Genomic DNA, 57,671 nt, shown 5'->3' on the forward strand with positions numbered 1-57,671 from the left:
GGCGCGGTGAAGTACTCCTTGACATAGTCGTACCACTTTTGCTCGCGCAGCCAGTAGACAATCGGCACCGGGAAGCCCACCTTGGGACGGGTGGCCCACTCATCGGGCAGCGACTTGTTGGCAGCGTGGCGGAGTACCTGTTTGTTGCCGTTCTCGTTGATGCGGTAGCGGTCGGGAATGTGCTCGGCGAACTCCATGACTTTGCGGTCCAGGAAGGGCACGCGCAGCTCCAGCGAGTGCGCCATGCACATCTTGTCGGCCTTGAGCAGAATGTCGCCCGGGAGCCACATGTTCATGTCCAGGTACTGCTTCTTGACCAGCTCGGGCTGACCCTTCACGCGCGCATAGATGGGAGCGGCAAGCTCGAAGGCGCCATCGCCGGTGTTGTACTCGGGCTTGAGCACGCCGTCGACCTCGCGCTCCGGCCATACCAGAGCCTGTCCCAGGAACGACTTCTCGGGGATCTCGGCACCCTTGACCAGGAAGTTATGTCCCTTGAAGTACGGCATATGCAGCGCCAGGTTACCGAGCGCGCGACGGATGGGCAGCGGCACCATCTTTTTGTACTTGCGGACCGGAACCGTGTCCTCGTAGTAGGCGTAGCCGCCAAAGAGCTCGTCGGCGCCTTCGCCCGAAAGCACGACGGTGACGTCCTTGCGGGCCATCTCGGCCAAGAACCACAGCGGCACGGAAGATAGGTTGGACTGCGGCTCGTCCATGTGATACTGGATGTCCTCGAGCGCACCGAAGAACTCGTCGGCGGTAATCATCTTGCGGACATTCTCGACGCCGAGCTTATCGGAAAGTTCCTTGGCGTAGTTGGTCTCGTTGAAATTCTTGTAATCGAAGCCCACCGAGAAGGTCTTGTCGGGCATGAGGCAAGCGGCGATGTAGCTGGAGTCGACGCCGCCGGAGAGGAACGACGCGACCTTGACGTCGGCGATGCGATGGGCCTCGACGCTCTCGTGCACGACCTCGTCCAGCTCATCGACATACTCTTCGAACGGCTTCTCGACGGCAGAGTAATCGCAATCCCAGTAGCGCTCGATGTTCATCTTGCCGGTCGGGATGTCTACGGTAAAGTAGTGCGCCGGCGGCAGCTTGTAGACACCCTCGAAGAAGGTCTCCTCGGTTGCCGAATACTGCAGCGTCATGTACGGACGCAGGGCCTTTTTGTTGACCGCCTTGTGGAAGTGCGGGTAGTCCAGGAAGCTCTTGATCTCGGAACCAAAGAGCACGCCCGGAGCGCCGTCGCCCGCATCGGCCATGGGATAGTAGTAGAGCGGCTTGATGCCAAAGATATCGCGGGCGCCAAAAAGCTTGTTCTTCTTCTTGTCCCAGATGACGAAGGCGTACATACCGCGCAAGCGATCGAGTACTGCCTCGCCCCACTCCTCGTAGCCGTGCAGGAGGCTCTCGGTGTCGGCGCCGCAGTGGAACTGGTAGCCCTTGGCCTCGAGCTCGGAACGGAGTTCTTGGAAGTTGTAGATCTCGCCGTTGAAGACAATGACGACGCTACCGTCCTCGTTGGCCATGGGTTGGGCGCCAGCCTCGGTCAGGTCGAGGATCGACAGGCGGCGGAAGCCGAGGGCAACGCGGCCGTCGATAAACTGACCGCCCATGTCGGGACCGCGATGGACAATGCGGTCCATCATCTTGGTGAGCACCTCGGATTGGTTATCCGTCCCACCGACAAAACCGACAAAACCGCACATATACTATCCCCTCTGCTGTTGCTGGGCATCAAATCGAATCAGTAGCTTTTGAGTATACCCGAGGGCGTAAAGAGGGGCGGAATGTTCAGGCAATCTCAACTGAATCAGCTCCGCGCCGACACGCGCCGGTTACCTTTAATGGATATGAGATGAATGAGGCGATTGTTTTGCTATACTCTCTCCGCACGGGCGATTGGCGCAACGGTTAGCGCAGGTGCTTTACACGCACAAGGCTGGGGGTTCGAATCCCTCATCGCCCACCACTGATTTGGAAACGGTCCTCGAAAGGGGACCGTTTTTTGTTTGGGCCTATTTCATGGGATTCGAACCCGGAAGGGTGCGAAGCTGAGGAAACGCGAAGCGTTTTCCAGCGCAGCACGCGAGGGCCGTAGGCCCGAAGCGAGAGCGGGCGGCGTCAGCCGCACGCGACATCCCTCATCGCCCACCACTGATTTGTTAGGCCTCCAGTGATGGAGGCCTTTCTTTTTTGGGCCCATCGCAGAGGGATTCGAACCCGCCAGCACGTCCGTCACAAAGGCCGTGGCCAAAAAATGGCAAAAATGAGTACTGTTACCAATTTTGTAGCAGCGATTTTTGGGTTTCGCTGGATAAATCTAGCTCTGAATCAGCGATTTGAAGCCTTTACTAGCTGTTTTCCCATTAACATAACTGAACATGTGTGGTCTAACTAATCCTAGGTAGTCGGTTTCATATGAGATTCAACTGGTGACAGTACTCATATTTGGCATTTTTTGTCCAAAGGCTCTCCTGGCCATTGCAGATTTATGGCAAAACGGGCTCCAGACCGCCGAATCGTGCCGCATATGGCACGTCCGCAGTCCGGAACCCGGTCCAAATTGAGTTATTGCGCCGCGTTAGCCCAAGACACCCGCCAGGATCTCGATTAGGCTGTCCACGTCGGCCTCTTCGCACACGAGCGGCGGCAGGAAACGCAGCGTATGGGCACCCGTAGCGTTAATCACGGCACCGGCGGCCAGCGCGCGGGCAACAATATCATGCGCGTCGCCCGCGGCATCATCCAGGTCGCAGCCGAGCATCAAGCCGCGACCGCGCACATCGGTAACATGCGGTAACTTGGCGAGTTTTGCCTCCATATAGGCGCCCACCTTGGCAGCGTGGTCGGCATAATCGCCGCGCACGAGCGCGGAGAGCGTCGCGGCACACGCCGCGATGGCCAAGCAGCTACCGCCAAAGGTCGAGCCGTGGTCGCCCGGCTCAAACACGTCGGCAATCTCCTTCTTTGCGACGACGGCACCCATGGGCACGCCATCAGCAATGCCCTTGGCAAGGCTCATGATGTCGGGCTCCACGCCATAGGTCTGGAACGCAAACGGCTTACCCGTGCGGAAGATACCGCACTGGACCTCGTCGGCGATAAGCACGGCGCCCACTTCGTGTGCCAGGTCGCGCGCTGCCGCCATAAACTCCTCGGTCATGGGGTGCACACCGCTCTCACCCTGGATCGGTTCGAGCATCACGGCGCAAATTTCACTGCCCAGCTGCTTAAAGATCGCACGCAATTCATCGACATCGTTGGGCGTGCAGGCCACAAAGCCACCCGGCAGCGGGCGGAAGCTGTCCTGCAGCCAATCCTGCATGGTGGCGGCAATGGTCTCGAGCGTACGGCCGTGGAAGCCGCCGCGCATGCACACGATGGTGTTGCCGCCATTACCGGCACGCTTGGCGTACAGGCGCGCGAGCTTCATCGAGCCCTCGTTGGCCTCGGCGCCGGAGTTGGCAAAGAAGGTCTCCCACACCTGCTCGTCCGCAGCCGGGGCACCAAGAGCAGCTGCCGTGGTCTCATCGCCGGCGGCAATGGCATCGGCAAGCACGCGCGCACCATCTACGTCGTCGTTAGCAAGCTTGGACAGCAGCGCCGCGACCTGTCCGCGCTGCTCAATGTAGAAGTAATTGGAGACATGCATGAGCTTTTTGGTCTGTGCCTCGAGCGCCGAGAGCACAGCCGGGTCGCCATGACCCAGGCTGCACACGCCGATGCCAGCAAGAAAGTCGAGGTACTCACGGCCATCGTCGCCGGTGAGTTTCATGCCGTGGCCCTCGACAAACTCGACCGGAGAGCGGCCAAAGGTATGCATAACGTAATGGGATTCAAGCGATTGCTGAGCTGCAAGTGACATGGGATGCCTTTCGTTGAGCGCCGGACGGCGCAGGCCTATGGGTGCAGAAATGGGGCGGCTGCGGGTCGGCTAGACCGTCTGAAGCTTCTCGACCTCGTCGAGATTCTCGGTCAAACGCGCAGCAAACGTCGAAAGCGGATGCGGATGTGTATCGAACTCGTAAGCCATCTCGGTGGAATGGATCACGGTACCGACGCCGGCATCGGTCAGCAGCTCCAGCAGCAGCGAATGCGGCGTGGTACCGTTGATGATGTGAGCGCGAAATACGCCTCCGGCAAGCGCATCGACGGCAGCACGCAGCTTGGGAATCATGCCCTTATCGACCTCGCCGCCGTAGAGCATTTCGTTAACCTCGTCGAGCGTTAGGTTGGAGATGAGTGAGTCTTTATCGCTAAAGTCCTTGTACAGGCCGTCGACGTCGGTCAAAAAGATCGCCTTATGCGCATGCAGCGCCGCCGCAACGGCACCGGCGGCGGTATCGGCGTTGATGTTGAAGAAACCGCCGTCCTCCCCCGCCGCGACGGTAGCGATGACGGGGATGTACTCGCTATCGAGCAGGCGCTCGATATAGTCGGTGTTGACGTGCGTCACTTTGCCCACGCGACCGAGCTCGGGGTCGAGCGGCTCGGCGATGAGCGTGCCGGCATCGCTGCCCGACACGCCCACGGCCAGGTTGCCGTGGTGGTTGATGGCAGCAACCAGCTCCTGGTTGACCTTGCCGCCCAGCACCTCGCGCACGATATCCATGGTCGCCGGCGTGGTCACGCGCTGGCCGTTCTTAAACTCGACGGGGATGTCGTAGTGGCTCAGCGCCTCGTTGATGGCCTTGCCGCCACCGTGCACGATAACAGGGCGCATGCCGATGATCTTGAGCAGCACGATGTCGCTCATCACGTCGCGGCGCAGCCGCTCATCAACCATGGCGGCACCGCCGTACTTGATAACGACCGTCTTACCGGTCAGGTTCTTAATCCACGGCAGCGCTTCGAACAGCAGCTGCGCGGTTGCTTCGTTGGATTCGCTCGAACGACAATCGCGTGCGAATTTCATAATCTGCCTCGTCTTTCGTATCGTTATCGCGCCGTGCTCCGCCGTCCGCAATCGCGGCAAGATGCGCAGCGTGCCTGGAATCTAGGAACGGTAGTCGCCGTTAATGGAGATGTACTCGTGCGTGAGGTCGCAAGTCCACACGGTGGTCGCCGCGTCACCCGCGCCCAGGTCTGCCGAGATCACAATCTCGGACGCCTCAAAACGTCGCAGAGCCTCGTCCTCGTCAAAGGGAACAGTCAGACCGTCGCGACAGACAGGCATGCCCATCATGTCGATGGAAACGTCTTCCTGATTAAACTTCACGCCGCACTTGCCAAGCGCCATAGCAACGCGGCCCCAGTTGCAGTCGTGGCCGGCGATGCAGGTCTTAACGAGCGGCGAGTTGGCAACGGCACGGGCGGCGATATCGGCCTCCTCATCGTTCACGGCGCCGGTAACGTTGACCGTAACAAGCTTAGATGCGCCCTCACCATCGGCGGCGATATTGCGCGCCAGGCTCTCGCACACCTCGTGTACGGCAAACGCCAACTCGTCAAAGGCATCGGAGCCCTCGACGATAGGCTCGGCATCTGTGGCAGCGACGCCGGAGGCAAGCATGATGCAGGTGTCGTTGGTCGAGGTGTCGGAATCGACCGTTACCTTGTTAAAGGTCTGCTTGACGGTCGAGAGCAGCAGGGCATGAAGTGCCGCAGGCTCGACGGGGGCATCGGTGGTGATAACTGCGATCATGGTGGCCATGTTGGGCATGATCATGCCCGAGCCCTTGCACATTCCGCCTACCGTATAGACATTGCCCGCATGACCCGCAGCCTCACTGACGTAGGATACGGCGTACTCCTTGGAGTGCGTGTCGGTCGTCATAATGGCGCGAGCGGCATCGGCGCCACCGTGGGCGGAGAGCGCCTCGTAGGCAGCAGGAATGGCGGTCTCAAACGTGTCGATCGGCAGAATCTGGCCAATCACACCCGTGGAGGCAACCAGAATCTGCTGGGGCTCGCAGCCGATGACCTGCGATGCGATGCTGCACGTCTCGCGCGCGCATGCAAGGCCGGTCTCACCCGTGGCGGCGTTGGCATTGCCAGAGTTGACCGAAACGCCGGCGATGATACCGTAGCCCTTGTCGGCACCGCCCAGGTTGGCACGGCTCACCTGCACGGGCGCCGCGCAAAAGCGATTGGTGGTAAACACGCCGGCACCGGGACAGGGTTTATCGGGCACGACGAGCGCGTAATCCAGACGCTCGGGGTTCTTGCGGAACCCCGCGTGGATGCCTGCGGCTTTAAAACCAGCCGCAGCCGTAACGCCACCCTCGACGGCGCGAATCTTGATATCAAACAGCTCGGTATTCATCGTCTTTATGACTCCTTATGTCAAACAAAAAAGGCGGACATCGGTTGGTGCGCCATGCCAGTCGTGATCGTGAGACCAGCTTAAGAGTGGCGCCCCACTCGATGCCCGACTACCAAATCGTTAACAATCGAATGTGCTACACCGGGCACGCCACTGTGGGCAAGCCTCGTCGCTCGTCAAAGCCAAAGACGATATTGGCGCACTGGACCGCTTGGCCCGCAGCGCCCTTGCATAGATTGTCGATGGCGCCCGTCGCAACCAGCACGCCCGCGCGCTTGTTGAGCGCGAGGCCAATCTGGGCAGCGTTGGTGCCGACGACCGAAGCCGTCTTGGGCTGCTGACCGGCATCGAGTACGCGTACGAAGGTGCGACCGGCGTAGAACTGCTTGTAATAGTCGACGACATCCTCAAGGGTCAAGGTATCGATAGCCTGCGGCGCGAGCGGCATCGTCACCGTGGAAAGCAAACCACGCTTGAGCGGTGCCAGGTGCGGAGTAAAGACGACGCGGTCGGTTAGGCCCAGAATTTGCTCGATTTCGGGCGTATGGCGATGCTTGCCCACGCCATAGGCCTCCAGGTTCTCGTCCGCGCTACAAAAATGGGTGCGGGCGTTGCAGGACTTACCGGCGCCCGTCACGCCGCTAATGGCATCGACGACCACGGGGCCGTTCTCGGCCACCCAGCCCGCGCGCACGGCGGGCGCGGCGGCAAGGCTCGTTGCGGTGGGATAGCAACCGGCGCAGGCGACCAGCACGGGTTTGCCGTCAGCATGGTCGGATGCGGCGGTCTCCAAGTCTTGGCAGAACAGCTCGGGCAGACCGAAGGCACGGGTCTTGAGCAGCTCGGGGCTCGTATGCTCGGCGGCATACCATGTCTCAAAGACGGACGCGTCGTTCAGGCGGTAGTCGGCCGAAAGATCAAAGCAGGAGACGCCCGATGCAAGCAGCGCGGGCACCTGTGCCATGGCAGCCGTGTGCGGCACGGCAAGAAAAACCGCATCGCAGCTCTTGAGCTCGGGGGCGTCATGCGTGGTGAAAACCAGATCGCTCACGCCAGCAAAGCTCGGATACACCGCGGACAGCGGCTGGCCGGCATCGGCGTTGGACGTAATGGCAACAAGTTCAAACTCGGGATGACCGAGCACGAGGCGAATGAGCTCGGCGCCGGCATATCCAGCCGCACCGACGATTCCAACCTTTACAGACATATCAGACTCCTTGTCTGCAGTTATGCACCAATGCGCATCCCGCAGCCGTCGTTATGAAGTGGGTTGAAACTTTAACACCAAAAGATGCATATATACGCAAATCTTTTGCATATTCATGCATTGAAACAATCCCGACACATTCACTCGAAGGAATTGACAAATAGAGCGGGCCCGTATTGACCGACGCTCCTAACGGCGCCGGGCAATACGGGGCCCGCCCATGCGAAAACCAAGTTGTTAGGATGAGCCGGTTGGCTAGAGCTCGACCGGCACCCATTCGTCGTGATTACAGATAAAAGCCTCGGGATCCTCGACGCTAAAGAAGACAAGCGTGGGGTCGTTAGGCCCCTCATAGTGCTCGCCCAGGCGCTCTAGATGCTTCCACCCGGCTTCGCGCATTTCGTCTAAAGCCCGGTCATCCAAGCCAGCGCGCCCGCGCAAGATGAGCCAGCCATGGCCCGGCCACCAACTCGTGGCCTCAAAGCGCTGGTTTTGCAGCAGCTCTTGCCACACATCTTTAGTGCGCGCTGTCACAAACCACAGCTTGCCGTCCTGAATCTGTGCAAACGAGAACGGACGCACATGTGGCTGCCCGTCCACGCTCGTCGCCAGATACCACGCCGGCACCGACGTCAGATACTCCAAAACCGTATTCAATCCGTCCACGTTTCCTCCTGTACTAGTCAGCTTGAGAGTCTGGTTTGTGTGAGCTAGAGCTCCAGGCGCTCCTCGCTGCCGTCGATATCACAGAAGCGCGCGGCAATGTTGCGGACCGAAAAGAAAGCAAGGCGGCCGTCGTTGGCACTCTCGTGTTCCTCGCCGATGCCCACCATGTGCTTAAAACCCGCTTCGCGAACGCGGTCGCTCACCACCGCATCGTCCTCGAGCGCGGCCTCGCCAGTTAACACGATCCAGCACTCCCCCGGTTTCCAGCCCGAAAGCTCAAACTTGGGGTTCGCGCTGAGCTCGGCCCACACGTCCTTATCGCGCGAGGTGCAGAACCACAACTTGCCATCATCGACCATGGCAAATGAGAACGGTCTCACGCGGGGCTGATGCCCGTCGGCCACATCGGTCGTGGCCAGATACCACGCGGGGATGCGTCTGAGGTATGTGCAGGCGCGCTCGAGTTGGGCCGTGCGGTCGATGTCGGTCATAGGAATCCCTTTCTTGCGCTCGAATCGCGCCCTAAACAAGTTGCAGATTGACAACGAGAACCACTGTCACCAGTAGCGCTATAGCCGCCGCGGCCAGCGCATCGACGCGGCCAAACATAAGCGCATGCAGCCGCGTACGCCCCTGCTCGCCATGATAGCAACGGGCATCCATGGCGGCAGACAACGTCTCGGCATGACGGAACACGCCCGTGAACAGTGGAATCGCCACACTGCCGAGCATACGCACGCCGCCGAGCGGGCCACCCGTTACGCGTGCACCGCGGCTTGCCTGCGCGTCCGCCGTCTGCTTCATCTCGGTGGCGAACTGCGGCATAAAGCGCAACGCGATGCCCATGATCATGCCGAGCTCATGCGCAGGGAGCCCCACGCGCGCAAACGGTGCGAGCAGACGCTCAAAGCCCGCGGTGAGGTCGAGCGTAGGCGTGGTGAGCGTAATAGCGCTCATACAGGCCATCATCAAGGTCAGACGGCAGGTCATAAAAGCGGCGGAATGCAGCGAGCCCTCGCTTATCCGCAGAAAGCCGAGCTGCCACAGGATGCGCCCACTCTGATCGGTAAACAAGTTGAGCACCGCGACCACGACGACGATTGCCAGCAGCGGCGCCATCGACGACAGAACGCGACGAACCGGCACCCGAGACACGGCATAGATCAGCACGACGAAAATTGCGACCGGTGCCAGTCCGCGGAAGCCGCTGACCGTAAGCGTCGTGATCAAAAACACAAAGCCCAAGAGCAACTTGGTTCTCGGGTCCAGGCGGTGGATTGCACTATCGCCGGGATAGTAGCTGCCAAACGAAAACGCCTCCATTAGCAGCCCTCCTCTCGCGCGACCGTCTTGGATTTAGCAATGTCCGCGACGTTAGAAGGACCGTCTGAGCGACCGATCAGCAAATCTGCCAGCTCGTCGGCCAGCGACTCAACCGTATAGAGCCCGCCGCAACGCAGCGGCACGCCCGCCTCCGCGAGCGCCAACGCCATGCGCTGAGCAGCAGGTACGCCCAAGCCGATCGACTTGAGCTCATCGGCATGCGCAAACACCTGCGCGGGGGTTCCCTCGGCAAACACCGCACCTTCGTTCATTACGACGATACGGTCGCAGCAATTGGCCAGGTCATCCATGCTGTGTGAAACCATGACAACGGTCAGGCCATCGCGGTGAAGTCGATCGATAAGCTCAAGGAAATCCCTGCGCGCAGCCGGATCGAGCCCCGCCATGGGTTCATCGAGTACCAGGACCTCGGGCTCCATAGCAAGCACGCCGGCAAACGCCACCCGCCGTTGCTGACCGCCCGAAAGCTCAAAGGGACTCTTGTCGCCGACCGTGGAAAGGTCGAGGCCCACGCGCGAGAGCGACGACTCGACGCGACGGTCGACTTCATCTTGCGGCAAGCCAAGGTTGTGCGGGCCAAACGCCACGTCCTGCGTCACGGTTTCGGCAAACAGCTGACGCTCGGGATATTGAAACACCACGCCGACCTTGGCCTTAACCGCGGCGGCGTCTTTCTTGTTTGACAGATCGAGCCCCAGCGCGCGAACGAATCCCTCCTGGGGGCGAATCAAACCGTTGAGATGCTGGACCAGCGTCGACTTACCCGAACCGGTATGACCTGCTAAGCCCAGGAACTCGCCGCGACGCACCGTCAGAGATACATCGCGCAGCGCCCACGGGCTGCTGGGGTCGTTGCCCCAGAGAGCCTGTTTATTCGATTTGCCCGCAGTGGCCGAGCGCTTGCGCCATCGACGGCGCTCGCGGGCACTCAGCGAGTAACTATGCGAGAGGTGCGAAATCTCGATGAAGGGCTCCGACACGGCTGTCCCGTCGGTTGCAGAGGAGACGTTGTCGAGCACACGAGAATCAGATGCAGAAGGCCGCCCTGCGGTGTCTTCCCCACTCCGGTCGGCATATACCTGCGCAATCTCGGCGACCATATCCGCCTCGCGCACCTGCGCATGAACGGGCACGCCCTTCGCACGAAGCGCCGTGCCCAAGCAGCACGACGCAGGCATATCCAGGTTGAGCTCCGCGAGCTCATCTGCCCGCGTCAGAATCTCCTCAGGCGTACCGAGCATGGCAACGTGCCCCGCCCGAAATACCGCGACACGATCGGCCTCGGCGGCCTCTTCCATAAAGTGCGTAATCATCACGATGGTCATGCCGCGATCGTGCAACGCGCGGCAAGCCTTCATGAGGCCCTTGCGTCCACGCGGATCGAGCATCGAAGAAGCCTCGTCCAATATGAGCACGCGCGGTTCCATGGCGAGCACACCGGCAAGCGCCACGCGCTGCTTTTGGCCACCCGAAAGTGCATGGGTCTCGTGGCGCTCAAAGCCCACCAGGCCCACGCCCTTCAGCGCCTCACGTACGCGCTGCGCAATTTGTGCCGATGGCACGCCAAGGTTTTCGGGACCAAACGCAACGTCATCTTCGACAAGCGTTGCCACCAGCTGGTCATCGGGATTCTGGAATACCATGCCCGCGGTCGAACGAATGTCGTAGACCAGCTCGGGATCGGACGCATCCATGCCGTTGATGCGTACTGTGCCCGCATCGGGCTGCAGCAGCGCATTCAGATGCTTGGCAAACGTCGACTTGCCCGACCCATTGCCACCGAGGATGCAGAATAACTCCCCGTCCTCGATGCTCAGATCGACGCCGTCGAGTGCCGGTACGGCACCGTCATAGCTAAAGGAAACACCTCGGCACTCAATCATGCGCGACCTTTGACCTGATCCTTCTTGGGCGTGATGAGGCTGGAGACCGCCTTGTACACCGCAAGCGTCAACACCGAGTTGAGCACGGTCTTGATGAGGTTGAACGGCAGCACGGCAGGAATCATGAGCGGGGCGATCACATCGACCGAGCCATACCAGAACCATACGCCAATGGTAAGGTTTGCGACCATAGACAACGCCGTAGCGGCAATAACGCCGAGCACCAAGCCAATCACGGCACCCTTATAGGTATGCATCTTCTGGTAGGCAATAGCCGCGGGCAGAATGTAGCCCAGCGTGGCAACCAGGTTCATAAGCGCGCCGACCCAGTCACCCGTGGTGAGCGCATGGATAACGATCGCCATGGCGGCAACGGCAGTGCCGGCACCAGGGCCATACGCAAATCCGCACACCATCGCCGGCACCAGCGACGGGTCATACGTCAAAAACGGCGCCGAAGGAAGGATGGGCAGCTGCACGTACATAAACAGGGCACCCAAGGCGCACATCAGCGCCATGGTAACGAGCTGTTTGGTGCTCCACCTATTCGTGTTCTCAAAATGGATATGCTGCGACTGTTCAGACATAAGATCACCTGCCTCTTTCATCCGGACTCTAACCGTTGGTACTGGGATCTCACCAGTTCAGCCGGCATGCGAACCAACGCACACACGGGTCGCGGACTCATCGGCTCGGTCGCAGACGCCTCGCCTGCGCCACGGCACCCCTTTGGCACCGCCCGATTTACCGCCAGTGGGGAATTCCACCCCGCCCTGAAACAGCAATTGCAAGTGTAGCACGAGGGAAGAAGGGCGCAAGTACGCCGAGGGTAATTTGTGGTGGGGATCAGTTGCCGCAACAACCACATCTCTCACTCACACCAAAGTGATGCGCCTTTCGCGCAAAGCGCGAAACAGCAACTGGGATACGTATCCCTATCAGCCACGATCTCCGCCCACGCCGACCTCAAGGCCGTAAACGCAGGGAATCCGGGGGCGTGACGGGGGTTTCTCTCCGGAACATTCCGCAGGACGCAAAGGGGCTCCGCAGCGCGAAGCGCGATGCGGAGCCCCTTTGCATGTCCGAGGACGTTCCGGAGAGAAACCCCCGTCACGCCCCCGGATTCCCGGTGGGAGTTCTAGACCTTGTCGGCCTTAGTACATACCGCCGCCCTGCTGACCAGCAGTAGCAGCAGCGATAGCGTCCTCAAGCTGAGTGTTCTTGGGCACATCGGAGACAGTAGCCTCGGTGATGAGGATCAGGCTGGCGACAGAAGCAGCGTTCTGCAGGGTGACGCGGCTGACCTTGACGGGGTCGAGGACGCCCATCTCGATCATGTCGCCCCACTCGCCGTTGGCAGAGTTGAGACCCTGGCCGGCGGGCAGCTCGGCAACCTTGTCGACCACGACAGCGCCCTCAAAGCCAGCGTTCTTGGCGATGGTAGCGACCGGAGCGGTCAGAGCCTTCTTGACGATATCGACGCCGATCTTCTCCTCGGGGTCGTCAATCTCGACAGCATCGAGCGCAGGCGCAGCGTCCATGAAGGCGACGCCGCCGCCAGCGACGATGCCCTCCTCGACAGCAGCGCGGGTAGCCTGCAGGGCGTCCTCGACGCGATGCTTGATCTCCTTGAGCTCGGACTCGGTAGCAGCGCCGACCTTGATGACGGCAACGCCACCGGAGAGCTTGGCCAGGCGCTCCTGGAGCTTCTCACGGTCGAAGTCAGAGGTGGTGTTCTCCATCTCGCCCTTGATCTGGGCGATGCGGGCATCGATGGCCTCCTTGGAGCCAGCGCCGCCGACGACGACGGTGTTGTCCTTGGAGATGGTGACGGACTTAGCGGTACCGAGCATATCGGCGGTGATGTCAGCGACCTTCACGCCCAGCTCGTCCAGAGCAGCCTGACCACCAGTGAGGACGGCGATGTCCTCGAGGATGCGCTTGCGGCGATCGCCGTAGCCCGGAGCCTTGACGGCGCAGACGTTGAGGGCGCCACGGATCTTGTTGAGGACCAGGGTAGGCAGAGCCTCGCCGTCGATGTCCTCAGCAATGATGAGCAGGCCACGGCCAGCGCGCTGGACAGCCTCGAGAACAGGCATGATGTCTTGGACGCTGGAGATCTTCTGGTCGGTGATGAGGATGTACGGATCCTTCATCACGGCCTCCATGCGGTCGTTATCCGTGACGAAGTAAGCGGAGACATAGCCCTTGTCGAACTGCATGCCCTCGACGGTGTCGATGGTGATGTCGAACGTCTGGGAATCCTCGACGGTGATGACGCCGTCCTTGCCCACGACCTCCATGGCCTCGGCGATCTTCTCGCCGACCTCGGGGTCACCGGCGGAGATGGTACCGACGGAAGCAATCTGCTCCTTGGTCTCGACCGGCTTGGCCTGCTTCTTCATCTCGGCGACGGCGGCGTTGACAGCCTTGTCGATGCCGCGACGGATGGCCAGCGGGTTGGCGCCAGCGGCGACATTGCGCAGACCGTCGTTGACGATGGCCTGAGCGAGCAGGGTTGCGGTGGTGGTGCCGTCACCCACGGTGTCGTTCGTCTTGGTGGCAACCTCCTTCACCAGCTGGGCACCCATGTTCTCGATGTTGTCCTCGAGCTCAATCTCCTTGGCGACAGAAACGCCGTCGTTGGTGATGGTCGGGGCGCCGAACGTGCGCTGCAGCGCGACATAGCGACCCTTGGGGCCCATGGTGACGGTAACGGCGTCGGCCAGAGTGTTGACGCCCTTGGCAAGCTTAGCGCGGGCATCGGTGTTGAACGTAATGTTCTTTGCCATGGTAGGTAATCCTCCAAAAGAAATGTGACTCGCGTCGCCGCTTCCGAGTCCTATGCGACGATCGCGTTCAAAGACGAATCAGAGATTCTGACGAGACTAGGCCTCGACGACGGCGTAGATGTCGTCGGCGCGCATCAGCAGATACTTCTCGCCGTCGACCTTGACCTCGTTGCCACCGAACTTACCGTAGATGACAACGTCACCGACCTTGACGTCCATGGGGATGCGCTCACCCTTGTCGTTGACCTTGCCGGCGCCAACGGCAACGATGGTGCCGCGCTGCGGCTTCTCCTGGGCGTTGCTGGCGATATACAGACCAGAAGCGGTCTTCTGCTCGGCCTCGTCGGGCTTGACCAGAACACGATCTGCAAGCGGCTTCAAAGACGACATGCTTGTCTCCTCCTTTTTGGGCCGCGCGGTTATACCACGCGAATTAACCCTTTTTGTTTGCGTACGCGTTGAATGGTACCCACGAATGGCGGGTTATACAACACGGAGTCAAAAAATCTTATTTTTTGGCACTTAGATTTTCTGAATGCCGGGGGATAACTTAGCAGTGGCTCCCGTGTGGCTGCGGAGGGGCGGGGCATAAGGTTTCCTGCTCGGGCAGTCCTGCTCGCACGAAGGCCACATTAAGTGGCCTTCGGCTCGTGCGGAACTCGCGATAAACCTTATGCCCCGCCCCGCCGGAGCCACACGGGAGGCAGGTTAACTGATTCGGGCCCGGCATTCAGAAAAGTCAGTGCAGTAAAATGGCGATGCGGATAGGAATGCGGGAATGGTTTTCGCCGCGCGCACGGGTCCCCTGGGGAACACCGTGCATTTTTGGGAGTTTTCAGCAGGCCAGGACGGCTGCATACGCGCCGGACACACCATATTGGTCCCAAGAACGCCTTTGACCTGCGATTTGGGTCGACGGGCAAACCCCGTTAGGACAAAAAAGCGTGCCTCGCGCCGCACCGGACCCCAAAATGACGTCGATCTCCGCAATGCCACCCGACTGCAGCGGCACCGGCAGAGCTCACGGTGCTGAATACTCCATTTTTTGCACGGCCCAGGCGGGGGTACATCAGGACCGGAAAGAACATCTCAACTTTTTTTGCAATCTGCAACTGGAAGTATGCAAAACGCTAAGAGAAAGCATCGCTGATGTCCAAATTGAGCGCGCGGGGAAGCGGCGCCTCCGCCCCGCGCCCAGATCAAGCAGGGCGGGGACGCTCCTAACGAACCCCCATTGGCAAACAAACGCGGCTCGAGCGCCATCCCAAAATAAGCTGCCCAAGCCGCGTTTAACGGTAAGACATGAATACTTAGCGCTCGTAGATTAGGTTGCCTGCCAGGTAGGTGGCCTGAACTTTGGTGTCCTGGAGCTCTTGGGGGTCGATGGTGAGCGGGTTTTGGTCCAGGACTACCAGATCGGCGTATTTGCCGGGTTCCAGGCTGCCGAGGTTTTGCTCGTCGCCCGCTGCATAGGCGCTGCCCAGGGTGTAGTTGCGCAGAGCCGTTGCCGCATCGATGCGCTCGCTCGGCAACCAGCCGCCCTCGGGCCAGTGGCTTTTGGGGTCTTGGCGCGTGATAGCCGTGTAGAGCACGTTCATGCTGGTAACGGGCGTGATAGGGCTGTCGGTACCGAAGGCTTGGCGAATGCCGCGCTGCTTATAGGTTGCGAACGGCCACATGATGCGGCTACGCTCCAGGCCCAGATCGCGCTCCGGTCCACCCGGGTCGAGTGTAATGTGGCAGGGCTGGCTCGAAGCAACCACGTTGAGCCTGCGCAGGCGTTCGATGTCCTCGGGCAGAAGGTTCTCCAGGTGCTCGAGCGTGTTATGGCCGTGCTGGGGCAGGCCGTACAGTTCGGCCGCTTCCTCGAAGATATCGAGCGCGGCATGGATGGCACCGTCGCCGATGACGTGGATGCGCACGGTGTGGCCGCGCTCCGCAGCCGCCAGAACCAGCTTACGCATGCGCTCGACAGGAACTGTCAGACGGCCCTGGTCGCCCGGGAAGCGTGGATTGGTATAGGGCTCGGTGAGATATGCCGTGTGTTCGCTCGACACACCGTCGAAGAACTGCTTAAAACCAGGCGCCGAGAGCAGCACATTGTTCGCGTAACGTGCCTGCAGCTCTTCCAAGCGCGACTGGTCATCCAGCAGCGTGGGGAACAGATGGGCTCGGATGCCCAACTTGCCGGCTGCCTGCAGTTTGTCGTAGACGTCGTCGCGGATAAAATCGCAGCCCGGCATGGGCATGAGCGACATGTCGCAGATCGAGGTGATGCCCTGCTCGGCCATACGCCTCATTTGATCGGCGTAAGCGCTTGCAATGCGATCCTCCCCCAGCCACTCAAGGCAGCGCGGAAGCAGCTGCATGGCGGCCGCCTCGTGAGCGATACCCGTGAGCTCGCCGTTTGCATCCTTGTCGTAGCTACCGCCCGCCGGAGGCTCGCTGTCGCGCGTGACGCCGAGCGCCTCGAGTGCGCGGCTGTTGAGCCACAGCGTGTGCCCGTCGCCCGAATACATAACACAGGGGCGATCGGGGAATGCCGCATCGAGCGACGCCTTGGTAGGATGCTCGGGCGGGTCCCAACGGTAGTCGCGCCAGCCCTGCGTTACAACCCAGGCGTCATCGGGCAGGCCCTGGGAAAACTCAAGCGCGTGCTGCACCAGCGCCGCCTCGGACGTACCCATATCCATGAGCATGTACGGCGAGGAGCCGACCGAGGTATGGAAGAAGTGCAAGTGCGCATCGTGGAAACCGGGGCAGACAAACTGCTCGCCGTAGTCGATAACCGACGTGGCGGCAGGAGCGGCGGCAATCACGTCATCGGGCGCACCGACTGCGACGATACGGTCGCCTGCGATGGCAATCGCCAGCTCGCGGGCGGTATCGATGCCGTCTTGCGCGGTAAAGACGTTCTTGGAGCGGATAATCCGATCGATATGTTGCATGGGCATCCCCATCTCTGGCAGGAAATTCAACACCCCCGAGTGTACTCCCCCGCCCTTGTAACAAAACCCCAAGCGGCAAACGGCAACTTTACCAGCCCTAGCGGCAGGTGGCATACTGGAGAGAGCCTGTACGATTTTGCGATCAACCCAGCAAGGAGCAAATCGACCATGACGAAGACCAAGGCACAGCAGATTATGGCGGCGACCGAGGCTCGCGCGGCTGACGACGTCACCGCAGCCATCAAAGATATCGCTACCGAGTTTGAACCCTATATCATCAAGCAGCGCCGGCACTTCCATAAGCACCCGGAGCTGAGCCTTGCCGAGGAGCGCACGACCTCCGACATCGCTAACCAGCTCGACGCCATGAATATCCCCTACGAGCGTCCGCTCAAGACCGGCTTGGTGGCAACGCTTCGCGGTACCGCGTCGGATGCCTACCACGAGGACGGCACGCCGCGCCGCCGCATCCTGCTGCGCGCGGATATCGACGCCCTGCCCGTCACCGAGCAGACCGGCGAGGAGTTTGCCAGCGTCAACGAGGGCTGCATGCACGCCTGCGGCCACGACTGCCACATCGCCATGATGCTCGGCACGCTGCAAATCCTGCGCCATATGACCGACGACATCCACGGCGAAGTCCGCATCGTCTTCCAGCCCAGCGAGGAAAACGGCCAGGGCGCCAAGCTCATGATCGGCACGGGCGTGCTCGACGGCGTCGATGGCGCCTACGCCGCGCACATCTGGAGTGAGGTCGACGCCGGCACCGTGAGCTGCGAGCCCGGACCGCGCATGGCCAATACCGACTGGTTCCGCATCGATGTTCGCGGCACCTCATGCCACGGTGCCATGCCCCAGCGCGGCCACGACGCCGTTATGGTGGCCGCCGAGATCGTCAATGCCCTGCAGACCATCGTTTCGCGCGAGATCAGCCCCTACGAGCCGGCCGTCATTACCGTCGGCGAGCTGCACGGCGGCACCGCGCGCAACGTTATCGCCGGCACGGCCTACCTCGCCGGCACGGTGCGCACCTACGGAGATTCGACCCACGAGGAAATGCCGGAGCTCATGCGCCGCATCGTGGAGCATACCGCGGCCGCCTTGGGCGCCGAGGCAAAGCTCACCGACTACACCATCGCCAATTATAAGGTCGAAAACGATGCCGCCTCGAGCGAGCGTTGTCGTCAGGCCGTGGTCAAGTGCCTGGGTGCAGCCGGCGAAGGCCATTATCGCGGCACACTTTCGGGCGAGGATTTTTCGGAGTACCTGCGCCGTGTACCGGGCGTGCTCGCCTTTGTAGGTACGCGCAACCCCAAGATTGGCGCCACGTACGCCCAACATTCCTGCTTCTACAAGATCGACGAGACTGTGCTGGCAAAGGGCTCCATGGTGGCCGCCCAGTATGCCATCGACTTTTTGGCCGAGCCCACACAAGAGGAGCTCGACGGCCCCGCGATCACCGCGGTCGCCGAAACCAACCCCGACCTGGCCGCCAAGTTGCGCTCTGCCAAGGCAACGACCGCCGAGGCTCGCGACGCCATCCATGACGCCCGCACGGCTCGTCATGCCGCGATCAAGGGCATCCACGATGCACGCGCCGCCGCTCGCCGCGAGGAGAAGCACGACGAGTAGTCGATCCACGACCATCTCGCAGTCATAGCCGCATCGCGATATCAAAGCGGGGGCGGACGCTTCGGCACGTCCGTCCCCGCTTATTTGTCAAGCGCTATTTCTACCGTTTCTACCCCGTCCCCAAATGGCAGGTGGCAGGGTTACTCGTCCTGCGGGTCCTCGTCGGAGCTTGGCGCAGGCTCGGGCTCAGGCGCAGGCTCGGGCTCCGGTTCCGGCATGGGCGCGGGCTCGGGCTCAGGCATGGGCGCGGGCTCGGGCTCAGGCACGGGCGCGGGCTCAGGCTCAGGCTCGGGCTCGGGCGCAGGCGCCGGCGCCGCAGCGGAATCGGATACGGGCGCTGCGTCGGCGCTAAAACCAGCCGGAGCAGACTTCTTCTCAAACGGCAGCACAAAAGTCAGGACGTCGTCCTTGTCCTCGTCGGCCCACTCGCTTGCGTAGCGTGCAACCCAATAGCCAACGGCGCGATGCTTGAGCATGTTGCCAAAGACCGTGAGGAATACCGTAACAAACGCCGTCAGCACCAAGAACAATACGAGCGTAATGCCGCCGCCGGTAACAAGCGCCTCAATAGCCGTAGGACGGTAGTAGTAGCTATACATACCGACAGAGGCAATGGTGCCAAAGACGAACGTCAGGATCCAGGTGACAACGTTGGCGACCAGGCCCGTCAAAAACTCGGGAAGGAACGAAGCGCAGAACAGCTTGGTCTTATTGTTCTTAAAGGCCGCCCAGACCTTATCGAGCGAAAACGCGCTCTCGACGCGGCCGGTCACCGCAAAGTGCATCACGGCGATGTCGGCGAACATGGTAAAGAAGACACCCAGGACCGCCGCGGCAATCATAGCCAGAACAAACAGGCCCAGCGAACCGATCAGCGCGGCCTCGAGCGCATAAGAGCCGTAATATGAATACGAACCCGCGGCACCAATTACCACGCTCTCCACCAGCGAAAGCGCCACACCGATAACGGGAATGGCAGCGATAACCTTGAGCACGCCCGAGATAACACCCGAAAAGACGCCCAGACCAAACGACGTGGAGCGTATCAGCGGACGATCCATGCCGTCATCGACCTTAAGCGACAGGTCGCGGCCCCATTCGATGCCAAAGCCAGAACCGCACGCGCTTGCCACACAGGCAGCCAAAAAGCCGATGGCAGCCGCGATACCGCCGATAACGGGAATGAACAGCACGAGCACTGACACGACACAGATGAGCGCCGGCAAAAAGGCGATCTGGCACACGCGCTGCAGCACGCCCGGCGTCTTGGTCATGTCCTCAAACGCCTGAGCCACACAGCCCTTGGACGCATTCGCCACGGGCGGTTGCGGAGCAAACTGCTGGGGCTGACCCTGAGGGGCAGAGGCTGCGGCACCGGCATTGGGGGCACCACACGCGCCGCAGAACTTGTCGTTATCGCCCATGGGGGCACCACACTGCGAACAGAACATCGAGATCATCCCTTCGTATCTTGAGCGAATCATCTGGATCGCAAACGATGTCTTTAGCATCATTATCACCCAATGTGGGGACAAATGCTCCAACATGACGTATTTGCAACGCGCAGGGCGCTATTCGATTGTTTGATGAGCTCGACCGCGTTAGTTCGTTCCGCGGAAACCCTTGCCGACGATCTCGGAGCTGTCGACAATCGTGATAAAGGCACCCGGATCGATCTCGCGCGCGTAGCGACGCAGCTGCACGGCCTCGCGACGACTCAGCACGCTCATAATCACCGTCACGCACTTGCCCGAGAAGGCACCGTAGCCGCGACTGATGGTCGCCGTACGGTTGAGATGCTTGACGATAAACTCCTCGACCTTAAGGGGCTCGGAACAAATGACCGTGCAGACTTTGCGCAGGTGAATGCTCTCGATGGCCTTGTCGACCACAAGCGTCTTGGCAAACAGGCCGAGCACGCAGTACAGACCGACGCGCGGACCGTACAAGAAGGCCGCGATGGTCACGATGCCGATATCGACCAACAGCAGCGCACGGCCGATCTCAAGCGTAGTGCGGCGTTTGAGAATCATGGCGAGGATGTCCGTGCCGCCCGTCGAGGCACCAATATCAAAGACGATGGCGCTGCCGAGCGCCGGCAAGATGACGGCAAAGCACAGGTCGAGCCACATATCGCCCGTCATCGAGACATCGGTCGGAATAAAGAGCTCAAACAGCGAAACATAGGCGGACAGCGCAAACGAGGCGAAGACACTCCACAGGATTGCCTTGCGCTCCAAAAAGATAAAGCCCAAAACGACGAGAACCGCGTTGATAATCCACATAAAGACGCCGACGGGCAGAGTCGGGAACAGCGTGGACAGAATGACCGACACGCCCGAGGTGCCGCCAAAAGCAAAGTGATTAGGGGTTTTAAACGCAACGATGGCAAAGGCCGTAAGAATCAGGCCCAAATTGAGCTCGGCAAAAAAGCGCGGGAAGCCCGGCTCCTGGCTGCGCTTTTGACCGGCACGCTCGCCGCGCTCGATATCGGTGCGATCAACCACGCGCTCCATCGGCACCACGGGAGGACGATGCACCTCCTCGGCAGCACGCGATGCCGCCTCTGCAGCGGCGGCCTCAATCGCCCATGCCTTGCTTTCTGTTTCGTGCTCGTCGGCCATTACGGCAGCTCCTCGTTAACGATTTGGAAACAATGCGCCCATTAGGGTAACGCGGAACGCGACGATTGCAACCCCTAGTTAGACGAGCGGTATGCCTACATCGGGGGGCATACAAAAAACGGCCGGCCACGCTTTTGCTTACGCGGTCGGCCGTTTAATGTTTTCGCAGATAAAACCTGCCAAAACAAACCTGTCCCTTTTTGGAAGGTTATTCGTGCTGGCTGGTGCGGTGCTCGTACTCCTCGGGGGTGATGACGTCCTCGATGCGCAGGTTGACGCCCGCCACCTCAAGGCCGGTCATCGCGGCAAGGCGCTCGGTGACGCGCGCCTTGACATCGTCGAATATCGCGGGCGCATAGGCGCCGTACTCGATGATGACGGAGATGTTGACGACCACGCGATTGTCATCGGTGACCTCGACCGTCACGCCCTTGGTCAGATTCTCGGCACCAAACTGCTCCTGCACAAAGTGCATGAGGTTACCCTTCATGCCCAGAACGTGCGGAACTTCGCGGGTGGCCATGGCGACGATCTTCTCGATCACACCGTTGGAATAGGTCAGCGAGTCCTCGGACTCGTCCGCTTCCTCGTCATCCTCATCCACATCGGACTCGGCCTCGACGAGCGCCTCATCCTCGAGCGTTACGTCCTCGGCCTCGGCGGTGACGGTCTCGTCTGCCTCGAGCTCGGTATCGGCTACATCGACCTTCGTATTAAAAGCCATGGTTCCTCCTTATGCCTGCCGCGGATGCGACAGTCGAATACATATTAGCGACCGCTAAACAGACGGCCGAAAAAGTTGACGATCCCGTTCTCGCCGTCGCGAATTTGGCCGATCACAGCGCCGATCAGCACGAAGAATGCAATGACGAGCGTGTCCCACAGGCCCAACGTGAGCACCAACACAGCGAGGATAAAGCCAGCGACGGCGCCGAGCGTGGTGTTGGGATGACGCACAGCATAGCTCCAGATGGCAGCGCCCGTACCCTTGATGAGACCCATAGCCTCGTCAAAATCCGCGGCTGCCGCGTCTTGTAACTCGGTTGCCTCTGCTTTGGAATCAACAGGTTCGCTCGCCGGTGTGGCGCTCTGGTCAATCGTCAGGCGCGGCGTACGAGCGGTCTTATCTTGATTGGTATCACTCACCGGAAACCTCCACGGTCTGGACGGTAGTCTTGGACGGCAAAAAACGGACGCGCGTGGTCGTACCCGGCGTGCCGAGCATGGTGTCGCAAGCTTCCTCGATGCGCTGCTGCATCGCGGTAGCCAGAGATGCCACGTCCTTATCGTCAAGCGCGATAGCCTCGACCTTAAATCGGACGTGCGAATCGTCGGGGCCTTGGACGCGGGCCTCGACATGCTCGACCATCACGCGGTCGTCGCGCTCGGCAGCAGCCCTAGCACACGAAGAAAGCGCCGCAAGGGTGACCTCGATATTGCGCTCCCCCGCCGGATGCACGCAGGACGGCTCGCGACGGGCGAACATCAGGCGGAAGAAGCTTACCAGCACGCCGATCGCCACAACTCCGCCGCATGCCGTCACGACAATGCGCGGCATGGGGTCGCGCATCAGCAGCATAAAGCGATACGTATACGGCCCCCAAAACTGGCAGACAAGCGTACCCAGCGCCACGATGGCGGTGGCAAGATACACAATCGCTAGGGCTCGTTTGAGTACGCGCACGTGGCGCCCCCTTCAAATCTCGGCTCTCGAAATGCAAAACGGTTCGCATCATTATAAAAGAGCCGGGTCCGGTGCCTCATTGCACGCGGATCCGGCTCATCTATTCCACGAGGCTTGCATGCTCGCTTCATTATGCCCAGATATGCACGGCTCAATCCGTGCGGGCGCTACTCCTCCTCGAGGGCAGCGATGACCTCGTCGGTCATGTCCATGGTGCTGTAGACGTCCTGGACGTCGTCGAGCTCCTCAAGACGGTCGATGAGGCGCTGAACCTTCTTGGCGTCGGCGCCGGAGACCTCGGTCGGGGTGGTCGGGACCATGGTGGTCTCGGAACCCTTGACCTGGACGCCCTGCTCCTCGAGCGCCTTGGAGACAGCCATAACCTCGTTGGCAGTAGTCCAGACGATCCACTCCTCGCCGGCATCCTCGTAGTCCTCGCCACCGGCCTCGGCGATGGCCATCATGAACTCATCCTCGTCGCCGGCAGCACCGTTGGCGATCATGGTCTCCTTCTTGGCGTTCTCGTCCAGGATCTCCTTGGCGACGACGATCTGGCCCTTGCGCTCAAACTGGAAGGCGACGGAGCCGGAGGTGCCCAGGTTGCCACCAGCGTGGGAGAAGGCGGAACGGACATCAGCGGCGGTACGGTTGCGGTTGTCGGTCAGGCAGTCGACGTAGACGGCGACACCGGCGGGACCGTAGCCCTCGTACACGATGTTCTCGTAGACGGCGGCGTCAGCACCCGAACCAAAAGCCTTGTCAATAGCGGACTTGATCTTGTCCTTAGGCATGGACTGAGCCTTGGCCTTGGCAACGGCAGCGGCGAGGCTGGCGTTGTTCTCGGGCAGCGGGTCACCGCCGAGACGGGCAGCAACGGTGATGTTGCGGCTGAGCTTGGAGAAGAGGGCGGAACGCTTGGCGTCCTGCGCGCCCTTACGATGCTTGGTTGTGGCCCACTTAGAGTGTCCGGACATACGTGTCTCCTATCGGTTTCGACCTAAAGCCCAGCGCAGATGCTCGGGCAATATAAACAAACGTCGTTATGATATACCTACTGGCCTGCGAGATAAACCCCAAAATGAAGGCGTCGTGATGATGGCCCCTTTGGTGCAAAGAAACCTGACCCCAATGCATCAAGTTAGGACCAGAGGAAGTCGCTGCGGGTGACGGTGGCGCCGATGGCGAAGGGCATACAGGCGATGACCGGATACAGGTAGCGCATGTAGGTCGAGCCGTTGCACGGACCAATCAGGCACACGGCGAGCACGCCCAGCAGCGGCACCCAGATGGCCAGCGCGCGCCACGAATGGCGGCGCAACAGGTAAACCACCACGACGATCATGATCCACACATAGGTGGCCGAGCTCATGGTGAGCGAGATAAACGGGATGCGCTGCACCGCCACGCGGTACAGGTTAATCAGGTGGTCGCACCAGCGCACGACCTTGCTATCGACCGGATGGAAGTCAAAGTACTTGAGGTTATCGGGCTTCGCCATGATCTCGGCACTGCGCGCGGTGCTGTAGACCCATGCATCGCGAGCACTCGGATAGAAGTACCCGTAGTAGTTATTGATGAGCGCCGAGATATAGCACTCGGGATCCTTCTTAAACATCTGGGCCCATACCTCAAAATAGGCATCGATGTCCTCCTGCGAGGCGTACTCGTTAAAGCAATTTTTGACGGCGTCCGACTTGTCAGGGTTGTAGCGGCGGCCCAGGTTCTCGTACTTGAGCACGCGATCGATCACGGCGCGCTCCTCATCGGTCACCAAACCGTCGCAAGGAGCCTCCACGATGGTGCCGTCCTCCTTAACCGTGGGGTTGACGCCCGAGTTGAGGCCGTCGTGCTTTTGGACGAAACGAGCCGTCTGCTGGAACGGAATCGAGAGGATTTCGCGCTTGGAACCGGGCGTGATATCGTGCGCCGGCATAAAGACCTTGGTGAAGTACATATTAGAGGCAAGGCAGAGCGCGAGCACCGCGAGAACGCCAACCCAGCGGAAACGCGGCGTGGCGCATGAGACCGCGGTGCCCGTCTGCTTAGCCGCACGACGAGCGACATGTACATCCCATGCGCAAAACGCCGCCGCAATCACGCAGGCCGCCAACGGAAAGACCAGGCCTCCATTGCGCAAAAACGTGGAACCCATGGCAGCCAGCGCAAGCAACAGCCAGTCGTGGCGCGCAAAGAGCACGGGGGCTTTCTCGCCCGCTCGCTCGACATTGGCATCACGACGGGGCAGGCCACATGCGACGAGCTTGACGGTCTGTACCAGCAGCACCAAAAACGCGTCGGCAAAGAGCACGTCTTTGGTGAGCAACGCCGCGTAGTTAGAGAACATCGGCATAAACGCAAAGAACAGCAGGATCGCACCGCGAACCGGCAGGCTCACGCCCAGTTTGCGCAGCGACGAAATGGAATAGGCCATGCAGGCAGCCGTGATGACAAATTGAGCACAGGTATAGATGATGAGGCCCGCGTTAGCGCTGTTGAACAGCGAAAGCCCCAGTTGAACGCACGAGCCGATAATGGCCGTGTGCACTACGGGATGATGCCCGTTGAGCAGCACGCTGGGGTTGAGTAGGCGCAGGTAGTCGCTCGTGCCGTTGGGATAGTTGAACCACTGGCGAATCTGCGCACCCGTATCTCCCATAAAAAGGCCGGGCAGCGAAGCGATGAGCGTGGGCGCCCAGGCGATCATAAGCACCAGGAAGGGCCCGGCAAAGGGATGGACCGAGAGCACGGCGTGAGCCACGCGCCATATGCGGCCAAAGTGCGCCTCGGAAAACGGGATGCGCCGAGAGCTCAGCCAATCTAGACACTCAAAAACCAGATAGAAGGCCACGATCGCTAGGAGCATCCAGCCCGCGCCGCCAATCCAGGCGCAGATGATGCGGGCCTTGTCGCCAAGGACAATCTCGGCCGAGTCGGTGAGGTCGTAGCTGCGGCCGAACACCATGCAGATGGCGAAAAACAGCGACGGCAGAATAATCGATGGGCGCCAGGTGTCGCCACGGCCAAAGAATACGTAGCGAAACGGCAGCGTGAGCAGACAGGCAAGCGCAAGCAGCATGACCGCGTCGGTATGGCCGGCAAACGAGAGGAGCACCTCGTAGCACACGTACAGCATGCCCGAGGCTTTGGGGTCAATCGCCAAGACTGCGTTGCTCGACACCGGGGCGGGATCGATGGAAAACGCCGTGGTCGCCAACAGCGCGAGCAGAAATGCGATGAGCGTCTGCTTGGCGGGGTAGCGCTTAAACCAGACGATGCGGGCAGCGTCGCGCGCAGCCGTTGTGGAGAGATCGGAATCCTTCACAGTCCGAAAGCCTTTCTAGAAACCTGCCAAAAAGGGACAGGTTTATTTTGGCAGGTTTTATCTGGGGAAACGTTACGGTTCTGTCATCGTTGCCCAGCAAACCACCACAAAGGCGCCCGTCCCCTTTGTGGTGGTATGTGGTGGTTAGGCGTCGAGGTAGATGCGCTGGGGGCGATTGCGGCGACGCGCAAAGATGACGAGCGCCAGGCCCGCAATAACGAGCGGAAGGCTCAGCAGCTGGCCCATCGTGATGACGCCGCCCAGCAGATAGCCAAGCTGGGCGTCGGGCACGCGCACGAACTCGACGAGGAAGCGGACGATGCCGTAACCCATCACAAACACGCCCATAAACGTGCCCTGGGGCAGCAGCGGCTTTTTGCGGCTGAGCACCTGCAGGATGCAGAAGAGCACAATGCCCTCAAGAAATGCCTCGTAGAGTTGGGAGGGGTGACGCGGCATATCGCCCGCAGTCCCGCCAAAGACCACGCCCCAGGGCAGATCGGTCGGCTTGCCCCACAGCTCACCGTTGACAAAGTTGGCACAACGGCCCAGACACAAGGCCAGCGGCGCGCCGATGACGGCAAGGTCTGCCAGAGTCCATGCGTCGAGCTTATACATGCGGCACACGATGATGCCGCCGATAATGCCGCCGACCAGGCCACCGTGGAAGCTCATGCCGCCTTCGTTGGTGGCAAAGATCTCGAGCGGATGTGCCCAGTAGTAGCCGTCGCCGTAGAAGATGACGTAGAACAGGCGGGCGCCGATGATAAGGCCAAAGACCACACCGACCACGACGCTCGTCAGGTCGTCAATCGTGATGTTAAAGCCCCAGCGACGCTGCGTGCGATACATGACGACCGCCGTGAGCAGAGCTCCGACCACATAGGCCAGACCATACCAGTAAATCGTGATGGGCCCCGCCGAAATCGCGACGGGATCAAGCATATGGTAGAAGTCGTTGAGCATGTCGACCCTCCTACTCCCTACATACAAATGCGGCCGCGGGCCTTGCGCTCGCAGCCGCATATTTGGGCGTAACGTCTATGCGGAGTATGCCGTCCGCAGCTTTCGCATCTTAGAACGGCGCGTACTCGTCGTACAGGTCGTCGGTCTCGCCGGAGGCATTGACCTGCTCGACACGGGTAACGCCGGGCACGTGCTCCTTCAGGATGCGCTCAATACCCATGGACAGGGTCAGCGAGCTCATGGGGCAGCCGGCGCAAGCGCCCTGCAGCTCCAGTTTGACGACGCCCTCGTCGTCAACGCCCACATACTCCATATCGCCGCCGTCGGCCTGCAGGTTGGGGCGAATCTCTTCAAGAACCTTCTTAAGCAGCTCTTCGTTAACAGCCACAGGGGCTCCTTTCTCACAATTACGCGGGCGCGCCCGCGGACAGGGGCTATGTTACTACAGCCATGTACCCGCTTAGGCGCCAGCCATGCGTGCGGACACGACTTTCACGAGCGGTCAATTTGGGACGGGTCTCTTTTGGCTGTTTTGCCGCCAGCTGGCGTTGCCACGAGCTACTGCTGAGCCTGCCCCTCGGTGCCGATGTGAACATCGACGATAACCTGGCGGTAGCTGATGCCACAGGAGTCGAGGATGCGGCGGCTGATGCGTCCATCATCGGTGTCGGCGTACTTGTTGTCCAGGTAGACGACCTCGCCCACGCCCACCTGCGCCAGGATCTTGGCGCAGTCGTGGCACGGGAACAGCGTAACGTAGACCGTGGAACCCTCGAGATCCTTGAGCGAGCCACGGTAGTTGAGCACGGCGTTGGCCTCGGCATGGACCACGTAGTTGTGCTTGTCCTGCAGCGGGTCGTCGCTCGTACCCCACGGGAAAAAGTCGTCGTTGAGCGCCGAGGGCGTACCGTTGTAGCCCACCGAAAGGATGCGGTGGTTGGTGCTGGCGATGCACGCACCCACCTGCGTATTGGGGTCCTTGCTGCGGCGCTGCGCGGCGATGGCCACGCTCATAAAGAACTCGTCCCAGCTAATGACGTCCAGGCGCTTGCCTGACGAAGTTTGATGAAGATCGTCCGACATGGCAGACACCTCCGTAATCGCAATAGTTTGACCCATTGTAGCAGGTGAAAGGTGGAGGCGTTTGTCCCACCGGCGCCCTCACTTTTACACGCGGCGGGGCTTTTGGTTGATGCGGTAGAGCTCGGCGAGACCCCGCAGCGTCAGTGCGTCATCTACCGTCAGACTGTGGCCGACCAACGCCGCGAGCGCCTCGGCATCGTCGCCGGTAATGACGATGGGCACGCCATCCTCCCCCGCCGCCTTGGTCGCGCGCATCTCGGCAAGCACCATGTCGAGCATGCCGTCGATGCGGGCCACCTCGCCCAAGACCACGCCCGAGCGCATGGCCTCGCGCGTGTTGCGGCCGATCACATGCGTGGGTGCCGAAGGCTCAACCTGCGGCAGGCGCGCCGCAGCAGCCGAAAGCGATCGGGCGCCAAGCGCCAGACCCGGCGCGATGACGCCGCCCACAAAGGTACCGTGCGCGTCGATGACCTCGATATTGGTCGTCGTACCCAAGTCGATCACGATACAGGGAGAGCCGTAGACGGCACGAGCCGCCACGGCATCGGCGATGCGGTCGGGACCGATCTCGGCCGGGTCGTCGTAGTGCACGGGCATGCCGGTCTTGAGGCCCGGCCCCACCGTGAGCACGCGCCCCGTGCAGGTACGGGAAAGCGCCGCCTTCCAGGGGCGCTCGAGCGCCGGCACCACGCAGCTCAGCACTGCGGCCGCGGGAACGAGTGCACCCGGCATGACCGCATCGGCTGCCAGTGCGCCCATGACCTGCGCGAGCCTCATGCGCGCCTCGTCTGCCGTAATGCTCGACGGCGTCGTGATCTCGCACGTCGCAAGCGGGCATTCCTGCGCCGCGGCCGAATCCTCGGCAAACAGGCCAAAGCGAATGAACGTGTTGCCCACGTCGACCGTCAATATATATGCGCACCCATTAAGCATCGTCGGCGCTCCTTTCGTCTGCCCAGCAGTATATCGCCTACCTAAACCAGTCATCCCAAAATGACTAGCTTGCCGCTATACTGGTGCGCGGTCGTGCGCGAGCTCACGCGGCGGCCCTTGGTAACCCGACTTCCCGCGCCGTATCCGTAGCGGCGCTCCCGGGGGAAGCGGATATACGCAAAGGAGTTCTATATGAGCAATCCCTCGAACCGTGCTTCGATGCGCGGGCAACTCACGCTGCGCGGTGTCGTCATCGGCGTCCTTGGCTGCGTGATCATCACGGCAAGCTCGGCCTATACCGCCCTCAAGATGGGCGCTCTCCCCTGGCCGATCGTCTTCGCTGCCGTCATCTCGCTGTTCTTCCTTAAGCTCATGGGCAATGCCAGCCTCAACGAGGCAAACGTCACCCACACCATCATGTCCGCGGGCGCCATGGTCGCCGGCGGCCTGGCGTTTACCATCCCGGGCGCCTGGATGCTGGGCTATGCCGACCAGATCAGCTGGCTCGACATGTTTATCGTGGCGCTCGCCGGCACCATCCTGGGCCTGCTGGCCACCGCACTCATCCACCGTCACTTTATCGTGGACGCCGCGCTTGAGTTCCCCACCGGCAACGCCGCAGCTCAGACCTTGCGCGCGACCGAGGCTGGCGGCAAAACCGGCAAGCAGCTCTTTGGTTCCATGGCCATCGCTGGCATCTACAGCGTGCTTCGCGACGCCCTGGGCGTGGTGCCCAGCATGCTATGCACGCTCAACATCCCCGGCGTAACCTTTGCCATCTACAACTCGCCCATGCTGCTCTCCGTCGGCTTCCTCGTGGGCTTCGCCCCGGTCGCCTTCTGGTTTGCTGGCGCGCTGCTGGGCAACTTTGGCATCATCGTGGGCGGCACCGCTGCCGGCCTATTCGATGTTGTAACCGCACAGGGCATCGTCAAGTCCCTCGGTATGGGCCTCATGATGGGCTTTGGCGTCGCCGTCGTCCTCAAGGACATCCTGCCGCAGATCGCCGGTATCGTCCGCGGTCTTGCCGCCGACAGCTCCACCGACACCGATGAGCAGTCGCTCATCTCGGGCTCGCTTAAGCTCGACGCCGGCATCATCGGCCTGGGCGCTGCCGCCATCGCCGTGATCATCGCCATCGTGCTTGACCTTGGCCCCGTTCCGGCCGTCATCGTCACGCTGTTCACCTTTGTCACCACCATCATGAGCGCACAGAGCTGCGGCCAGACGGGCATCGACCCCATGGAGATTTTTGGCCTCATCGTTATGCTCATCGTGGCTGCCTTCGCACAGATCGCTCAGGTCAAGCTGTTCTTTATCGCCGGCATCGTAGCCGTGGCGTGCGGCCTTGCCGGCGACGTCATGAACGACTTTAAGGCCGGCGCCGTGCTGGGCACCAACCCGCGTGCACAGTGGATCGGCCAGGCCATCGGCGGCATCGTGGGCGCCTTGGTCGCCGCAGCCGTCATGGTCGCGCTCGTCACTGCCTATGGCCCGGACGCCTTTGGCCCCGACAAGAGCTTTGTTGCCGCGCAGGCAAGCGTCGTCGCCACCATGGTCTCGGGCATCCCGAGCGTGCCGTGGTTCGTTGGCGGCTTTATCGCCGGCATCGTCATGTACTGGCTCGGCATTCCGGCCATGATGATCGGTCTGGGCGTGTACCTGCCGTTCTACATGTCACTCACGGCATTCCTGGGCTCCTGCGTCAAACTCGCCTACGACAAGTGGTCCGCCCGCCGCGACGCCGAGGCCGGTCTTTCGGACGAGGAGAGGGCTGCCAAGGACGCCGCCTTCCAGGAACAGGGTCTTGTTGTCGCCAGCGGCCTGCTCGGCGGCGAGTCCATCGTCGGCGTTATCCTGGCGTTTGTCTCTGTTGGCCTGAGCCTGCTGGGCTAAGCTGAGCAGCTGCTCGACGGCAACCATATTGCCTACGACTTGCCCGGTCGGTAGCTTTTGCGGCTACCGACCGGGCTTTTTGATACCAACGCAAAGAAAGGCCGGCGCGCTGCGTTTAACAGCGCGCCGGCCTTATCGCTTAAGCTATCGAAGCGTTCCTGCTATGAACCGAAGTTCGTTGCAGAGCCGACGCTCGAATCACTACATGTGCTTGCGACGACGATCGCCCAGCGTCACGCCCGCAGCCACGAGCGTAATACCGCCGATAACGAAGACCTCGCCCGCAAGCGCGGAGTCATCACCGGTCTGGGCGAGCGCGGCAGGCGCAGCCTGTTTCTTGGCAACGGGGGCCTTTGCAGCAGCCTGCGCAACCTGAGGCTTGGCCTGCGGCTTGCTCTGCGGCTCGGCCTTGGGATGATACTTGTCGTACTCGGCCTGAGCGGCAGCCAGGGCATCCTTGGCATCTCCGAGCTCGGCCAGTGCAGCGGCATAGGCGTCGTTGGCATCGGACAGCTTGGCATCGGCATCGCTCAGGGCAGCCTTGAGACCAGCGGCAGCATCGACGGCGGCCTTGTAGCAAGCGTAGGCAGCGTTAAGCTTGACCAGCTTATCGTTGCCCGTCGTGCCCGCGGCAAGAGAGGCCTTGTGGTCGACAGCCTCAAGATCGGCCTTGAGTGCCTCATCGCTGGCAAGCTCGGCCTTGGCCTTGACGATCTCGAGGTTCGCATCGACGACGGCTTCGTTGGCGGCCTCGAGCTGCTTCTGGGCATCGGCGGCACCGGCGACAGCAGCGTCATAGGCAACCTTGGCGTCGTCGACCGCTTTCTGGGCTCCAGCGAAGCGCTCGAAAGCCTTGTTCGCGGTGGCCAGCTCGCCCTCGGCAGCCTTGGCCTTGGCCTGCGCGTCGGACACAGCCTGCGCCTTGGCGGCAACTGCCTGCCTGGCGTCCGAAAGAGCGGTCGCGGCGTGTGTATCTGCGGCCTGAGCCTTGTCAACGCCAGCCTGGGCGGCATCGTCGGCCTTCTTTGCCTCGTCAAGCGAGCCCTGCTTATTCGCAAGGTCCGCTTGGGCGGCATCGCGCTTGGCGGTAAGGTCCTTGACCGAAGCCGTAGCGTTGTCATACGCCTCGCTGGCCTGGTCGGATTTTGCCTTGGCGGCATCGCGGGCGCTGCGAGCCTTCGCCTTGTGAGCAGCGGCGTCGGCTGCCTTCGTCTTGCTGTCAGCAAGCGTGGCGTTTGCCTTATCGAGAGCTGCCTGGGCAGTAGCGGCCTCGCCCTTGGCGGCGCCGAGCTTGGTCTCGGGCGTCTTGACGTCGATACCCTTGAGTTTGGCTTCGGCGGCGGTGTAGGCGGACTTGGCGGAAGCGGTGGCGGACTTAGCCTTCTCGTACTCGCCCTTGGCGGTGTTCACGTTCGTGTCGGCTGCGGTGAAAGCGTCCTGGGCGGCATCCTGCCCGTTTACAGCCGCGAAGTAAGCTTCCCTAGTAGCTCCAAAGTTCTTCTGCGCCTCGGCGAGCTTGCCCTGAAGCTCCTTGAGCTGCGCCTTCTGCGCCTGCGTGCCGCCTGCGTTGTAGGCAGAGTCGATGTAGTCGTTCACGAGCTTCTTGAACTCGGAGACAGTGAAATCTGTCTGGGTCGCGCTTCCGCTATAGTCGAAAACGGTTACCTCGGAATCGGTATTCTTACCGCTACCAGTCGCGATACCGATGGCTGTCGCTCCTGCATCGATGATGTTGAGATAGTGCCCGCACTCCTGGTAGATGCTGTTGTAGTGCTGGTAGATATAGTAGGAATCATATCGATGGCTTCCGAGTGCGTCACCATGCTCCTCGACGTACTTATCGAATGCCTCCTTCTCCTGGGTGTAGAGGCCGGTATATGGCCAGCCGAGCGTATCCTCGGTCTCGCCTCCTGTATATGCACCGCCGCCGCCGGCAAGATTTTCTCCCTTGTCGAAATAGCAGTCCGAGTGCCCCCACTTGTTCGATGAATATGAGGCATTAAGGGCTGCTGCCGCAGTCATGCGGAGGCTGACGCTGAGCTCCGACTGACCGTTCGCCTTGCGGAGGTTGTTTTGAGTATCGAGGTAGGTCAGGGCATTACGCATCTGCTCCAAGGAGAGCGGGTTGGTGTCGCGGGACATGTCCTGATCGACGTAAATACCATACCAGTCCTGTTTACTTTTCGTCCCCATGAGCATCGACGCGGCAGTGCTTGCGTTCGACTTCTGCTGGGCGGTGAAATCGCTGCTGTTGCTGATGTAGGCCATAAAGCCGAGCATGCCCTTATTGATGACTTCCTGGTCAACAGTCATGTTGGACTTTAGGTCTGCAATCTGCTGCTCAAGAGCCTCAACCTGGGCATTAGCAGCGTCATAAGCCTTTTCCGCGGCGTTCGAAGCGGCGCAGGCTGCCTCCCACTCGCTGCGCTTCTGCTTGCGAACTTCGACAAGCTTATCGTACGCGGTCTTCTTGTCTGCTTCGGTCTGCTGCGCCTTCTCGTATGCGGCCTTGGCGGCGTCACGCTTACTGGCCGCGTCCTTGTACTCCTTGTTTGCCGCATCGTATGCAGACTGGGCAGATGCCACGGCAGCGTTGGCGGCGTTGGCCTTCTCCTGCGCGGCGGTGGCGGTATTCTGGGCCGCCTGCAGGTTCGCCTGGGCGGTAGCGTCGGCATCCGTCGCGGCATTGAGCTCCGCCTGCGCGGTCTTAAGCTCACCAGCGGCGGCCTTCTCGGCGGCCTCAAGCGCACTCAGGTCAACACCCGTACCCGAGACGGCAGCATCGAGCGCGGCCTGCGCCTGGTTGAACTTCTGCTGGGCGTTATCGCGCGCGGTGGTTGCGGCTGCGAGAGCAGTAGCAGTCTCCTGCTTCTTGGCCTGGGCAGTCGTCAAAGCTGCCTCGGCATTCTGCTTTTCCTGCTGGGCGCTGGCCTCGGCAGCCTTGGCCTGGTCCAGATTGGCCTGTGCAGTAGTAACGGCCTTATTGGCGTCATCGAGCTTTGCCTGCGCGTCCTCGACGGCCTTCTTGGCGGCCTCGTACTCGTCCATACCCATGGCCTCGAGCTTGGCCTGAGCATCGTCGAGGGCCTTCTTGGCCTCATCCTGCTTTGCCTTGGCGTCCTTGAGCGCCTGGGTCTTATCCTCGACACTCTTGTTGGCTTGATCGAGCTGATCGTTCAGGTCGCCCAGCTTCTTCTGCTGCTGCTCGGTCTTTTCGACGGCGGCTTTGAGCTCGTCAATCTTCTCCTGGAGCGCGGCGACTTCTGCCGCGTTCTGCTCGATTTCGTTGTCGCTCACAGCCTGCGAGGCCTGATTCTTTTGCTGCTGCGCCTGCTTTTGAGACTGGCCCGCCGCATCGGCGTTCTTCTGGGCGGCATCGTAGGCGGCCTGAGCGTCCTTGAGCTGCTTTGCCGACTCCTCGGCCAGCTGGGCAGCCGTCTTTACGACCGCTTGGTTACCGGCGGCAACGGTGTTCTCTACAGAACTACCCCCCCCCTGAACAGAATCGCCGTTATCGGTTGACGGTGCGGCGATTGCCGCCAGCGGCGACATGAGCGGCTGAGCAATGAGGCCCGCCGTCAAAACGGTTGCGACGGCGCGGTTGGCAACGCCCTTGACGTTGACGGCCTTAACCCGAGGCTCAAAGTGTTGTGGGCTGTAGTTTGCCATGGCTTTCTCCCTTTGACACGGATGTATCCATACGTATCAAACGGTAGCTGTCGATTTTTGAATTCTGTTGCGCAACATTGGCGACCAGCGTATTTTTTGAAATTCACGCTCTCGTGCTTCACAGTTTCGTCACATTTGAAGGAGCTGGTGCATCATATTCTCGCGGGATGGAATTGAGCCTGTGATTTGCATTTGCTCCCGCGTCATCCGCCCTATCGGATTCCGCATCCAACAGACACCCCGCCCGCCACGGTGTAGAGTTAGGACAACGGGCGCGTTGCGCGGACCGCGCTGGAACGAGGTGGACATGGAACTCGATAGACAACAGCTCAAGCGACTGCGTGAACGCCATCACCGGCGCCATGGCATACGCCCCGCACACAGCGAGGCCATGGAGAACGCCGGCCGCTTCCTAAAGCGCGCATTCAACATTCGCGAGGGTCGCGCGCCCTATCACGTAATCCGAAGGCGCTTTGTAAACGGGGCGCGTCTGACTGGCTCCCACCTATGCATCCTCATCATCGCCATGCTCATCGCGAGCATCGGCCTCGATATCGATTCAGACATCGCCATCGTGGGCGCCATGCTCATCTGCCCGCTTATGGGCTCGGTCCTTGCCATGGCATATGGCATCGCCACGCTCGACCGCGAGATTACTGTCGAAGCCGTCGCGGGCTTGGCCCTACAGATGGCCTTTTGCCTGGTCACGTCCACGTTGTACTTTAAACTCTCGCCCCTTGGCACCACCACGGCCGCCATCATCGACAATTCGACACCGACTGTGTGGGACCTTGCCGTCGCGCTCGCGGGCGGCTTTGCGGGCGGCCTGGGCAACTCGCGCGACCAGGAGCCTTCGACGCTCATTGCCGGCGTAGCCGTGGCGACCGCGCTCATGCCGCCCCTGTGCGCGGCGGGCTATGGCATCGCCATCGCAAGCGGGTCGCTGTTCCTCTCGGCCCTCTACGAGTTTGGCATCAACGTGGTCTTTATCGCACTGACCGCCGAAGCCGTGCTGCTTCTTTTGCGCGTGCCGCTCAAGCGCGACCTCAACGGCGACGGTATTGTGACCGCCGAGGAAAATGCCGAGGTCGACGAGCTGTCACGCAAGGTGCGCCGCCGCATTATTGTGGGCACGGTGATCTTTGCCATCCCCTGCATCGTTATGACCGCGGGGGCTATTGGCTCGGCGCAGGCCGGCGTGCAAGACGGCTACGGCGTCACCGAGACCACACGCGAGCTTGCCGCGGTGCTGCCAAGCTTTAAGGATTACACCGTCGCCGTCGAGACCTCGGCCACCGAAGGCGACGAGGAGGGCATCGTCGAGCGCGAGATTGTCGCCCATGTGACAACGAGCGAGGCGCTCGGGGCGCACGACCGCCACGTCGCCCGCAAGCTCATCGACCTCAACGTACCCGAACTCGATCGCGTGGAGTTCGATGTGAAGTGATGCGGAGCGCGGGGATGAATGCTCGCACGGACGCAAGTTACAACGAGGCGCAGACGCGATACGGATACGAGCAAATAGCGGGGTGCAGTTCACGTCCGCGCCCCGCTCGCTGTTTTATTGCCGTGAATCAGACGTCCGCATCGACATCGCCAGACTCCACCGTAAACGCCGGACCGGTACTCACCAGATAAAAACGGGTCACCCTGGTATCTCTAAATAGGTAGAGCAAGCCCTGATCGCGTCGGCGCGAAATATACGCCACGTGGACCGTACCGAATATTTCGCCGTTTTCATTCTTTAATACCAGAATGTTGGGGTCGTCCATACGTTTGAACTGTCCATCAACGATGCTGCCGCCTTTGCCGACCAGCTGCCACCGATGGTTATCCTCTTCATGAAAGGCCAGGGTTTCCAAGCCTGCTTTGTCATCCCGATAGTAACCATCAATGGCGAAGCCTTCGGAAGCACATTCCTGCATATAGGATGTTTCACGACTTATAGCGAACTGCCCCGTAGCGCCCAAAAGCACAACTAGGCAAACCACTGCAAGGGTTATTGAGATAGTGCGGCGGCCCATGCTAGCCAGCCCGATACTTGTTTAACGGAGCGCGAAACATACTTGGCACCTCCGATATCAGAGCAAACGTCACCCGCAGCCCGGCGGCAGTCATATGTTTCCAACATCAAACCATATGGCTGCCACTCGCGGAGGGGGCATCGGCGAACGGCGTGTTTTCATACTCCATTGGTCAAACCTAAGCGCGGCCCTACAGCTCGTACTTGTACACGCGGTAGATGAACTTTTCGGCTTCCATCTCGTAGGTGGCGATGGGCAGTCCGCAGCGATCATCTCGTCGTTTGGCAGATAGGTCACGCTATGTTGGCCCGCGTTGAGCGAAAAATCGCCTTGGGCCTGCAGCAACTTGTCCTCAAAGCCCGAGTCAGCCCAAAACTCTGGCGAGCCCACGGAAGGCTGCAGCAAGGTCATTTGCGCAACATATGTCCAGCAAAAACGGGTGGTAGCCGGCACGGCTACCACCCGTTTGCCTCATATCTAGCCCAAAGCAGGCCAGTTACTTCTTAATGCCGCGCCCCAGACGCTCGGCGACCGATGCAACGGCCTCTTCGCTGGCCGGCCCGCAGCTCACGCAGCCGTCATGTGCACGCATCTGGCCGGTAACCTCGTCCATCGCGAGCGGTGCCACCTTCTCGAGCTTAAAGCCCTTGCCGGCGCGCATGTTTTCCTTGGCAACGCTGATCATGAGCTTAATACGGTTGAGTTGGTTGACCTCGGACGCGCCAGGGTCGTAGTCCACCGCGACAATGTTGCTCTCGGGGTGCTGGCGGCGTAGCTCCTTGATCACGGCCTTGCCCACCACGTGGTTGGGCAGGCACGCGAAGGGCTGCGTGCAGATGATGTTGGGCGCACCGTGATCGATCAGGTCGAGCATCTCGGCCGTAAGCAACCAGCCCTCGCCCATGTTGTTGCACACCGAAAGCACCGTGCGGGCCTTATCGGCCATGGTGCCGATGCGCTCGGGCGCCTCAAAGCGGCGGGACTTTTCGAGCATCTCTTCCACCGGCGTGCGCATCCAGTCCACGAGCTTGATGAGCGCCTGCATACCAGCGCGCGTGGTAGCAGAGCTTCCCAGCTCGTCCTTCTGCAGCTCGGCGTTGCTCATGGAGTACAGGAAGAAGTCAAGCAGGCCCGGCACTACGGCCTCGCAGCCCTCGCGCTCGATGACATCGACCACGTGGTTGTTGGCTGTGGGGTGGAACTTGACCAAGATCTCACCGACCACGCCCACGCGCGGCTTGGTACCCTCGCCCACGAGCGGCATAGTATCGAACGCGCGGATGGCCTCACGGCACAGCTTGGTGTAGTTGTGGCGGTTGAACTTGGGCGCCAGCTTGCGGGCGCGCGCCATGTACTCCTCGTAGAGTGCGTTGGCAGCGCCGGGCGTGGCCTCGTACGGGCGGCAACGATAGAGCATCTGCATCATCACGTCGCCAAAGAGCACCGCGTACACGGCTTGCTTAAGCAGCGCCGGCGTAATCTTAAAGCCGGGGTTGTCCTCGCCGAGCGCCACGGCCGAAAGCGAGATCACCGGGATCTCGGGGTGGCCGCTCTCGCGCAGGGCCTTGCGGATGAGTGCGATGTAGTTGGTGGCACGGCAGCCGCCGCCGGTCTGGCTGATGACCACGGCCGTCTTGGACAGGTCGTACCGACCGCTCTCGATGGCCTCCATAATCTGGCCCGTTACCAGGATCGACGGATAGCAAATGTCATTGTTCACATAGCGCAGACCGGCCTCGACGGCATCGTGATCGGTCGAGGGCAGCAGTTCCAGGTTATAGCCAGCACCGCGGAACACCTCTTTGACCAGGTCGAAGTGGATCGGCGCCATCTGCGGGCACAGGATGGTGTAGCCCTCCTCGCGCATCTGCTCGGTAAAGGGCACCTTGGGCCACGCGGTCGAAGCACTCTCGCGCTGAGCCTCAAACGTGTACTTGCGGCTCGCGAACGCGGGGGCATCCGTGGAGGGCGCCACCGGCGCGGCATCGCCCTGCTCGTAGGCCTCGCCCGCGGCCGTGGCCTCGGCCAAGCGCTCGGCCTCCTGGTCCTTGAGCGCTGCCATGAGCGAGCGAATACGGATACGCGCGGCGCCCAAGTTGGACACCTCGTCAATCTTGAGCACGGTGTAGATCTTGCCGCTGGCCTCAAGGATCTCCTGCACCTGGTCGGTGGTCAGAGCGTCCAGACCGCAGCCGAAAGAGTTGAGCTGAATCAGGTCCAAATCGTTGCGCATCGTCACAAAACGGGCGACGGCGTACAGGCGGCTGTGGTACATCCACTGGTCGACGACGCGAATCGGACGCTCGGGCTTTACCAGATGCGCGAGCGAATCCTCGGTAAAAACCGCAAAGCCAAAGCTCGAGATAAGCTCGGGCAGGGCATGGTTGATCTCGGGGTCGTTATGGTAGGGACGGCCGGCGAGCACGATGCCGTGACCGCCGTGGTCCTCGACCCACTTAAGAGCCTCCTCGCCCATAGTCTGGATGTCCTCGTGGAAACGCGCATCGGCCTCAAAGGCAGCGTTGACGGCGGCATCGACCTCGGAGCGCGTGATTTTAGGACCACGCACGCGACCGCGACCGGCCTCAGCATCGGCCACACGGTCGACGGCGAGCACCTGGTACAGACGGCGCTTGAGCTCGGTCTTGTCGTGATAGGGCACAAACGGGTACAGAAACTCGATGTTCTGCTCGCGGATCTCGTCGATGTTGAGCGCCAGCGCCGTGGGGTAGCTCATGACGATGGGACAGTTGTAACAGTTGCCAGCCGTCGGGTCCTCCTTGCGCTCCCAGCGCACGCACGGCATCCAAATGAAGTCGACATCGCGGTCGATAAGGTTCATCACATGGCCGTGGCTCATCTTTGCCGGGTAGCACACGCTCTCGGACGGCATGGACTCGATGCCCGCCTGGTAGGTCTTCTTGCTCGACTGGTCGGACAGCTGCACGCTAAAGCCCAAGCGCGTAAAGAACGCGTGCCAGAAGGGGTAGTTCTCGTACATGTTGAGCGCGCGGGGGATGCCGACGGTACCGCGCGGGGCCTCGTCGGGGCTCAGCACCTCGCGGTTAAACAGCAGCTCGTTTTTCTTTTTGAAGAGGTTGGGGGCCTCGGTCTTCTGCTTTTTGTGGCCGGCGCCCTTCTCGCAGCGGTTGCCGGTAATGAAGCGCCTGCCGCCGCCAAAGTCGTTGACGGTGAGCTGGCAGTTGTTGGAGCAGCGACCGCAGCGGACATGCTTTTGCGTCACGGTAAGGTGCGCGATGTCCTCAGCCGAAAGGATGGTCGAAGTGCCGTCGGCGCCAGCGCGATCGCGGGCGAGCAGGGCCGCACCATAGGCGCCCATGCAGCCGGCGATATCGGGACGCACGGCATGAACGCCGGTGAGCTGCTCAAACGCGCGCAGCGTGGCGTCGGACATAAAGGTGCCGCCCTGGACGATCACCTGGCTGCCGATCTCCTTGGGGTCGCGCAGCTTAATGACCTTGAACAGGGCGTTCTTGATGACGGAATAGGACAGGCCGGCCGCGATGTCGCCCACCGTGGCGCCTTCCTTTTGCGCCTGCTTGACGCGCGAGTTCATAAAGACCGTGCAGCGGCTGCCCAGGTCGACGGGGGCCTTGGCATGGATGGCGGCATCGGCAAACGCGCGCACGTCCATGTTCATAGACACGGCGAAACTCTCGATAAAGCTGCCGCAACCCGACGAGCAGGCCTCGTTGAGCATGATGTGCTCGATGACGCCGTCCTTGACGCGCAGGCACTTCATGTCCTGGCCGCCAATGTCCAGAATAAACTCGACGCCGGGCAGGAACGCCTTGGCACCGCGCAAGTGCGCGACGGTCTCGATCTCGCCGGAATCGGCCTTGAGGGCCTCGATGAGCAGCGCCTCGCCGTAGCCCGTGGTAGTCACGTGGCCGATGGTGCAGCCCGCGGGGATGTGGTTGTAGAAATCGGCCATGATGACCTTGGCCGTGCCCAGGATGTCGCCGTTGTTGTTGCCGTACCAGGTGTGCAGCAGCTGGCCGTCCTCGCCCACGAGCGCGGCCTTCATGGTGGTGGAACCGGCGTCGATGCCAATGAACACGCGGCCGGTGTAGCCTTCGAGTTTGCCCTTGGGGACGACTTCCTGGTCGTGGCGGGTTTTGAACTCGGCGAAGTCCTCGTCGGTAGCAAAGAGCGGATCCAGGCGCTCGACCTCGGCACCCTGTGTGTCACCCAGGGCATCGATAGCCTCGATGAGCTGCGGGAACGTGCTGAGCTTGTTGGACTCATGCGCCATGGCGGCGCCGCTCGCCACAAACAGGTGAGCGTTTTGGGGCACAATGCGGTGCTCCTCGTCCAGGTTGAGCGTGAGGTAGAAGCGGTGGCGCAGCTCGGAGAGATACTGCAGCGGGCCGCCCAGGAAGGCGACGTTGCCGCGGATGGGACGGCCGCACGCCAGGCCCGAGATGGTCTGGGTCACGACGGCTTGGAAGATGGAAGCGGCGACGTCCTCGGGACGGGCGCCTTCGTTGAGCAGCGGCTGCACGTCGGTCTTGGCAAAAACGCCGCAGCGGCTGGCGATGGGATAGATGGTGGTGGCGTTGGCCGCGAGTTCGTTGAGGCCGCTGGCGTCGGTGTGCAGCAGAGTGGCCATCTGGTCGATGAAGGCGCCCGTGCCGCCGGCGCAGGTGCCGTTCATGCGCTGCTCGATGCCGTTGTCGAAGTAGATGATCTTGGCGTCCTCGCCGCCCAGCTCGATGGCAACATCGGTGGCCGGGATGAGGGTCTCGACGGCACGCTTGCTGGCGATGACCTCCTGGACAAACTCCAGGCCGAGCCACTGAGATAGCAGCAGACCGCCCGAGCCGGTGATGGCGCAGGTCATCTGGGCCGTCGGCAGCACGGTCGCAGCGCCCTCGAACAGGTCGCGGGCGCAAGCGCGGACGTCGGTGTGGTGGCGCTGGTACTTGGCGTAGACAATCTGGTTGTCGTCGTTGAGCACAGCGAGCTTAACGGTGGTGGAGCCCACGTCGATGCCCAGGTGCAGGTTGCCGCGAGCGGCCTCGGGGTTGAAGATCGCGCCTTCGGGGGCGTGGGCGGCGGCTACGGGCTCAGCGGCAGTGACGGGCTCGCTAGCGACGGGCGTCTCCCCTGCCGCGTTCTTGGCCTCGGCAACAGCCTCGGCAACTTTCTCGGCAGCCGCGGTCGCGGCCTTCTGCGCGGCGTCCACCACGGCGGGCGCGGCCTCGCGTGCGGCAGCAACCACACGGTCCTTAATGCCCTCGACGAGTTTGCTCATCTGTCTCTCCTCTTAGTTGTTGGACTCGACGGTTGCGGTGGTGTCGACCGCATCCTCGAGCTGCAGATTCAATAGCTTCATGCCGTATTCCGGCACGTTGATATCGATGGGTTGGCCATACAGGTCGCCGGGGCGCACAAAGGCGATGACCGTCATAATGCGCGCCATGGTCTCGGGCGATTCAGAAAGGTCACGCTCAAACCAACGTTGGATCATGCCGACCTCGGCACTCACGACATAGGTGACGTAGTAGTCAAAGAAGGTGCCCAGCGCCAAGCCCAAAATGCCCGTCTGTGCACGCGGCACCACGGCCTCGCGTGCGGTATCGATGATCTTTTTAATAAAGGCGGGGTCGCCGCCCGGGCCCAGCAGGGCCCCGATAAGGTCGCGATTAGCCGCAAGATAGCGAAGCAGCTCAACCGAACCGGGTGCCGGCTCGAGCTCGTCGATATTGCGGTAAAGATCGGGTAATTGAGCTGCGGTGATAAGCTCCACCCGCTCGCGAATCTCGGCAAGCAGGCCGTCCTCGATCTGGCTGATAAAGTCGGGGATATCGCGGTAGTGCGAATAGAACGTGCGGCGTGTAAGACCGGCGCGCTCGGTGAGCGACGCGACGTTAATGCGCGAAAGGTCGCCGCTTTCGGCAAGCTCGCTGGCAAGCGCCTGGCGAAGGGCACGCTGCGAGCGAAGGGACCGGCGGTCGCATTTCTCGAGCTGGGACAAGCGTCCTCCTTGTTACTCAGCCTGTGCGCTATTGCACAGTGCGAGTATTATTGCACACCGTGTGCATCAACACGTAAAGGCAATATTTAGATTGTGACAAAGGGGCGTCCCTTTGCCACATTCCACGGCGGCATTACCGATTGTCCAAAAAGTCATTCGTGGGTAGAATGGTGTCGACGGCAGCCCAAGTTGTAGCTGGCTGGGCAGCGCCGTTGCTTGGATTAAGGGGTCAACGCCTTAGCGGCGGCGACCCCTTTTACGTTGCTTCGAACGTTGCTTGAGTGCCTCGGAAAGCCCGACGAGCGCCGTGAAGAACGAGACCAAAGCGGTCAGAAGTCTCACGAAATCAATCAGATCGGTCATGGGCATCACCTCCCATCAGATGGAGGGCGTTGCCCGGCACATGGAACTGCCGTCAACGATACCGATTCTACCAGAGCCTAGTTATATATACGAATATATGTTCGTATTCCAAGCACACAGACCCCTGTGGCAAAGGGGCTGTCCCTTTGTCACTTATTCGATGATGGTGCGGGAGTTTTGCTTGTGCATGGTGGCGAGCATGTGTTTGGGGACGGCGTGGACCATGCAACTGCCGATAGTCGCGTTCGCGGCAGCCTTGGCTGCATCGCTTGCGTTTTTGGTCGCGTAGCTGTGACGGAAGCGCTTGAGCATGGCGATGTCGTTGCCGCCGTCTCCATAGACCGCGACCTCGTCCTCGGCAATGCCGTAGTAACCCGCCAGCCAGGCCACGCTCTCGCCCTTGTTACACGCCACGTCCGTGATCTCGAACATCACCGGATCGAACGGCGCGTTGACCACACGGTCCGAGCGCTCGGCAAGATACGCCTTAAGATCACGCTCCAGCTCGGGCGAGGTCACGCGACAGTTGATCTTGCACACATCGTGGCGCAGGATGTCACCGATCGACTGGTCGAAGTACTGTTCCTCGTGGTACCCGCCACGCGCACGCATGCCGCGCATCACGATGCGCTTGATAGGGCTGTCTTTTTTAAAGCCCGCCTGATGCATCTCGAACGAACCGCTCGAGTACATGCCATCGGGTGTGGAGCAGTCAAAACAGATATCCGGAAACTCCTTGAGCAGCTCCTCGGTGATCTGAGGGTCGATGGTCCAGGTCTTGAGCACCTCGCCATGGCTGTCGCGCACGATGGATCCATTGGAGCAGCAGGCGTCAAGCGCCAGGCCCGTAAAGCCATGCTCGCCGATCGGCAACGTCGAGCGTCCAGTCGCGGGAACCACGTGGAGTCCGGCCTCGGTCAGCTCGCGAATGGCACGGCGGATGGTCCCATCTGCCTCGTGTAGGGCGTTCAGCAGCGTTCCGTCTAAGTCACTCGCAAACATCTTGATCATGGGCATGCCTCTCTTTCGTCTGCACGATATTGTAGACGAAAGAGAGGCATGCCCAAACAATGCCGTCCCGGCGCGGCGGGCCACCGCCTCCGCAAATTCACGGTGCCCCAGCGCGTCAAGACAATCGCCGCAAGCGACTTTTCAGCCGATAAAACAGCGCCGTCGTCAGCGCCAGCACCGCCAACATGCCTGCGAATACAATCGCCGGTGTCCATCGATCATATGCAGCCCCGTACGTCAATTGGCCGATAGGTATTGCACAGGAAAGGACTGTGTAAACGACCGAAAGCACTTTTCCGCAGAGCTCAGTCGGCGCTGCCCGCTGAACAAACGCGATGATTTCAACCGACGCAATGCTTGCCCACACCATGACCCATGCCGAACCAACCGCAAACACGGTGAACATGCATGCATCTGCGCCGAACAGTAGCGTGACAATGATCGGTGCGACTCCAAAACAGATCATCGCAACATATCGACATATGCCATTGAAAGAAAAGCGATGCGGCCAAATGCCGACCAAGCCACTGCCGGCAAGACCACCCAAGCCCATAGCAACCTCAACTATCCCAACGCAGGACGATTGCATGCCGAGATGCTTTGTAACAATAATGGGAGCGCCAATCGTTAGCCCAACCAACGCAAGGTTCAAAACGGCCGCAAGCAAAATCACAGCGACCAATGATGCATTTTGCAACAGATACCGAATCGACTCCCGAAAATCGTTTCGGCATGTCGTGCGAGTCGCGCCGTCTCCCATCGTTTCAGATGAGGCATTTTGCTTGAGTGCGACCCCAAACAAGAGAGCTGAAATCGCAAACGCCACCGACGCGGTTGTGCAAAGAGTATCGATACCAAAGCACCCATAGACTGCCGTCCCGACCACAGGGCCCAAGATATTGCTCACCATGGTCATCTGCGAAACCAATGCAGTGGCCCGCTCAACCTTCTCTTCACCCGCCATACGCACCGTCTCAATTTGGAGCATTGGCTTCAGCAGCGATTGAACACCATATTGAACACAAAGTATCGCTACTACGACGACCGCAAGAGGCAACGAGCGCTTCATGGGGATAGACAGCAGCGATGCAGTCATCAGAGCAATGCCAAGGGCCACGAGGACCTCGCGATGTCTTCCCCTATCCGCCAAGATTCCGCCAACCGGAGTTGCGAGTACGCCGGGTATGAACGCCGTCGCCACGACGACGCCATATAACGTTGACGATCCACTGCAATCGAACAAGTAAAGTGGATACGCAAAGCACAGCGCCGACAGCATCGCATACGTGCACAGCTGCGCAACAAGAAGGCCAAAAAGCCTGATAGGTCGCACTGTTTTTTGCGTCAACGAGACGCTACTCCTCCGCATTCCAGCTATAAGCCAACCCCCTATACATACCACTAGTATGTATTTAATGACTTGAAAAGGGCAGCCGTGGCTACCCTCACAAATCAATTACATACCGTTAGTATCTATATTACCACCTGGCGCGGTCCCATACGTCCCAAATCTGCGCCGTTGTCTGGAGCACTTCCTCGCCCAAATCGAGTCCCACCGCAGAGGCCATCTGCGCCAAACATTGAGCGCGAGCGAGCATTCGATCCTTGGGCTCGAGCGGACGAAACAGTGGCAGCAACCAGAGATTCGCCAGCAACGATACGGCCTCTGCCGCTTCGCGCGGGCATTCGCACGCAATGGATCCGTCGGTGATGCCCTCCTCGATCACCGGCAAGAGATAGCCATCGGCCGACTCGTCAAATGAGCCCTGATACTGCATCGCCAGTAGACGCGAGCTTTTTACCGGATCTGCTGCAGGACGCATACGTGCCCATAGCTCAATTTGCGGAACAACGGACTCGGGAGCGTAAAGCCTTTTTAGCTTTTGGGCGCCGGTCATATTACCGACGCCAAGCATCGAGCGACGGTGCTCAACAATCGGAGTCATCGCCCGATCAAACGCGGCGTTGAAAATCTCTTCTTTGCTCTTAAAGTGATGATAGACAGCGCCCTTGGTCATGCCATCGAGACGGTCAACGATATCTTGAATGCTCGTCCCCTCATAACCCTGTGCACAGAATAGCTCCAGTGCCGCGTCGAGAATCTTCGCGACCGTCTCCTCGGGATATTTATTGCGACCCATAATCCGTCCATCCGCAACACAAGCCTTATGCCTCACTGCAGTATTTTAACGTTGCAGATGACAGACGGTCGGCCCTACACCGCGGCGGGGCCGTGTTCGCCGGTACGGATGCGGATAACTTCCTCGACCGGCTCGACCCAAATCTTGCCGTCTCCGACGGCGCCGGTGCGGGCAGCGTTGCAGATGATGTCGACAATGCCGTCGACGTGCTCATCGGCGCAGATAAGGGTGAACTGCACCTTAGGGATCGTGTTGACAAGCAGTTCGTTGCCGCGCACGTATTCCTTCCAGCCATGCTGTGCGCCGCAGCCCTGAACCTGGTTGATAGTCATACCGCGAACATCAGCGGCAAACAGCGCGTCTTTAAGAACCTCAAGCTTCTCCTGGCGCACAATAGCCGTGATCTTTTTCATAATGAATTCCTCTCAATAATCAACGTATCCCTTTACATGAGACGCGGGTTTCCCAGGTGCCGCAGATTGGGTTTAAAGAGGAGCGCCGCGTACTTATGTTTGAAACCCAAGGTGCGGTGCCTGGGGAAGCCGCTAGTCAAGTCCCGAGAAGGAGGGATATGCGCTCTCACCGTGCTGACTCGCATCCAAGCCCAGCGCCTCGTCGGCCTCGTCCACGCGCAGACTGCCGTGGAACAGCGCCTTGACCACCGCGGCGATCACCAAGTCGAGCACCAGCACAATAACGACCGTCACCACAATGCCCAGAATCTGCGAGACGAGCAGCGACACGTCGCCCGTGTAGAACAGGCCGCCCTTATCGGTCCACGAAAGCTCCGGCACGCAGAACAGACCCGTGAGCACGCCGCCCAAGATGCCGCCGATACCGTGGCAACCGAACGCGTCGAGCGCATCGTCGTAGCCAAACTTGGTCTTAAGATGGCTGATGGCCAGGTAGCAGACGGGAGACACGATCAAGCCCATGGCCAGCGCCGCCCACGGCTCGACAAAGCCCGCGCCCGGCGTGACCACCACAAGGCCCGCAACCAGACCGGTGCTGGCGCCCACCAGCGTGGGGCTGCCGGTATGCACGCGCTCGACGGCAAGCCACGAGACCATGCCCGCCGCGCTGGCGGTCACGGTGTTGAGGATGGCGAGCGCCGCCACGGCGTCGGCCTTAAACTCGCTGCCGCCGTTAAAGCCAAACCAGCCAAACCAAAGCAGGCCGGCGCCCAGCGCCACAAACGGCACGTTATGCGGACGGTAGCTCACCATGCCAAAGCCGCGACGACGGCCGAGCATTAAGCAGAGAATCAGGCCCGTGAGACCGGACGAAATGTGTACCACGTCGCCGCCGGCAAAGTCGAGCGCGCCGATGATGTCGCCGATAAAGGAACCATCGCCGCCCCAAACCATGTGGGCGAGCGGCGCATAGACCACGAGCAGCCAAATGCCCAGGAAGGCCGTCATGGCACCAAACTTAACGCGGCCTGCCAGACTGCCCGTAACGATAGCGGCGGTGATCATGGCAAACGCCATCTGGAAGGCGATGTTGATGATCTGAGGGTAGACGGCACCATCCGCAGCATTGCCCTCGGCCGCCTGCAGCACCTGGTTGAGCACCGGCAGGCACAGCAGCTGGTCAAAGCCGCCAATAAACGGACTCGAGCCGTCGCCGCCGTAGGCCAGCGACCAGCCGGCAACAATCCACAGCACGCCCACCAAGCCAATGACTCCAAAGCACATAAGCATGGTGTTGATGACATTTTTGCGTCTAGACAGACCGCCATAGAAAAACGCCAGGCCCGGTGTCATTAAAAACACGAGCATGGTGCAGATGAGCATAAACGTTGTCGATCCCGTATCGTACATTCGCTCCCCCTTGGTCGCATGAACGTTGTCGGCGCCCATAATGCGGCCGAGGGGCAACTGGTGTAGACCAGATACGGCGCTGTTAAACGCTGCGTTGTCGAATGGAAACGGTGCCGCAATCTTGGAAACGGCACGGCAACGGGCGCGAAACGAACGGGAAATACGCGAGCAAGGGGGCCGTGAGCGTGCCCGCCCCGGCTAGCGCCGAAACAGCTCGTGGGCGCGGTCGCGGAGATTAGTTGCTCGGATGACGCCCTCGTAGCGATTGATGCGCAGACGCGGGAAGGCGTTAAAGAAGCGCAGGTCACGACGGCTGAGCGACACACTCGGCACCGGACGGCTCATGCGCTTGCCGGTACGGAGACGGGTGAGCGACGGACGGGGCACGCTCGGCGCGGCATCGGCCACGCGGCGGGCAGCGAGCGCCAGGCCGCGAGCACCATCCGAGATAAACGTCGGCATCGAAGCCTTCTCGCGCAGGGCATCGAGCGCCGCGTCGCCCAGCTCGGCCAGCCAAGCGTTAACGGCGCGACCGCGGATATGCGTCTGCGCCACCGAGTCGATCGCCGAATCGGGAATACGTTCGAGCATAGAGTCGGAGGCATCGGCAAGCGACTCATTGATGCGGTCGGCAAGGTCGGCACGCACACGCTCAAGCTGATCGGACAGGCGGCGCCAGCTGGCCAACGAGCACACCGCATCGACCATCATCGCGACCGCGACGATAAAGGCGGACAGCCGCACAATCAGCACCGGCAGATGGCCAAGCAGCCCCAGCAATGCCGGCTCCACTAAACGGCAAATACACAACGCACCCAAGCTAAACGCGCAGGCCCAGTACAGGCAGATGCGTCCGTGCAGGTTAAACGGCAGATGCGAGTAATCCCAAAACCGGGCACCCGTCGTTTTTTCCAACAGCACGCCCACGCTATATTCGATCACGCTGCATACGAGCGCGGCAGCGACAAACTGGCTCGAGGCGTCTGGGATTCCACGCAGCAGCAACCAGCACGCGATGCCGCCCGCACCGTAGATGGGACAACACGGCCCTAGCAAAAAGCCGCTGTTGGCAAAACGTCCGTGGTTGAGCATGGCACAGACTGTCGACTCCCATACCCAGCCGCAAAAACCGTAGAAGGCAAACGAGAGTACCAGCGCCGAGAGCGGACAGGCGGCAAGCGTCGCGCCGTCAAATGCCATATCGATCGCGGTTCCCACCGTCTACCCACTCCTCTTTTCGTTCGATTCTTTGCTCGAGCCGTCACTCGAGCCCTCGTTCAAATCGTTCGCGCCGCCTTTGCGCTGTAGACGACCGGCAACCGTCTCGCGCAGCGCGCACCATTTATCGGCCAGGCACACAATCCATGCCTCACGACACGTCGGCGGCACCGGCACCAGCGGAAACATATGCCGCGCGATAATATTCCGCTCGCGCGACGTCAGCTCAAAATCTTCCTCCGCACGCGCCAGGGCAAAAAACGGGTGACGAAAGCCATGCAGTCGGTGGCTTGGGTCGGGATCGTGCCAGTCATAGAGAAAGTAATCGTGCAGCAGGGCCCCGCGCAGCAGCGACAAGCGGTCGACCGAGACACCGACGCGGCCCAGGCGCTCGGCAAAGGACAGGCTCGCCCGCGCCACCGAGGTCACATGCGTATACACCGTCACATCGCCATGCTGGATAAACTCGCGCGTCAGGCCCAAGCGGCCCGCTTGGGCCAGCTGGCGGGCAGCATGGTCTACTTCGCACGCGATTTTCTCGGCACGAACGACATCAGACATGCTGCCTCCTTCCAGCGACTCACGGCGACAAGCCACAGCCTGTGCACAATCGATAAAAACATCATGGAACATATCAGTATGGCATCGGACAAAACGTTTTGCCCCACCAGTTGGCGAATTACCGCGCCGCCGTCACATATCAAACGCCAAAATGTGCGAGACTGTCTTGTGCAATTGTGCCGACCAAGGGAGTGCCGGCACACGATTCGCATGGAGTAACCCACAACGATGCTGCTTACGCAAACGACAACGCCCGAGGACGTCAAGGCTCTCGACCGCGCCGAGCTTCCGCTGCTCTGCGGCGAGATCCGCCAGGCAATCCTCGAAAGCTCCGCCGCCGTCGGCGGGCACGTTGCCCCCAACCTGGGCGTCGTTGAGCTTACGGTTGCGCTTCATCGCGTGTTTAACTCCCCCATCGACAAGATTGTCTTTGACGTTTCGCACCAGACCTACGCCCACAAGGCTCTGACTGGGCGCGCGTACACTTATATCGATCCGGAGCGTTATGGTGAGGCTTCTGGCTTTGCCAATCCCGACGAGTCCGAGCACGACCTGTTTGCCATGGGCCATACCTCCACGTCGGTGAGCCTGGGCTGCGGCCTGGCGCACGCTCGTGACCTGGCGGGCGATACGTACAACGTCATCACCATCATTGGCGACGGCTCGCTTTCGGGCGGCTTGGCGTTTGAGGGCTTCAACAATGCCGTCGAACTCGACAGCAACCTGATCATCATCGTCAACGATAACGACCAGTCCATTGCCGAGAACCATGGCGGCCTGTATCGCAATCTAGCCGAGCTACGCGCCAGCAACGGCACCTGTGAGCGCAACGTTTTCCGCGCGATGGGGCTCGACTACCGCTATCTGGACGCCGGCAACGATGTGTTGGCCCTCGTCGACGCGCTGCAGGAGCTGCGCGATATCGATCATCCCATCGTGCTGCACGTCTCCACCGCAAAGGGCAAGGGCTTTGAGCCAGCCCAGAGCGACCCCGAGCGCTGGCATCATGTGGGTCCGTTTGACATGGCGACTGGGCGCAAGCTCTGCCCGGGCCATCCGAGCGAGCCTGCGCCGCGCACCTATGCCGACATTACGGGCGAGGCGCTCAGCGCCGCCATCGAGCGCGATCCACAGGTCGTGGGCATCACGGCCGCAACGCCCTATATCATGGGCTTTACACCCGAGCTTCGCGCTGCCGCCGGCAAACAGTTCGTCGACGTGGGCATTGCCGAGGAGCACGCCGTGACCTTTGCCACCGCGCTTGCGCGCTCGGGCGCCAAGCCGGTCTTTGGCGTGTACGGCACGTTTTTGCAGCGCGCCTACGACGAGCTGTGGCACGACCTGTGCCTCAACGACGCCCCGGCGACCATCCTTGTATTTGGCGCGTCGATCTTTGGCACCACGTCCGAGACGCATCTTTCGTTCTTTGATATTTCCATGCTGGGCGGTCTTCCCAACATGCGCTATTTGGCGCCTTCCTGTATGGAGGAATACCTGTCCATGCTGAGCTGGTCGCTCGACCACCGCGAGCATCCCGTGGCGATTCGCGTGCCGGGCATTGGCTTGGTAAGCCGCCCCGATCTGGCACCCGCCGAAGACGCCGACTATGGTGTCGCACGGTATAACGTGGTACGCCAGGGCCGCGACGTGGCCGTGCTCGCGCTTGGCGATTTCTTTGAGCTGGGTGAGCGCGTGGCAAACCGCTTGGCCGCCGAGTACGGCATCGAGGCCACGCTCGTCAACCCTCGCTTTGCAACCGAGCTCGACCGCGAGTTCCTCGACAGCCTTGCCGCCGAGCATCGCGTTGTCGTCACCCTCGAGGACGGCATCTTGGACGGCGGCTGGGGCGAGCGCGTGGCATGTTATCTGGCATGCACGCCGTTGCGCACGCGCACCTTCGGCATTGCCAAGGGCTTTCCCGACCGCTATGACCCCAACGAGCTGCTCGCGCAGAACGGCATGACGGTCGAGAACATGGCCGCCGAAGCGGTACGTCTACTGAACGAGTAGAAAAACCTCCGCAAGGGAAGCACCCCTGCGGAGGTTTTTATTTTTCGAGCTCAATTATCTCGATCTGTAACATCTAGGGCCCGAATTCCCGTCTAACTGTTACAGATCGAGACAAACGTTCTTAGCTCCCGACGTTTGTCTCAATCTGTAACAGATAGAGACCTTTTGTCCGTCCAGATGTTACAGATTGAGACATTCGAATTCCCCTGAAGAGAAAATCTCAATCTGTAACAGGTAGAACCCATTTCCTCGTCTACCTGTTACAGATTGAGACGAACCGCCAAAGTGCCCCCTTTGTGGTGGTTTGGAGTCAACTAGCGGTAGCTTTGCTTGAGGATTTCGACGACGTCTGGTTCGGTCAGTGTCACGGGGTCGTGGCTGAACAGGACGCCGTTGGTCGTCAGAGCGTTATGCGCGATGGCCGGCAGCTCTTCGACCGTAATCCCCCATTCGCTCATGGCGAGGTCTGCCACATGGCAAGCCTCCATCAGGCGCGTAAGCTCAACCACAAAATCGTGCGGATCATTCGCGGCGGCATTACCCATCAGGCGCGCCATGTCGATATAGCGCTCGGGCGCGGCGCCGTGATCGATCATCCACGTATGGTAGGCGCGCGCAATCATGATGAGTCCGGCGCCGTGTGGCAGGTCGTGATGATGCGCGCTCATGCCATGCTCAAGGCCATGCGAGCCCGTGGTGCCCGAAGCATCCATGGCATAGCCGCCGAGCGTGTTGGCAAACGCAAGGCTCGAGCGCGCCTCCAGGTCATCGCCATCATTGACGCACGTAGGCAGCGCTGCGGCTGCGCGACGAATGCCCTCGCGGCAAACCATGTCACCCATGGGCGTGTTGGTATTTGAGATGTAGCACTCAACGCAATGGAACAGGGCGTCGAATCCCTGATAGGCGGTCAGACGCGCCGGGACGCTCACCATGAGCTCGGGGTCGACGACCGAAAGCACTGGAAACAGGCGCGGATCGCCCAGACGGAGCTTCTCGTCATTGTCCTCGCAGGACAGGACACCGCTCGCATCGACCTCGGAGCCGGTACCCGCCGTGGTGGTCACGCACACCAGCGGCAGCGGATCGTTGGGGATAGGCAGGCCGAGCGCCGTGCCGCCATTCACAAAGTCCCAGATGTCACCGGGGCACTCGTTGCCCTCGGCGTCCGTATGCGGGTTGGCCGCCACCGCGCAAATACCCTTGCTGCCGTCCATGACCGAACCGCCGCCAAGCGCCAGCACAAAGTCGCAGCCATGGGTGCGCGCCATCCAGCCACCTGCGTTGACGGTCTCGCGCAGCGGATTGGGCTCAATGCGATCGAACAGCTCGTGCGCCACGCCGGCGCGATCGAGCTCGGCCTCCAAACGTCCCAGATATCCAAAACGCTTGACCGAGTTGCCGCCGGTGGTAACGATGAGCGCTTTGATGCCAGGCAGCTTCTGCGCGCCCAGCTCGCCCAACTTGCCCGCGCCAAACAGCACCTTGGTCGGTGCGATAAACGAATAACCGTTCATACGCGATCTCCTTACTTATATATGTGTCGCGTTGCCGCCATTATAGCGACCGCTGCGAGCGATCATGCCGTCTGCAAAACCCTATCTCAGCAGCAATAACCGACGTTTCCCCAGATAAAACCTGCCAAAATAAACCTGTCCCTTTTTGGTAGGTAGAATAACCCATAAGGTAAGTATGTTTCTGAGTTATTTCGTGTTGACCCATTTGAGCGGGATGGGGTATAACTCTACTCAACCGCTAGGGATTTTATTGAGAAAGGTGTTCTACCATGAGCAAGAACCTCTCCCAGCAGGTCGTTCTCGACCGCCGCGGCTTTGTCGCCGCCACCTTCGCAACCGTCGCCGGCCTTGGTCTTGCCGGCTGCTCCGACACCAGCGCCGAGGCTGACAAGGGTTCCGCCGCCGGCTCTTCCAAGAGCTCCGAGGATACCGAGGTTTCCGCCACGCTCGATGCCAAGGCATTCGACAAGCTCGTCGACAACGGCCCCAAGGCCGATGACGACGCCATCGCCGCCAGCACCTGGGCGACGGCCGTCAAGGACGCCGGCGTCTTTAAGATCGGTGGCGTTCAGACCTCCACGCTCTTCTCCCTCCTCAACGAGAAAGACGGTCAGACCCGCGGCTTCGACGCCGGTATCGCACAGCTCCTGTCCAACTACATTCTGGGCGAGAACAAGGTCGAGATCACCCAGGTGACCTCGGACACGCGCGAGTCCGTCCTGCAGAACGGCCAGGTCGACGCTGTCTTTGCCACCTACACCATCACTGACGAGCGCAAGAAGCTCGTCTCCTTTGCCGGTCCCTATTACTACACGCAGCAGGCCATCCTGGTACTCGCCGACAACGACGACATCAAGAGCGTCGACGACCTGGCCGACAAGAACGTCGCCGTCCAGTCCGGCTCCAACGGCCCTGCCATCCTGGAGGAGTTCGCTCCCAAGGCCAGCCAGCAGGAGTTCAAGACCGACGAGGAGGCCCGTCAGGCACTCCAGCAGGGTCGCGTTGACGCCTACGTCATCGATAACAACATGCAGCAGAGCGCCCTGGTCCGCGAGCCCGGTAAGTACAAGATCGCCGGCAAGCCCTTCGGCAGCAAGGAGCCCTATGGCATCGGCCTGCCACTCGATTCCGACGGCGTCGCCTTTGTCAACGACTTCCTTAAGAAGATCGAGGACGACGGCACCTGGACCGAGCTGTGGCAGATCTGCATTGGCGACCGTACGGGCGACACCAATGTTCCCGAGCTGCCCGAGATCGGCGCCTAGGCAGCGAGCCTAGTAACGGCCGCTACGAAACCATACGGAAACGCACGATGCGCTTTATTGCGCTAAACTGTTTCCTCACTGAGTTGTCGGGGCTTCCGTACACACGGGAGCCCCTTTCCTTACCGGCGGGAGGTCCGCATGAGTCTCTCCGAGCTCTGGTCGCTCTATGGCCAGAACTATATCGACGCGCTGCTAGCAACCTGGGGCATGACGCTTGAGTCGTTTGCCATCGCCATGGTGCTGGCCGTTGCCGTCACTGTGATGCGCGTGTCGCCGCTCAAGCCGCTGCGCGTCTTTGGCGACCTGTATGTCCAGGTCTTCCGTAACATCCCCGGCATCGCGCTACTCATCATCGTCGTCTATGCGCTGCCGCCGCTCAAGGTCGTCCTACCCTACCGCACCTGCGTTATCGTCGCCACGGTCCTTTTGGGCTCAGCCTTTGGCTCCGAGAACTTTATGAGCGGCATCAACACCGTCGGCGTCGGTCAGGTAGAAGCCGCCCGCTCGCTGGGCATGAGCTTCAACCGTATCCTCGCCAAGATCGTGATTCCGCAGGCGCTGCGTTCGAGCGTGCTGCCCATGACCAACCTCTTTATCGCCGTCATGCTCACCACCGCGCTCGGCAGTCAGGTGCCACTTAAGCCGCAAGAGCTCACCGGCGTGGTGAGCTACATCAACACGCGCTCGCTCGGCGGCGTCGCCGCGTTCTTTATCTCGGCGCTCGGCTACCTGGGCACGGCCTTTGTGGTGAGCCACATTGGCAACTACATCGATAAGAAGGTGAGGATCCTCCGATGAGCAAGCATTCCTCTCCCGCGCTCACCATGCGCGATGCGCTCTACGAGGCTCCCGGCCCCAAGATGCGCGCCAAGATTCGCGTTGGCACCGCCATCTCGCTTGTTGCCGTCGCCGCGCTCGTCGTCCTGGTACTACAGCGCTTTTATGTGACCGGTCAGCTTTCGGTCCACTATTGGTATTTCTTTACGCACCTCACCACCTGGAAATTCTTGCTTGCCGGTTTTGAGGGCACCGTTAAAGTCGCACTCACCGCCGGCGCCATCGCGCTGGTACTGGGTCTGGCCCTCATGCTCGGCCGCACGAGCGACATCAAGCCGCTGCAGCTGGTCTGCCGCGTGCTCACCGATTTCTTCCGTGGCGTGCCGAGCCTTCTGTTCATCTACTTCTTCTTTTTGGTGCTACCCCAGTACAAGATCGCGCTGCCGTCGTTTTGGATGCTCACGCTTCCCGTCGCGCTCGCTGCAGCCGGCGTACTTGCCGAGATCTTCCGTGCCGGCGTCAACGCCGTGCCGCGTGGCCAGGTCGAAGCCGCCCAGGCACTCGGTCTCTCCAAAGCTAAAATCACCTTTAAAATCGTGTTGCCGCAGGCGATCCGGTTTATCATTCCGTCGTTGATTTCGCAGCTTGTGGTCGTGGTCAAGGACACCACCGTCGCCTATGTGGTGAGCTACCCCGACCTCATGCAAAATGCCCGCGTGCTCATTACCAACTACGACGCCCTCGTGTCGGTCTACCTGGTAATCGCGGTCATCTACATCCTCATCAACGTCGCGATTAACAAGGCCGCCGTCTACGTTTCGCACAAGACCGGCGCGACCATCATCCGCTAACGCTTTACCATTTCGAGTCATAAGGAGCCAAGCACCATGGCACAGAGCACCTCTTCCGCCGGCAATCAGCCGTTGATCGAGCTCAGACACGTCGATAAGCACTACGGCGATCTGCACGTCCTCAACGACATCAATCTCTCGGTCGACCGTGGCGAGGTCGTCGTCGTGATCGGCCCCTCGGGCTCGGGCAAGTCGACCATGTGCCGCACCATCAACCGCTTGGAGACCATCGACTCGGGCGAGATCCTCATCGAAGGTCAGCCGCTTCCGCAGGAAGGCAAAGACCTTGCCCGCATGCGCGCCGAGTTGGGCATGGTGTTCCAACAGTTCAACCTGTTCGCACATATGACGGTGCTGCAGAACGTCATGCTGGGACCGGTCGACGTGCTGGGCGTGTCCAAGGAGGAGGCTCGTGAGCGCGCCATGGACCTGCTGAGCCGCGTGGGCGTGGCCGAGCAGGCCGACAAGGTGCCCGCACAGCTCTCGGGCGGCCAGCAGCAGCGCGTGGCCATCGCCCGCTCGCTCGCCATGCAGCCCAAGGCCATGCTCTTCGACGAGCCCACAAGCGCCCTTGACCCCGAGATGATTAACGAGGTGCTCGAGGTCATGGTCCGTCTGGCCCAGCAGGGCATGACGATGATCGTCATTACGCACGAGATGAACTTCGCCCGTCGCGTGGCCGACCGCGTCGTGTTTATGGCCGACGGCCAGATCGTGGAAACTGGCACGCCCGACGAGTTCTTCGACCACCCCCAGACCAAGCGCGCCCAGGACTTCCTCAACTCCATCAAGGGCCACTAACCCAATTGCCACGTGGGCGAATTCATCAGTAACGTTTGTCCCGCGCCGCCCCTGTGCCATGTCCATCCGGATTCGAAAGCCGCACCCATGATCGGAACCCGCACCTCATCGTCCTACACTCCGCACGTCGACGTCGATCCCGCCGACCGCCCGCTTATCCTGGTAGCACCACGCTGGGAAGAAGCGAAGCCCTATTTGAGCGAGACGCTCTCCCCCAACGAGGAGATTGCGAGCGTCTTTGTCGACGCCATTCTTGCCGCCGGCGGTCTGCCGCTGCAGATGTCCATTACCGAAGACGTCGACGTTATCCGTCATTACGTGGAAATCGCTGACGGTATCGCCATTCCCGGCGGCCCCGATGTCAATCCCAAACGTTGGGGCG

46 protein-coding genes, 1 tRNA gene and 1 riboswitch (2 of these 48 cut by a window edge) are annotated in these 57,671 nt (G+C 60.8%); of the genes, 10 read left to right on the forward strand and 37 right to left on the reverse strand.

Features of this window, described 5'->3' with window-relative positions:
* Positions 1–1,715, reverse strand: the 5' portion of a protein-coding gene (asnB, locus tag CSV91_RS05620; RefSeq protein WP_099432112.1) for an asparagine synthase (glutamine-hydrolyzing). 166 nt of this gene lie to the left of the window's left edge; 1,715 of the gene's 1,881 nt are visible here — the first part of the coding sequence; it begins with the start codon at positions 1,713–1,715; its stop codon lies beyond the left edge, outside the window.
* Positions 1,716–1,902: 187 nt separating this feature from the next.
* Here asnB and CSV91_RS05625 point away from each other — a divergent pair.
* A tRNA-Val gene (locus CSV91_RS05625) sits at positions 1,903–1,978 on the forward strand.
* Between the two features lie 612 nt (positions 1,979–2,590).
* On the opposite strand, the gene CSV91_RS05630 is transcribed toward CSV91_RS05625, so the two are convergent.
* The 12 genes from CSV91_RS05630 to CSV91_RS05685 all read right to left on the reverse strand — a co-directional run bounded on the left by CSV91_RS05630 (position 2,591) and on the right by CSV91_RS05685 (position 17,120).
* Positions 2,591–3,874 (reverse strand): aminotransferase class III-fold pyridoxal phosphate-dependent enzyme, encoded by a 1,284-nt coding sequence (locus CSV91_RS05630; RefSeq protein WP_099432113.1) that lies wholly within the window; start codon positions 3,872–3,874, stop codon positions 2,591–2,593.
* Positions 3,875–3,943: 69 nt separating this feature from the next.
* Positions 3,944–4,924, reverse strand: coding sequence for an acetylglutamate kinase (gene argB, locus CSV91_RS05635; protein ID WP_099432114.1), 981 nt, complete (start codon positions 4,922–4,924; stop codon positions 3,944–3,946).
* A gap of 81 nt (positions 4,925–5,005) precedes the next feature.
* Positions 5,006–6,274, reverse strand: coding sequence for a bifunctional glutamate N-acetyltransferase/amino-acid acetyltransferase ArgJ (gene argJ / locus CSV91_RS05640; protein WP_172622454.1), 1,269 nt, complete (start codon positions 6,272–6,274; stop codon positions 5,006–5,008).
* Between the two features lie 136 nt (positions 6,275–6,410).
* A complete protein-coding gene (gene argC / locus CSV91_RS05645) occupies positions 6,411–7,481 on the reverse strand; it encodes an N-acetyl-gamma-glutamyl-phosphate reductase (RefSeq protein ID WP_099432116.1) in 1,071 nt (356 codons plus the stop codon).
* 255 nt (positions 7,482–7,736) lie between these two features.
* Positions 7,737–8,147: a pyridoxamine 5'-phosphate oxidase family protein gene (locus tag CSV91_RS05650; protein WP_099432117.1), complete on the reverse strand. Its 411-nt coding sequence runs from the start codon at positions 8,145–8,147 to the stop codon at positions 7,737–7,739.
* A 44-nt stretch (positions 8,148–8,191) separates the two neighbouring features.
* A complete protein-coding gene (locus CSV91_RS05655) occupies positions 8,192–8,638 on the reverse strand; it encodes a pyridoxamine 5'-phosphate oxidase family protein (RefSeq protein WP_099432118.1) in 447 nt (148 codons plus the stop codon).
* A gap of 31 nt (positions 8,639–8,669) precedes the next feature.
* The gene (locus tag CSV91_RS05660; protein ID WP_099432119.1) at positions 8,670–9,470 is read right to left on the reverse strand and encodes an energy-coupling factor transporter transmembrane component T family protein; all 801 of its coding nucleotides are present in this window, start codon (positions 9,468–9,470) and stop codon (positions 8,670–8,672) included.
* Positions 9,470–11,374 (reverse strand): energy-coupling factor transporter ATPase, encoded by a 1,905-nt coding sequence (locus CSV91_RS05665; protein WP_099432120.1) that lies wholly within the window; start codon positions 11,372–11,374, stop codon positions 9,470–9,472. Before CSV91_RS05665 ends, CSV91_RS05660 begins: the two co-directional genes overlap by 1 nt.
* Positions 11,371–11,961: an ECF transporter S component gene (locus CSV91_RS05670; protein ID WP_099432121.1), complete on the reverse strand. Its 591-nt coding sequence runs from the start codon at positions 11,959–11,961 to the stop codon at positions 11,371–11,373. The genes CSV91_RS05665 and CSV91_RS05670 overlap by 4 nt, the downstream gene beginning before the upstream one ends.
* Positions 11,962–11,966: 5 nt before the next feature.
* Positions 11,967–12,159: riboswitch (FMN riboswitch) on the reverse strand.
* 369 nt (positions 12,160–12,528) lie between these two features.
* On the reverse strand, positions 12,529–14,166 hold the full coding sequence (groL, locus tag CSV91_RS05675) for a chaperonin GroEL (protein ID WP_006234938.1): 1,638 nt from the start codon (positions 14,164–14,166) through the stop codon (positions 12,529–12,531).
* A gap of 96 nt (positions 14,167–14,262) precedes the next feature.
* A complete protein-coding gene (gene groES, locus CSV91_RS05680; RefSeq protein ID WP_022094351.1) occupies positions 14,263–14,556 on the reverse strand; it encodes a co-chaperone GroES in 294 nt (97 codons plus the stop codon).
* Positions 14,557–15,476: 920 nt separating this feature from the next.
* On the reverse strand, positions 15,477–17,120 hold the full coding sequence (locus CSV91_RS05685) for an amidohydrolase (RefSeq protein ID WP_232049568.1): 1,644 nt from the start codon (positions 17,118–17,120) through the stop codon (positions 15,477–15,479).
* A gap of 162 nt (positions 17,121–17,282) precedes the next feature.
* Between CSV91_RS05685 and CSV91_RS05690 the strand changes: the two genes are divergently transcribed.
* Positions 17,283–18,746 carry a M20 family metallopeptidase gene (locus CSV91_RS05690; RefSeq protein ID WP_099432122.1) on the forward strand — a complete coding sequence of 488 codons (1,464 nt, stop codon included), beginning with the start codon at positions 17,283–17,285 and terminating at the stop codon, positions 18,744–18,746.
* A 140-nt stretch (positions 18,747–18,886) separates the two neighbouring features.
* Here CSV91_RS05690 and CSV91_RS05695 read toward each other — a convergent pair whose 3' ends face one another.
* From CSV91_RS05695 to CSV91_RS05745, 11 genes are all read right to left on the reverse strand, one after another.
* Positions 18,887–20,197, reverse strand: coding sequence for a DUF4013 domain-containing protein (locus CSV91_RS05695; RefSeq protein ID WP_099432123.1), 1,311 nt, complete (start codon positions 20,195–20,197; stop codon positions 18,887–18,889).
* A gap of 150 nt (positions 20,198–20,347) precedes the next feature.
* Complete coding sequence (locus CSV91_RS05700) at positions 20,348–21,370, reverse strand: YitT family protein (RefSeq protein ID WP_099432124.1); 1,023 nt, start codon at positions 21,368–21,370, stop codon at positions 20,348–20,350.
* Between the two features lie 208 nt (positions 21,371–21,578).
* Positions 21,579–22,094, reverse strand: coding sequence for an Asp23/Gls24 family envelope stress response protein (locus tag CSV91_RS05705; protein ID WP_006234930.1), 516 nt, complete (start codon positions 22,092–22,094; stop codon positions 21,579–21,581).
* A 44-nt stretch (positions 22,095–22,138) separates the two neighbouring features.
* Positions 22,139–22,516: a DUF2273 domain-containing protein gene (locus CSV91_RS10150; RefSeq protein WP_040358983.1), complete on the reverse strand. Its 378-nt coding sequence runs from the start codon at positions 22,514–22,516 to the stop codon at positions 22,139–22,141.
* A complete protein-coding gene (locus tag CSV91_RS05715) occupies positions 22,509–23,054 on the reverse strand; it encodes an Asp23/Gls24 family envelope stress response protein (protein WP_099432125.1) in 546 nt (181 codons plus the stop codon). Before CSV91_RS05715 ends, CSV91_RS10150 begins: the two co-directional genes overlap by 8 nt.
* A gap of 167 nt (positions 23,055–23,221) precedes the next feature.
* Entirely contained in the window at positions 23,222–24,028 is an 807-nt protein-coding gene (locus CSV91_RS05720; protein ID WP_006234926.1) for a YebC/PmpR family DNA-binding transcriptional regulator, read from the reverse strand.
* Between the two features lie 164 nt (positions 24,029–24,192).
* The gene (locus tag CSV91_RS05725; RefSeq protein ID WP_232049569.1) at positions 24,193–26,376 is read right to left on the reverse strand and encodes a DUF6020 family protein; all 2,184 of its coding nucleotides are present in this window, start codon (positions 26,374–26,376) and stop codon (positions 24,193–24,195) included.
* A gap of 144 nt (positions 26,377–26,520) precedes the next feature.
* Complete coding sequence (lgt, locus tag CSV91_RS05730; RefSeq protein ID WP_099432126.1) at positions 26,521–27,342, reverse strand: prolipoprotein diacylglyceryl transferase; 822 nt, start codon at positions 27,340–27,342, stop codon at positions 26,521–26,523.
* A gap of 109 nt (positions 27,343–27,451) precedes the next feature.
* Positions 27,452–27,730, reverse strand: a complete 279-nt coding sequence (locus CSV91_RS05735; protein ID WP_099432127.1) for a NifU family protein — start codon at positions 27,728–27,730, stop codon at positions 27,452–27,454.
* Between the two features lie 170 nt (positions 27,731–27,900).
* Positions 27,901–28,425: a deoxycytidylate deaminase gene (locus tag CSV91_RS05740; RefSeq protein WP_099432128.1), complete on the reverse strand. Its 525-nt coding sequence runs from the start codon at positions 28,423–28,425 to the stop codon at positions 27,901–27,903.
* Between the two features lie 84 nt (positions 28,426–28,509).
* Positions 28,510–29,361: a type III pantothenate kinase gene (locus CSV91_RS05745; RefSeq protein WP_099432129.1), complete on the reverse strand. Its 852-nt coding sequence runs from the start codon at positions 29,359–29,361 to the stop codon at positions 28,510–28,512.
* A gap of 192 nt (positions 29,362–29,553) precedes the next feature.
* Between CSV91_RS05745 and CSV91_RS05750 the strand changes: the two genes are divergently transcribed.
* A complete protein-coding gene (locus CSV91_RS05750; protein WP_099432130.1) occupies positions 29,554–31,257 on the forward strand; it encodes an OPT/YSL family transporter in 1,704 nt (567 codons plus the stop codon).
* Positions 31,258–31,458: 201 nt separating this feature from the next.
* On the opposite strand, the gene CSV91_RS05755 is transcribed toward CSV91_RS05750, so the two are convergent.
* Positions 31,459–34,926 (reverse strand): CAP domain-containing protein, encoded by a 3,468-nt coding sequence (locus CSV91_RS05755; protein ID WP_099432131.1) that lies wholly within the window; start codon positions 34,924–34,926, stop codon positions 31,459–31,461.
* 307 nt (positions 34,927–35,233) lie between these two features.
* Here CSV91_RS05755 and CSV91_RS05760 point away from each other — a divergent pair, with 307 nt between their 5' ends.
* Complete coding sequence (locus CSV91_RS05760; protein WP_099432132.1) at positions 35,234–36,373, forward strand: DUF389 domain-containing protein; 1,140 nt, start codon at positions 35,234–35,236, stop codon at positions 36,371–36,373.
* A 127-nt stretch (positions 36,374–36,500) separates the two neighbouring features.
* On the opposite strand, the gene CSV91_RS05765 is transcribed toward CSV91_RS05760, so the two are convergent.
* The 11 genes from CSV91_RS05765 to CSV91_RS05810 all read right to left on the reverse strand — a co-directional run bounded on the left by CSV91_RS05765 (position 36,501) and on the right by CSV91_RS05810 (position 50,068).
* Positions 36,501–36,950, reverse strand: coding sequence for a hypothetical protein (locus CSV91_RS05765; RefSeq protein ID WP_147579392.1), 450 nt, complete (start codon positions 36,948–36,950; stop codon positions 36,501–36,503).
* 496 nt (positions 36,951–37,446) lie between these two features.
* Positions 37,447–42,228 (reverse strand): 2-hydroxyacyl-CoA dehydratase, encoded by a 4,782-nt coding sequence (locus tag CSV91_RS05770; RefSeq protein WP_172622455.1) that lies wholly within the window; start codon positions 42,226–42,228, stop codon positions 37,447–37,449.
* A 12-nt stretch (positions 42,229–42,240) separates the two neighbouring features.
* Complete coding sequence (locus tag CSV91_RS05775; RefSeq protein ID WP_099432134.1) at positions 42,241–42,951, reverse strand: TetR/AcrR family transcriptional regulator; 711 nt, start codon at positions 42,949–42,951, stop codon at positions 42,241–42,243.
* 237 nt (positions 42,952–43,188) lie between these two features.
* Positions 43,189–43,314: a hypothetical protein gene (locus CSV91_RS10215; RefSeq protein ID WP_255413493.1), complete on the reverse strand. Its 126-nt coding sequence runs from the start codon at positions 43,312–43,314 to the stop codon at positions 43,189–43,191.
* Positions 43,315–43,467: 153 nt separating this feature from the next.
* Positions 43,468–44,325, reverse strand: coding sequence for an HAD-IIB family hydrolase (locus CSV91_RS05780; protein WP_099432135.1), 858 nt, complete (start codon positions 44,323–44,325; stop codon positions 43,468–43,470).
* Between the two features lie 115 nt (positions 44,326–44,440).
* Positions 44,441–45,673 carry an MFS transporter gene (locus tag CSV91_RS05785; RefSeq protein ID WP_157758000.1) on the reverse strand — a complete coding sequence of 411 codons (1,233 nt, stop codon included), beginning with the start codon at positions 45,671–45,673 and terminating at the stop codon, positions 44,441–44,443.
* 130 nt (positions 45,674–45,803) lie between these two features.
* A complete protein-coding gene (locus tag CSV91_RS05790; RefSeq protein WP_099432137.1) occupies positions 45,804–46,466 on the reverse strand; it encodes a TetR/AcrR family transcriptional regulator in 663 nt (220 codons plus the stop codon).
* A gap of 74 nt (positions 46,467–46,540) precedes the next feature.
* Entirely contained in the window at positions 46,541–46,879 is a 339-nt protein-coding gene (locus CSV91_RS05795) for a P-II family nitrogen regulator (protein ID WP_099432138.1), read from the reverse strand.
* Positions 46,880–47,011: 132 nt separating this feature from the next.
* The gene (locus CSV91_RS05800) at positions 47,012–48,289 is read right to left on the reverse strand and encodes an ammonium transporter (RefSeq protein WP_099432139.1); all 1,278 of its coding nucleotides are present in this window, start codon (positions 48,287–48,289) and stop codon (positions 47,012–47,014) included.
* 198 nt (positions 48,290–48,487) lie between these two features.
* Entirely contained in the window at positions 48,488–49,507 is a 1,020-nt protein-coding gene (locus tag CSV91_RS05805) for a putative ABC transporter permease (protein ID WP_232049570.1), read from the reverse strand.
* Between the two features lie 3 nt (positions 49,508–49,510).
* Positions 49,511–50,068 carry an HD domain-containing protein gene (locus tag CSV91_RS05810; protein WP_099432140.1) on the reverse strand — a complete coding sequence of 186 codons (558 nt, stop codon included), beginning with the start codon at positions 50,066–50,068 and terminating at the stop codon, positions 49,511–49,513.
* Positions 50,069–50,296: 228 nt separating this feature from the next.
* Between CSV91_RS05810 and CSV91_RS05815 the strand changes: the two genes are divergently transcribed.
* Complete coding sequence (locus CSV91_RS05815; RefSeq protein WP_099432141.1) at positions 50,297–52,078, forward strand: 1-deoxy-D-xylulose-5-phosphate synthase; 1,782 nt, start codon at positions 50,297–50,299, stop codon at positions 52,076–52,078.
* Positions 52,079–52,392: 314 nt separating this feature from the next.
* On the opposite strand, the gene CSV91_RS05820 is transcribed toward CSV91_RS05815, so the two are convergent.
* Positions 52,393–53,595 carry an iron-containing alcohol dehydrogenase gene (locus CSV91_RS05820; protein ID WP_099432142.1) on the reverse strand — a complete coding sequence of 401 codons (1,203 nt, stop codon included), beginning with the start codon at positions 53,593–53,595 and terminating at the stop codon, positions 52,393–52,395.
* Between the two features lie 269 nt (positions 53,596–53,864).
* Here CSV91_RS05820 and CSV91_RS05825 point away from each other — a divergent pair, with 269 nt between their 5' ends.
* From CSV91_RS05825 to CSV91_RS05845, 5 genes are all read left to right on the forward strand, one after another.
* A complete protein-coding gene (locus tag CSV91_RS05825; protein ID WP_099432143.1) occupies positions 53,865–54,860 on the forward strand; it encodes a glutamate ABC transporter substrate-binding protein in 996 nt (331 codons plus the stop codon).
* A gap of 138 nt (positions 54,861–54,998) precedes the next feature.
* Positions 54,999–55,658 carry an amino acid ABC transporter permease gene (locus CSV91_RS05830; protein WP_006234894.1) on the forward strand — a complete coding sequence of 220 codons (660 nt, stop codon included), beginning with the start codon at positions 54,999–55,001 and terminating at the stop codon, positions 55,656–55,658.
* Complete coding sequence (locus CSV91_RS05835; RefSeq protein ID WP_099432144.1) at positions 55,655–56,488, forward strand: amino acid ABC transporter permease; 834 nt, start codon at positions 55,655–55,657, stop codon at positions 56,486–56,488. Before CSV91_RS05830 ends, CSV91_RS05835 begins: the two co-directional genes overlap by 4 nt.
* A gap of 36 nt (positions 56,489–56,524) precedes the next feature.
* Positions 56,525–57,289 (forward strand): amino acid ABC transporter ATP-binding protein, encoded by a 765-nt coding sequence (locus tag CSV91_RS05840; RefSeq protein WP_099432145.1) that lies wholly within the window; start codon positions 56,525–56,527, stop codon positions 57,287–57,289.
* A gap of 87 nt (positions 57,290–57,376) precedes the next feature.
* Positions 57,377–57,671, forward strand: the 5' portion of a protein-coding gene (locus tag CSV91_RS05845; protein WP_099432146.1) for a gamma-glutamyl-gamma-aminobutyrate hydrolase family protein. It continues 515 nt past the right edge of the window; only the first 295 of its 810 coding nucleotides appear in the window; its start codon is at positions 57,377–57,379; the stop codon falls past the right edge of the window.

Source organism: Collinsella aerofaciens (assembly GCF_002736145.1).
In the GTDB taxonomy this organism is placed as follows: domain Bacteria; phylum Actinomycetota; class Coriobacteriia; order Coriobacteriales; family Coriobacteriaceae; genus Collinsella; species Collinsella aerofaciens_A.

Coding starts and splice junctions, on each gene's coding strand:
- CSV91_RS05630 (WP_099432113.1), bottom strand. CDS start 3,874: ATGTCACTTGCAGCTCAGCAATCGCTTGAATCCCATTACGTTATGCAT.
- argB (WP_099432114.1), bottom strand. CDS start 4,924: ATGAAATTCGCACGCGATTGTCGTTCGAGCGAATCCAACGAAGCAACC.
- argJ (WP_172622454.1), bottom strand. CDS start 6,274: ATGAATACCGAGCTGTTTGATATCAAGATTCGCGCCGTCGAGGGTGGC.
- argC (WP_099432116.1), bottom strand. CDS start 7,481: ATGTCTGTAAAGGTTGGAATCGTCGGTGCGGCTGGATATGCCGGCGCC.
- CSV91_RS05655 (WP_099432118.1), bottom strand. CDS start 8,638: ATGACCGACATCGACCGCACGGCCCAACTCGAGCGCGCCTGCACATAC.
- CSV91_RS05660 (WP_099432119.1), bottom strand. CDS start 9,470: ATGGAGGCGTTTTCGTTTGGCAGCTACTATCCCGGCGATAGTGCAATC.
- CSV91_RS05665 (WP_099432120.1), bottom strand. CDS start 11,374: ATGATTGAGTGCCGAGGTGTTTCCTTTAGCTATGACGGTGCCGTACCG.
- CSV91_RS05670 (WP_099432121.1), bottom strand. CDS start 11,961: ATGTCTGAACAGTCGCAGCATATCCATTTTGAGAACACGAATAGGTGG.
- groL (WP_006234938.1), bottom strand. CDS start 14,166: ATGGCAAAGAACATTACGTTCAACACCGATGCCCGCGCTAAGCTTGCC.
- groES (WP_022094351.1), bottom strand. CDS start 14,556: ATGTCGTCTTTGAAGCCGCTTGCAGATCGTGTTCTGGTCAAGCCCGAC.
- CSV91_RS05685 (WP_232049568.1), bottom strand. CDS start 17,120: ATGCCCATGCAACATATCGATCGGATTATCCGCTCCAAGAACGTCTTT.
- CSV91_RS05690 (WP_099432122.1), top strand. CDS start 17,283: ATGACGAAGACCAAGGCACAGCAGATTATGGCGGCGACCGAGGCTCGC.
- CSV91_RS05695 (WP_099432123.1), bottom strand. CDS start 20,197: ATGTTCTGTTCGCAGTGTGGTGCCCCCATGGGCGATAACGACAAGTTC.
- CSV91_RS05700 (WP_099432124.1), bottom strand. CDS start 21,370: ATGGCCGACGAGCACGAAACAGAAAGCAAGGCATGGGCGATTGAGGCC.
- CSV91_RS05705 (WP_006234930.1), bottom strand. CDS start 22,094: ATGGCTTTTAATACGAAGGTCGATGTAGCCGATACCGAGCTCGAGGCA.
- CSV91_RS05720 (WP_006234926.1), bottom strand. CDS start 24,028: ATGTCCGGACACTCTAAGTGGGCCACAACCAAGCATCGTAAGGGCGCG.
- lgt (WP_099432126.1), bottom strand. CDS start 27,342: ATGCTCAACGACTTCTACCATATGCTTGATCCCGTCGCGATTTCGGCG.
- CSV91_RS05740 (WP_099432128.1), bottom strand. CDS start 28,425: ATGTCGGACGATCTTCATCAAACTTCGTCAGGCAAGCGCCTGGACGTC.
- CSV91_RS05745 (WP_099432129.1), bottom strand. CDS start 29,361: ATGCTTAATGGGTGCGCATATATATTGACGGTCGACGTGGGCAACACG.
- CSV91_RS05750 (WP_099432130.1), top strand. CDS start 29,554: ATGAGCAATCCCTCGAACCGTGCTTCGATGCGCGGGCAACTCACGCTG.
- CSV91_RS05755 (WP_099432131.1), bottom strand. CDS start 34,926: ATGGCAAACTACAGCCCACAACACTTTGAGCCTCGGGTTAAGGCCGTC.
- CSV91_RS05760 (WP_099432132.1), top strand. CDS start 35,234: ATGGAACTCGATAGACAACAGCTCAAGCGACTGCGTGAACGCCATCAC.
- CSV91_RS05765 (WP_147579392.1), bottom strand. CDS start 36,950: ATGGGCCGCCGCACTATCTCAATAACCCTTGCAGTGGTTTGCCTAGTT.
- CSV91_RS05770 (WP_172622455.1), bottom strand. CDS start 42,228: ATGAGCAAACTCGTCGAGGGCATTAAGGACCGTGTGGTTGCTGCCGCA.
- CSV91_RS10215 (WP_255413493.1), bottom strand. CDS start 43,314: ATGACCGATCTGATTGATTTCGTGAGACTTCTGACCGCTTTGGTCTCG.
- CSV91_RS05780 (WP_099432135.1), bottom strand. CDS start 44,325: ATGATCAAGATGTTTGCGAGTGACTTAGACGGAACGCTGCTGAACGCC.
- CSV91_RS05790 (WP_099432137.1), bottom strand. CDS start 46,466: ATGGGTCGCAATAAATATCCCGAGGAGACGGTCGCGAAGATTCTCGAC.
- CSV91_RS05795 (WP_099432138.1), bottom strand. CDS start 46,879: ATGAAAAAGATCACGGCTATTGTGCGCCAGGAGAAGCTTGAGGTTCTT.
- CSV91_RS05800 (WP_099432139.1), bottom strand. CDS start 48,289: ATGTACGATACGGGATCGACAACGTTTATGCTCATCTGCACCATGCTC.
- CSV91_RS05810 (WP_099432140.1), bottom strand. CDS start 50,068: ATGTCTGATGTCGTTCGTGCCGAGAAAATCGCGTGCGAAGTAGACCAT.
- CSV91_RS05815 (WP_099432141.1), top strand. CDS start 50,297: ATGCTGCTTACGCAAACGACAACGCCCGAGGACGTCAAGGCTCTCGAC.
- CSV91_RS05820 (WP_099432142.1), bottom strand. CDS start 53,595: ATGAACGGTTATTCGTTTATCGCACCGACCAAGGTGCTGTTTGGCGCG.
- CSV91_RS05825 (WP_099432143.1), top strand. CDS start 53,865: ATGAGCAAGAACCTCTCCCAGCAGGTCGTTCTCGACCGCCGCGGCTTT.
- CSV91_RS05830 (WP_006234894.1), top strand. CDS start 54,999: ATGAGTCTCTCCGAGCTCTGGTCGCTCTATGGCCAGAACTATATCGAC.
- CSV91_RS05835 (WP_099432144.1), top strand. CDS start 55,655: ATGAGCAAGCATTCCTCTCCCGCGCTCACCATGCGCGATGCGCTCTAC.
- CSV91_RS05840 (WP_099432145.1), top strand. CDS start 56,525: ATGGCACAGAGCACCTCTTCCGCCGGCAATCAGCCGTTGATCGAGCTC.